This window comes from Bacillus sp. FSL R5-0585 (assembly GCF_038004545.1).
Classification (GTDB): Bacteria; Bacillota; Bacilli; order Bacillales; family Bacillaceae_G; genus Bacillus_A; species Bacillus_A cereus.
The window spans coordinates 2,822,856-2,880,526 of sequence record NZ_JBBORJ010000001.1 but is presented as its reverse complement, the minus strand read 5'-3'; the positions used below and the strand labels follow the sequence as shown (position 1 = coordinate 2,880,526).

Genomic DNA, 57,671 nt, shown 5'->3' with positions numbered 1-57,671 from the left:
TTTCAATGATTAGTATAGCGTATTTAATAGGATGTCACGTTTTTGTTTTATGTATGAAGATTATAAGGATTTCTTATCGTAAGAGGAGGATTAATTTGAAAGGGAAATATGTATTGGTGTTGTTGTTTGTTATGTTACTAGCAGCTTGTGGTCAAGTTGAGCCGAAAAAAGAAACAAAAAAAGTAGAAGAGACGGTGAAGGAAGTGAAAGAAACAATAGGGGTAACCGTTATACAAAAAAAACATAAAGAGAAAAAGTTGCAGGAATCAGAAGCGAAGTTAGTAATAGACATTTTGAATAAAGCTGAGAAACAAGAAATAACAGGAAGCTTCGGTGAACCTGAATATGAAATACAAATTAGTAGAGATGGGAAAAAAGAAACTTATTATGCATGGTTAAGGGGAGAAGATAGACGAGGATGGGTGCAATATAAGAAAGCTATGTATATGTTGAATGAAAAAGATACGGAAAAGCTTTTGGATATATTTCCAAATGTCTCAGAACAAAAAGAAGATGAGATGCAGGTAAGCCCTTTAACAGAAGTAACAAAAAAAGATTTGCAGATTACCGCATTTCATATTAAAACAGGCGATCAAAACGTGAATTATACGGTACGGTATACGATTTCACAATCACTATACAATAAGTTAGTGAAGGAGCAAGAATATTATTTGCAACTCAATTTTCCAGAAAAAGTTCAAAAATTAATTGGAGCAAAAGAGAGTGAAATGATTTTAGGTGAAAAAGTAAAGGAAGGGTATAAGCAATATGAATTGCATGCTACTGTTCCGATAAAAAGCGCTTCAGAATCACAATTAAAATCATTAGAAACATATTACGAAAGTTATGATTTGAAAATATTAAACAGTAAAAAAGAAAAAATAGGTGTGTTTCAAAATATAATTCAGATTGTTAAAGATTATGGTGAAAAAATGAATTTTCAAAGATAAAGTGAGACTTTAATTAGCCCTTACGGATTGGAATGAATATAAACTCGTCAAATCTATATGACCTTTCCTAGGAAATGATAATAGAGAGGGGAAAGCACCCCTCTCTATTACTTTGCTTTTGCAGATGGCTCATTCATTGATTTTCGTGTAATAAGAAAAGAAATCATAAGAGCGGAAAGGATGACAAGGGCAATAAATACGTGATTGGGCAACAAATCTAATAATAATACGTAACTAACGGTATAAAAAATAAGAGTTGAAGCTAAAAACGATAGAGCACCTATTATAAGAGATTGTAAATTCATTTTTGCACACCTCCTTTTATTTATATTTTTGGCTGAAAATGGATTATATAAACATTATTTCTAACAATAGAAAAAAATATGTCATAATAGAGAAAAGAACAAGCATTAATGAATGAATATGATTCATTAATGAGAGATAAAGGAGAGGAATATGAAAAATAATAAAAAAGGATTATGGGGAATTATTGTTGCGATAGGTCTATTTTTACTGTCTAAGTTAAAGTGGGTATTTGCAATTTTTAAATTAGCAAAGTTTTCAACGGTATTTAGTATGTTTCTATCGCTTGGCGCATACGCAGTTCTATATGGTTGGAAATTCGGAGTGGCGCTCATTTATTTGTTGTTTGTTCATGAAATGGGCCATTTATGGGCTGCGAAAAGAAAGGGGATCCCAACATCGCCAGCAATCTTTATTCCATTTATGGGGGCCCTTATTGGAATGAAAGAGATGCCGAAAAATGCGAAAGATGAAGCTTACATTGCCTATATGGGTCCGCTTTTCGGACTTCTGTCATTTTTACCAGCGATACCGCTTTATATAATGACGAAAGAGCCATTTTGGGCGCTTGTTATTTTGCTTGGAAGTATGATTAATTTCTTTAATTTAATTCCCGTTTCACCGCTAGATGGTGGGAGAATTATTTCAGTTGTCAGTACTAAAATTTGGGGAGCAGGCCTTATTATATTACTTGGCTATTCAATTTACTTTAAAAGTATTTTGGGAGGATTTATTGTTATTATCGGTTGTATGGAGTTATATAGAGTAATAAAGAGAGATGAGCCGATTAAGGAATTAGGGCATAAAATTGATGGGATGAAAGAATATGTTACTAGGCTTGAAGAGGAATTAAAAGAAACGGGTGCTGTACATCGGACTATATACGTGATGCACCATGAGATGAATGCATTAAGACAAAGAGAACGGGAAAAAGAGTTACAAATAGGTGAACTTCAAAAAATGGAAGTGTTAGAGTATCTTTTACCGAAGTTCGAACCGTTAGATTATGTTCCATATGAAGATGAAAAAGATGAGTATACAATTCACATAAGAGAAGCATTTGAAGCGTCAGCAAGAAAATTAAATGAATGGAAAACAGAAAAGGAACAACAAGAAAACTATTATAAAGTGGATGCGAAAACGAAATGGACAGTATTTGCTTGTTATATCGGATTAATGGTTATACTCGGTTACACAGCTTATGAAGGATATATTGTTTTACAAGAACATTTGCCAACGAGAAATGTATAGAAAAATATTGTCGAAATGATAGGAAGAATTAATACAGGAATTATATTTCTACGAGAGAATGTTACAAGTATAGTCATACGTTGTAATATTTTTAGTAGAGAAGGAGTTCTGTGTATGAAGAAATTGTTAAATGTATTAGGTATTATTATCGTGATGATCATTGCGAGTTATAGTCTTATGAAAGTGCTGTTACATTATGCGAATAAGCCTGCTGAGGTAAATACAATAGCTCAAATAGAAGATGTGCAAGAAGAGACAAAAGTGCTAGATTTTATTCGAATGACACATGAAAGCTATAATAATTTCTTAAATTATGGTAAAGCAGAGAATTATACAGACGGGGATTGGAATCAATTTAAGCAATGGTTTCAACAACAAGAACAATCTTTAAAAAATATACATACGGAAATAAAGAATGAAAAAATAAAACGCGATGTAAATAGAAGCTATGAAATTGTAAAAAAAGGTGTGGAACTTCAAAATATTGAGTATGTAGTGTATGCCCACCGTGTATATCATGACTTGGATATTATCGTAAATAAATATAGAGGTGAAACGAATATCTGGGGGTATACGGAGTTTGGCGATGGGAAAGATATAAAAGTAATCGAACAAGCTATACAAATAAAATAATAAGCTAGCTAGAATTCTAGTTAGCTTATTTTCTTTTGTAAATGCAATGTTCATATATTATTCACAAAAACACCGTGTTAATAGTGATTAAAATCACAATCTGCATTATAAGATTCAGTTAAACTAAAAACAGTTAAGGAAATAGAGGAGTGGGATACAATGTTAAGTGCAAAAACAATTGAAATCGTAAAGTCAACAGTACCATTATTACAAGAAAAAGGTGTTGAAATTACAACGAGATTCTATCAAATTTTATTTTCAGAACATCCGGAGTTGTTGAATATTTTCAACCATACGAATCAGAAAAAGGGAAGACAACAACAAGCGTTAGCGAATGCTGTTTATGCAGCTGCAACGTACATTGATAATTTAGAAGCAATTATTCCAGTTGTAAAACAAATTGGTCATAAGCATAGAAGTTTAGGGATTAAAGCTGAGCATTATCCGATTGTAGGTACATGTTTACTACGTGCCATTAAAGAGGTCGCAGGTGCACCTGATGAAGTTTTAAATGCATGGGGAGAAGCATATGGTGTCATTGCTGATGCATTCATTAGCATTGAAGCAGAGATGTATGAAGAAGCTGCACATAAAGAAGGTGGATGGAAAGACTTCCGCAACTTTGTGATTGTAAAAAAAGTGAAGGAAAGCGATGTTATTACGTCATTTTATTTGAAACCTGAAGATGGAGGGAAAGTTTCTTCATTCATCCCAGGTCAATATGTAACGATTCAAATCAATATTGAAGGTGAGACATATACACATAATCGTCAATACAGTTTATCCGATGCTCCTGGGAAAGAATATTATCGTATTAGTGTAAAAAAAGAAAAAGGTGTAGATACACCAGACGGTAAAGTGTCTAATTACTTACATGGACATGTAAAAGAAGGAGATGTTTTACCAGTAAGTGCACCAGCGGGAGATTTCGTGTTAAATATGGATTCAACATTACCAGTTGTACTAATTAGTGGTGGAGTAGGGATTACACCGATGATGAGTATGTTAAATACGTTAATTGAACAAGATTCAAAACGTAATGTATATTTTGTTCATGCAGCAATAAATAGTAATACACATGCAATGAAAGAACACGTTAAGGCAGTAGAAAATGAATATGAACAAGTTAAAGCATATACTTGTTATTCTGCACCGACTGAAAAAGATTTAGAAATGAAGAACTTTGATAAAGAAGGTTTCATTGAAAGTGAATGGTTAAAAACTATTATTCCGACAACTGAAGCAGAGTTCTATTTCTGTGGTCCAGTAGCATTTATGAAGCATATAAATGCTGCACTAACTGATTTAAGTGTGAAACAAGAGCATATTCATTATGAATTTTTCGGCCCAGCAACAAGCTTACAATAAGCAAAAAAACGAGGTATTTATTTTACCTCGTTTTTTATTTGTTCTCGTAATAAACGGTTTACTGTTTCACGGCGTATACCTATCAGTTGGCCAATTTCGGTTTGTGTTAATATTTCATATATAGGAATGTCACCTAAATATAGGGTGAACCATTCTTGTAAACGATGAAGACGTTCTTTCGGAGAGACGGTTGTCAATTGATCAATTCGTTGTTGCATCATTCTTAATTTAGATTGTAATTGCATAGCAATGTTAGCATACGATTCGGGATTTGCTTGAAGTCTCTCATACCATTCACTACTAGTGATCGGTTCCACTTCTGTTTTTATTAAAGCGATAGCTGTACCGTGATATTCTTTCGGTGAAATTAAAGAATGATGAGGTATCGTTTCACCTGGAACGATAATGTTGAATAAAAATGGTGTTCCGTTTTCTTCTAGCCGAACTACTTTTAATAAGCCTGTTTTTATAAAGTATAAAGGACCGTCCTCGCCTTGACGGAATAGTACATCTCCTTTGTGTAGAATCAATGTTAGCCCCCCATTAATATATTTCTATTTCTTCTATTTTAGTGTATATGTATATAGACAATATGCTATTTCAACAGCAATTTCATTGACGAAATGTATGCTATTACAGTAGTATACTATTTAGTGTGTAATAGTACTAGCAATGAATACGCTGTAGGGGGTTTAGTATATTGTTAGATGCGATGAGAATGACGGATATGAGAATTCCGGCGAATGCTATCATTCATGTAGAAGAGATGAAAGGTGGAGTCGTTTTATCCGTTGAAGTAGACGGCCAAATTATTTATACGATGGCTTATGATGAAGAAACAGATAGTTATGCTGAATTATATGATCGAAAGGATAAGAGGGCGTGCCAAGTACATGAAGACTTCATGGGATGGTCACTTCTTCACTAAAAAAGATGTCAATATGACATCTTTTTTTATTAAATCGATAAAATATACAAAGAAATGAAATATAAGGATAAAATTTGTAATAATTGATTTTGCATTGTTAGCACTCTGTAACTGCAAGTGAACTATTTTTTCGCTATCATAAAGATAACAGTCGCAGTTATAGGAGTGGTCAACTTGAAGAAAGTACATATTTCAAATTATATGTTATTATGTGTTTGTTTAATTTTATTTGTTCTCCTCGGAGGATTTTTATATTCATGTGTATAAGAAAAACGCATTCTAAAAAGAATACGTTATAAAAGGGAAATAATGATTAATCTAGTTCCAAGAATAATTAACGTAATACGCAATAAATTAATTACGGCGTTACCACTTAGTTTTGTATTAATGTAAGCCCCGATTTTTCCGCCAATCCATGCACCAGGAATCAGGATTAATGCATAAATCCAGCTGACATTTCCAAGTGAGATGTGAGTTGCAGAACTTACAATTGCTGATAGAAATACGATGAACATTGAAGTTGCTACTGCAATATGTGCTGGGAATGCAAAAAGAAGCATCATTGCTGGAACAAGTAAGGCACCGCCCCCAATTCCAAATAATCCAGATATAAACCCAACTATAAAAGCGATAAAGATAGCAAGAAACGGTGGGAATTGGTAGTGTACAGTATTTCCATCATTATCTGTAAAAGAACGCTTAATTACAGACGTATTTGAGAGGGAAAGAGGTTTTAATTTGTCTCGAAGCATAAGTAGAATTGAGACGAATATAAGGAAAATCCCAAAGTATAAAGAAAATGTGTCTTGGTTTAAAAATTTATTTGCCCATGATCCGATAATACCACCAGGGCCGCTTCCGATAAATAAAATAAGTCCACTTTTATAATCTACTCGCTTATGCTTCATGTAAGTAAGGGTGGAAGATAGTCCTGTGAAAACGACTGTTACCATAGAAGTCCCTACTGCAAGTTGTGGTGATAAACTGTGTAATCCAATTAATAACGGAACAATAATAATTCCGCCTCCAAGCCCAACTAGGCTGCCGACTGTTCCGGCGATTAGTCCGATGAAAAGTAACATGATGTATTCCAAAATTGCCAACTCCTCTAAATAACTTATCCATCAATTATTATACACGCTTTTTAATGAGAAATAGGCTTGTTCACAAAAAAGTCGTCTTCCTAGAAAAATAAGGAAGACGACTTTTGATTAGAAAACAAAATGTAATAGGTAGTAAAACAGAGCAGCTAAAGAAGCTGAAATAGGAAGTGTAATAACCCATGTAATTAACATACGTTTTGCAGTTCCCCATTTTACCCCTTTCACACGGTGAGAAGCACCAACCCCTAAAATAGAAGAAGAGATAACGTGCGTCGTACTAACCGGTAAGTGAATGAATGTTGCACCGAAAATAACAAGTGATGATGATAAATCGGCAGCTACACCATTTACAGGACGAATTTTCATAATTTGTCCACCGACAGTTTTAATAATTTTCCATCCACCGACAGAAGTACCAAGCCCCATTGCGATAGCACAAGATAATTGTACCCAGAACGGGATATCGCTAGAAGTATGATAGTTATTAGCCATAAGAGCCATCGTAATGATTCCCATTGCTTTTTGTGCATCATTCGTACCGTGTGTGTAGGCTTGTAATGCTGCAGTGAAAATCTGGAATATACGGAAGTTCTTATTCGTTTTTGTTAAGTTAAAGTTTTTAAATACTACTTTAAAAATACTGTATACGATATAACCAATAACGAAAGCGATAATCGGTGAAATGATTAAAGCTTCAATAATTTTAATAAATCCTTTAAGATTTAGCGAGCTAATCCCAGCGGCCGCAATTGCTGCACCTGCGATTGAGCCGATAATTGCATGCGAAGAACTACTTGGAATACCGTAGTACCAAGTAATTAAGTTCCAAGTTATCGCCGCAAGCAAAGCAGCTAAAATTACAAGAGAACCATTTTGTAAGGCGAATGGATCAACGATATCTTTTGTAATCGTTTTTGCTACACCTGTAAATGTCATTGCGCCTAAAAAGTTCATAATAGCCGCCATAATAATGGCATGTCTAGGCTTTAGAGCTTTCGTTGAAACAGCCGTTGCAATAGCGTTTGCTGTATCGTGAAATCCATTGATAAAGTCAAAAGCTAAAGCGCAAATGACTACTAAAACGGTCAGTATCAAGAGTGTATCCATGATCAAACTCCTTACGCGTTCTTCATAATAATTGTTTCTAATACGTTTGCAACGCTTTGACAGCTATCAGCTACTTCTTCAAGCTCTTCGTAAATCTCTTTAAATTGAATAATCTTAATCGGATCTTTTTCACGAGAGAATAAGTTCTTAATCGCATGACGGCGAATATCATCACACTGTGATTCATAATCCTTAATCTTAATCGCATTTGTACGAATGTCTACTAATTTTTTGTTAGACATTAATTCAACAGAGTTTGCAATCTCAATCGCACATTGATTAATTGCTTCTACGAATTTAATCATGTATTCATCAGCTTCTGTAATAGAATACATTTCGAACAGACCAGCACTGTGATCTAATCCGTCTAATACATCATCCATACTCATTGCAAGTTGTAGGATGTCCTCACGCTCAATTGGAGTGATAAACGCTTTGTTTAACTCCATAATGATTTCGTGAATAAATGAGTCACCTTTTGACTCATACTCTTTCATGCGCATAGAAAACTCTTTTAAATCGCTAGCATTTTTAATTTTATACTCCACGAAAAACTGCGCGCCTTCTTTTAAATTTTCGGAAACATTCATTAACATTTCAGAAAATTTATCTTTTTTTGATTTAAAGACCATTATTGTTACCCCCACAAAAGTAATATATGTAAAATATATTGGCTAATCAATTCTAACAAAAAACTGTCGTTTTTTAAAACATTTTATCGAAAAGTTTACAAAAACTTAACATAACTCTCGTTGTTCTATTAATAATATTAATATCCAATAGTGAATATCTTACTTGTAGAATGTCCTTTTCTTACAAAAAGTATGAATGCAAAAGAAAAGCTTTACACTATAGGAATGACTACGTTATTATAATAAATTTAAAAGGCGGTATATTCTTCCTTTTAAAAAGAAGAGTGTAAATAAATGAAGGAAGTGAACGAATGAAATTGAAGAACACTCATTTTAAAAAAATGCTTGAGTGGTTCAATAAGAGGAAGAAACTTCGTAATTCATTAATTGTATTGGGAAGTGTATTCGTTACTCTATTTATTGCTGTAAATATAATAATTTCCATTCAAGACATATCTGAATTAAAACAAGCTGTTCCACAACCGACTTTAATTTATGATGCAAATAATGAGGTTGCAACAAAATTAGCTTCTTCAAAAACAGAAGGCGTTAAAAGAAAAGATATTCCTGATATTATGGTTCAGGCAATTGTTGCAGTAGAAGATAAGGAATTTTTTAACCATCATGGTATTTATTATAGTGGAATTATAAGTGCGGTTTTTAAAAATATTACAGCAGGAGAAGTTGTAGCTGGGGGAAGTACAATTACACAGCAGCTTGCGAAGAATGTATTTCTGACACAAGACCGCACATTTTCGCGTAAAATAAAGGAATATTTTTTAACAAAAAAAATAGAGCGTACGTATACGAAAGATGAAATTATTGAAATGTATATGAACCAAATTTATTTTGGTGAAGGTGCTTGGGGTATAAAAAGGGCGGCTAAATCTTATTTTGATAAAGATGTAAAAGATTTAACAATTTCAGAAGCTGCAACGATTGCGGGCTTAATTAAAGCGCCGTCTGCGTATTCACCTTATAAAAACTTTAACAAGTCAATTGAAAGACGTAATGTTGTATTAAGTTTAATGAAAGAGCAAGGGTATATTTCTGACGAACAGTATAGTAAAGAAAAAGAGAGCGGACTTGTGTTAAAACGAGGCGTTGATGATAAATACAAGGGAAAATACTCTCAATATGTAGACTATATTGTTAGAGAAGCGATGGACAAGTACGAATTAACACAAAATGAAATTTTAGCGGGTGGTTATCGTATTTATACAGAGCTTGACCCGAAAAAACAACAGGCTGTAGAAGACGTTGTGAATAATGATAGTTATTTCAAAGATAGTGGCTCAGACCAACTTATGCAAACGGGTGTAGTTCTTATGAATCCAAAAACAGGTGGTGTACCAGCTCTAGTTGGAGGCAGAGGGCCGTATCAGTTTTTACAGTTTAACCATGCAACGCAATTAAAAAGACAACCTGGCTCAACGCTAAAGCCTTTGGCTGTATATGTACCAGCGTTAGAACAAGGATATGAAGTGTACGATATATTAAAAGATGAACCATTTAACATTAAAGAATATAAACCACAAAATAGCGATCATACTTTTCACGGTGATGTGACAATGTATGAAGCTGTGGCAAAATCGTACAATGTTTCGGCTGTGTGGCTATTAGAACAAATTGGATTAGATAAAGGATTGAAATCTTTAGAGCGATTTGGTATTCCATTAGTACCAGAAGATCGTACGTATCCGATTGCTTTAGGCGGTATGCATGTGGGGACATCTCCATTTGTAATGGCTCAAGCATACAGTACATTTGCAAATGACGGTGTCCAAGTGGAAGCTCATGCAATTAGAGAGATACAAAATGCTGAAGGTGAAACGATTGGAAAGTGGTATAAGAAAGAGACACGAGTGACGAGCGAGAAAATTTCTCAAAAGATGACATATTTATTAAAAGGTGTTGTCGAAAAGGGAACGGGCGAAAAGGCGAAAGTTACTAATGTTGATACAGCAGGTAAGACAGGAACTACTCAAATTGTAAATGGCCCGAGCACCGGTGCAAAGGATTCATGGTTTGTTGGATACACACCAGATTTGGTAGGTGCGATTTGGGTAGGATATGATAAAACAGATAGCGATCATTATGTTCCAGGTGGTAGTCAAATTACGACGACAATGTTCCGGGATATTATGAAAAAAGCGAACGCAAATCCAGCTCAAAAAGCGTTCCAGTTATCACTCATATCTGAGGCTGATTATAAAAAACAATTGACTACAATAGAAGAGGAAAAACGAAGAAAAGAAGAAGAGAAGAGAAGAAAAGAAGAACAACAACAACGAAAACAAGAGCAACAAGAGTGGCTTGATAAAGTGAAAGAATGGATTCCTTCATTTTGGTAAAAGAAAGAGGCGAATAAAGAAATTCGCCTCTTTTTTTGTATGAAAACAATATGAAATTTTAATCGTTAGAGATTTTTGTCTATCTTAATTAGCTATTAATCCATATCCGTTGAGATTCATAATATTACTCGTTAAGTATAATATTCGTACTGCCAAAAGATTCGGAATCGTATGTGACGATTATTTTCCCTTTACTAATAGGTTCGTAAGGTAAGTCCTCTTCGTAATTACCGTTATTTTCATTGTGGATAGAAAGTGTAATTTCATCGATTTTTTTATTTGTATACTGATCTTTAATCGTTTCAGCAATCTGGAGTAACGCCTCGGAACTAGAAGCTTTTGTAATAAGCATTCCTTTTATAACTTTTTTTTCATTCTTTGTGGCATTGGAATAAGGGATGTTGCTTTGTTTCGTATATAGAAGTTTGTATGGAGTAGTTTTTCTCTCTGCTTTTGATATAGTGGAATATTTTAGAGTTAAAAAAAATCCTACACATAAAATAATGCATACCATAAGTGCAAACCAAATGCGTATTAGTGACATAACTCTCATTTTCATCCCTCTTTCATATCTTTGACTTCACTATTTATCATACAAAATGAGGATTAAGATAGAGTAAATTTGAGGTAAAGAAACGTAAAGAAGGAGCACTTATCCTCCCAAATAAGTGCTCCTTTCTATATAAAGAGAGATTTAATGCACGGTTAAACGATACATATTATTATAAATATACTTTTCAAGCGAAAATTAGTAAATTCGGAATACAGATAGTGTTGCAGTTGTATCGCCCGTGTTAGGAATAGAAATAGTGTTTGCTGTAGGTTGTACAGAAATTGTTGTACCAGCTTGTAAAGTAACGATTGTAGAGAACGATACAGCACTACCGATAACGTTAGTTGAGAAATTACGAGTAGGTGGTTGGCCGTTGAATGAAATACCGAATCCAAACGGTGAAGAGCCTGGGAAAGTTGTAGACGCTGAGAAACTAATATCATATACACCTGTTTCTAAAATCGTTAAAGTATCTGAAGTATCATTGAAAGAGATATTAGTTAATTCAAATACTTGATTGAATTGAAGGTTTGTTCCAGGTGATATAGTTTGTGGATTTGAGTTTCCGATTGCTGCGATCGTTACAGGAATTGGCGTACCTGCTGGTCCTGTTGCGCCAGTAGCACCTTGAGCCCCCGTAGCGCCTGTTGCACCTGCCGGTCCTTGAGCCCCCGTAGCGCCTTGCGCACCTGCCGGTCCTTGAGCCCCCGTAGCGCCAGTTGCACCTGCTGGTCCTTGAGCCCCCGTAGCGCCAGTTGCGCCCGCTGGTCCTTGAGGCCCAGTAGCACCTTGAGCGCCTGCCGGTCCTTGAATACCTTGAGGTCCTTGAGGCCCAGTAGCACCTTGAGCGCCCGCTGGTCCTTGAATACCTTGAGGCCCTTGAGGTCCAGTAGCACCTTGAACACCTGCTGGTCCTTGAGCACCTTGAGGTCCTTGAGGTCCAGTAGCACCTTGAGCACCCGCTGGTCCTTGAGGCCCAGTAGCACCTTGAGCACCCGTAGCACCCGTAGCACCCGTAGCGCCTGTTGCTCCTCCACCTCCAAGACAACCTGATCCGTATTGAACTAGGATAGTTTGGATCTCTGTTATGAGTCTAACTAGTTTGTCGATCGTACAACAATCTACTTTGAATAACTTAGCGATATACAATAAATAATTAAGCAAGCTTTGTAGCTCAACGTACAATGCTCCGCACGAGAAAGGTGTTGTTCTTAAAATAGTTAATAGATTAGCAATAATAGAATTTCCAATTTGTTTTTGTGCTGGAGATAAATCTAAGCAATTGAGGAATTTTTGTAAGTTATTTAGGGCAGCGATCAAGTTATTGATATTATTTTGAGAAGGGTTTTGAAAGACAGCTTGAATAGCTTGGCCAAGAGCTTGAAGAAGTCTAACGAATTCTGTAAGTTCGGACTTAGAGATGTTAATGTGACTGCAAGTTCTGACTTCACAACAATCATTACCATAAAATACTTTTCCTTTATTTTTATTGTTCATCTTTTCATTCCTTTCTTTCATAGAATCAATAGTCATTACTATTTATTAAAATGAAATTTCTACTAAATCCGTGCTGGACAAACTACCATTTCTAAAAAAATAAGAAATCGGCCCAGCTAGCAAAAAATAAGTAAAATATAGAGAAGGTTTTATATAATGTAAAGAAGAAAAGTTCAACATAAAAACTGCATGTCAATTGTTGAAGGATGTAACAATTGACATGCAGTTCGTGGATTGGATTGGATTTTATTTGTATTGATTTAATCTTTCAAGGGCTGTTTTAGGTAAGATTGGAATTGAAATAGTAAAAGTAGTACCATCTTCATTACTAGTCATTTTTAATGTACCGTTATGATTTTGAATAATTTTTTTCGTTACTGACAAGCCCAAACCTGTGCCGGAATCTTTTGTTGAGAAGAATGGATCAAAGATATAGTCTTGAATCGCTGGTGGAATACCAGTCCCATTATCAGTGAAAGTAATACGAACAAAATTATCTAGGCGGTAACTAGTGATTTGGATAGAAAGTTTTTTTTCTCCTTGAGCATCGACAGCGTTCTGGAATAAGTTTAAAAAAACTTGCACAAGTTCATGACGATCAATATGAACTAATATATCATCTAATTCGGTAGAAAAATTATAATCAATTGAAATGTTATGTAAAAAGACTTCGCTAGCTAGTAACTGTTGAATATACTGACGTAAAAATGTATTAATGGGAAAGGGTTCTCTTTTAAATTCACGTGTTTTTGAAAGAGATAAAAATTTTGTAATGATACTATTTGCTCGATCTAATTCAGGAATAAGTAAATTTTTAAATAGTTCTTTATTAGATGGAGAAACACTTTCTTGTAAAAATTGTAAGTATCCTCGTACTGTTGTAAGAGGATTTCGTACTTCGTGTGCAATTCCAGCTGCGATTCGCCCTGCTAACGAAAACTTCTCTGCATCACGTTCTGTATTTAAATAATGAAAGACACTAATAACTCTAAAAATCTCCCCGTTATAATCACGAATAATTCGGTTATTTATAATGCCATAGTTTTTGTCTAAAACTTCTTCATTATATATTTCTGTTCCCGTTTTTAATGTTTCAATCGCTTTAATTTTTTCTTCCGGCAAGTTTAGTAATTGTTGAATCGGTTTTCCGATAATATCATTTCGTATTACACCGAAATCATCTGCAGCAACTTGATTACATAAAGTAATATTCCCTTTATTATCGACAAAGGTTACATGATGTGAAAAGGCATCAAAAATATGTACAAAGTGTTTTTCGAGTTGTTCAAATAAGAATAATGAATCACAAGTAAGTTGAAAATGAGCCTCTTTATTCTCTTTTGGTATTTCTTGAATGGAATGGGTTGTTCTAGTTTTCTTTATTCGTAAACCAATATGTGGATTTTTGTATGTGAAATGATGTGGTAATTGATTCACAAGTTCTTCATAAAAACGTACTTTATTTTCTAGTTCTTCAATTCGTTTTTCATGAGATACAGTAGCATCGTTTGGAAGCATAAATAAATAACCCCTCATTTTAAAAATTCTTCCATATAGTATATCATATTTTTATAAGGATACTCTTAAAGAAAAGGCTACATGATGCAAAGTGTTTGGAAAGTGAATAGAAGATGAAGTTAAAAAGGGAGGGGTATATGTGCTGTTTATTGGAGTGACAGGATGGGGAGATCATGATTCTTTATACATAAATCCCTATGAAAATAGAAATAAATTACGAACATACAGCGAGTATTTTCCTATAGTAGAAGTGGATAGCTCATTTTATGCGATGCAACCTGCACGAAACTATACAAAATGGGCAATGGAAACACCGAAAGATTTTTCTTTTATCGTAAAAGCATATCAAGGAATGACAGGACATATGAAAGGTGAAATTCCTTTTTCTACGTTCGATGAGATGTTTGATGTATATAAACAATCTATTCTTCCTTTAATTGAAGCTGGTAAATTAAAAACGATTTTATTTCAATATCCACCATGGTTTGATTGTAAAAAGAAAAATGTAGATTTTCTTCGATATACGAAAGAAAAAATGGAAGGTTTACCATGTGCAATAGAATTTCGAAATCAAACATGGTTTTATCCAGAAATGAGAGATAGGACGTTACAGTTTCTAGAACAAGAGAAATGGATTCATACAATTTGTGATGAACCACAGGCTGGGATAGGTTCTGTGCCACTCGTATTAGAGGTTACGAATTCAGACATGGCATTAATACGTTTTCACGGTCGAAATGTTCATGGTTGGCTTGATAAAGGGGAAAACTGGAGAGCGGTTCGCTGTTTATATCGCTACAACAATAAAGAACTGGAAGAATGGGTTGAACGATTAGAGCAATTAAAAAAGAAAACAAAGGATATATACGTACTGTTTAACAACAATTCAGGTGGGGATGCAGCAGATAATGCGAAACAGCTTATGAAAATGATGAACATTACATATGGTGAGCCGAAGCCGGAGCAATTAAATTTTTTTGAATGATAATAAACAAGAAAGGCACTGTACAAACAGGGGGAATGTACAGTGCCTTTCTATATGAAAAAGAGGGGTAACAATGTTACTGAGCGTTTGGTTGATTCATCAATTGTTGGCTTCATAATAAATGATAATGGTTATCATTATCATTGTCAATGGTTTTTCTAAAAATATATAAAAAACTTTTTATATTTTAAATAGCAATAAAAAAAGAACAGCAATTAATGCTGTTCTTTTCCAGTGATGAATTGTTGTAAATCAAAAGGAGTTATCGCCTGGATAAATTCTTTTGAGATAAGTGTTTGAACGAGAGTGCTCTCAGAGATAGAAGCACCTGTTTTCTTTTCATAAGCTTGTTTTAATAAATCAAGTTTTTCAGCCGTTTCTTTTGGTAATTCAATTGTAAGTGTGTTCATAATTTCTCCCCCTTATTATTAGAGTACCACTACAGTATAGGAGAGACAAGAAAAGAGAATATGAAATATAAAAAAGGTTACCAAATTTTCAAATAGTAACCTTTTTTATGTATAAGAGTTATTAAGCAATACCGATATACTTTAAAGTTTTTGATGGAGTACTATGATCAAAGAAGTGTTGTAAAAATGCAATATCAACACCTGATTTGTATGCACAATAACCCCAAGTTTTTCGAAGTGTATGTGAGCTAATCCCTTCTAATCCAACTTCTTTTGCAGCTTTGTTTAAAATGTACCATGCATGTTGTCTCGTAATAGATTTTGTTCCTTTTTGAGATTTTAACAATGGTTCATTACGTTTCCAAGTTTTACGTTCTTTCATGTAGTCTTCGATTGCGTGCTGTAAGTCTTCATTTACAGCAAACCATTTATGTTTCTTCACTTTTTCATTGTAAAATAAAATGGAATGGCGAACATTTTCATTTTCATCGATTACATCACTAACTTTTAATTGTAAGATTTCACTTACTTTTAAGCCAGAATTTACAGCTAATACGAATAATAAGCCATCACGTTTCGAAGATTGTAAAAGTATATTTTTGATAGTTTCTAATTGTTTTTCATTTTGAATAGGTTGTCCTGCTTGTTTCATTTCACGCACTCTCCTCTTTTATATGTGTAAAGGAAAGGATTAACTTGTTTCTTACTATAAAGGGAGAGTGTGAATTTCATGTGAACTCCTAGTGAAATTAAGACAAATTATTTGACTTCTTTTACTTTTTGTAAATTGAAATAGAATATAACACTGTTAGTCGTATTATACACACCATACTCGGCATGATGGAGGTCTAAAATGTTTTTTACAATAGATAATCCGAGACCGGTACCTCCAGTGTGACGGCTACGTGATGCATCTAGACGATAGAAGCGATCCCAAATTTTTTCAAGACTTTCTTCAGGGATAGGGTTTCCTGTATTCTCGATTTCGACTTTTACGGTATCTTCTGCTTCTATAATGGAGACTTGTATTTTTTCTCCCTCTGGCGTATAACGGATTGCATTACTTAGTAAGTTCACAACTACTTGCTCAATGCGACTGCGATTTGCTTTAACAAGTATAGAAGGGTCTGCATCGATGTTCACTTGTAAATGTTTTTCTTCCATGCTAAATAATAATTTTGTGTAGACTTGTTGCGTTAATTCACCGATTGAGAACGTCGTCATATCTAGTTTGTAAGTACCAGATTCCAACTTTGCTAATTCTAACATTTCAACAATCAGCCTGTTCATATTTTCTGTTTCTTCTAAAATAACATCAGTATAATACGAAGTATCCTTACTAACACCATCTTTAATTCCTTCTGCAAAACTTCTAATTACACTTAGCGGTGTTTTTAATTCGTGTGATACGCCAGAAATGAATTCTTTTCTTGTTTTTTCTAATTGACGTTCACGTTCAATATCTTGTTGTAACTTTGTATTAGCAACATTTAATCGATCGATTCGATCTTTTAAATTTACAGATAATGTATTGATACTGCCAGAAAGCCCGCCAATTTCATCGTCAGCTGTAACAGGTAATTTCTCGCTGAAATCAAAATTAGCCATTTTTTTTGTAACACGATTTATTTTAATTAATGGCTTAACAATGATTTTTGAGTAGTAGAAGGATAACAAAATAATTACGAGAAACACGATGATTAAGGCATAGACATAATAATCTTTTAAAACGAGCATCGCTTCATTAACAGGCTGCAAAGATGCTATCGCAAAAGCGTATTCTGTAATCCTTCCATTTTCTATAATCGGTTTTACAAAGATACTATTTTTTATATTTTCTCCGCCATCTAATATGAAAGTACTTAATTGGTTCGAGTTAGAAGTTCCCTCTCTAATCATATCTGCAAAATATTGAACGGCTTGTAATGTTTCAATATCATTTGCAAGACGAACCTCCGCTTTGGATGGGAGCTGTAACTTAGTTATAACACCTGTAAAGACGATTCGAGTTGTAGATTTGTATCGGCTTGCAAGTCTGTTCTTAGAAGGGTTACCATTAATTGACTGAAAATCCGAATAGAAATGTTCGTTCTGCCATTGATTATAATTCGTTCCTAATTTTTGTGGTGTGATTATATTATTCTCTTGTACGACTCCATCAACATTGATTATTACATCTTTTTTTAAACCTAAATTTTCGAATTTATTATATTCTTCTGGTGTTAAAAGATTGTTGAGTGGAATGGAATACTGTTTATTATTGTTGGGATTAAATACATCGATATAGTAATTGTTATCACTTTTAATAATACCGTTAGAATCCAAAAACTGCATATCGGCATTTGTTTTATCATGAAATTCTTGTTTTAGTTTTCTAACCTGCTCATAACTTTTATCACTTTTATCATAATTATCTACGAATTTTTCAAAAGCAGTTTGGACTGTTTTTACTTTCTTATTAATATAAAATTTCTCTAAAAATAGAGATTGTCCTAGGAAAAAAAGTAGGAATATGATTGTAAATAAAGTGGATGTTAATAAAAATAGTTTAAAGACAATACTTCTGTTTTTCACTGCGTCACCTCTTATGAGAAATACTGTAAATGATTTCTTTATCCCGTTAAATCCGATTGGTTCAACTAATAATCAGTGGGGGATGGAAAAAACCTCCACTGATTAAAGTTTCACTTCATTATAACAAACGTTACAAGAAAGTAGAGGGGAGAAATCTGTCTCTTTATAAAGTAGTTATTTATAAAAAGTCACATAAAAAGAACTCGCCAGACGTATGACAAGTTCTTTAGTGTATTATTGTTGAATTGCTGCATCTAAAGCGATTTCAATCATTTCGTTAAATGTAGTTTGACGCTCTTCAGATGTTGTTTCTTCGCCAGTGAAGATGTGATCGCTAACTGTTAATACAGATAATGCATTTACACCGTATTTCGCTGCTAATGTGTAAAGAGCAGTTGTTTCCATTTCTACTGCTAATACACCGTAATCTCCAAGTTTTTTAACCATGTCCATGCTTTCACGATAAAACACATCTGCTGTTAAAACGTTACCGACACGAACGTGTAATCCTTTTTCAGTTCCAGCATCATAAGCTTTCTTTAAAAGGTCAAAGTTTGCAGCTGGTGCAAAATCAAATCCTGGGAATGTTAAACGGTTCATATTAGAATCAGTACAAGCCGTCATTGCGATAATAACATCACGAACTTTTACATCTTTTTGAATTGCACCGCAAGTTCCAACGCGAATTAAATTTTTAACTCCGTAGCTTTGGATTAATTCGTTTACATAAATAGAAATAGAAGGAACGCCCATACCTGTACCTTGAACAGATACACGTTTTCCTTTATAAGTTCCAGTGAAACCTAACATACCACGTACATTATTATAGCAAGTAACGTCCTCTAGAAATGTTTCAGCGATATATTTTGCACGTAATGGATCACCAGGTAATAGAATAGATTCAGCGATTTCGCCTTGTTTTGCTTCGATATGTACACTCATAAAAAAGTCCTCCTTATAATGTATTGATAGAAATCAATATCATTTGCATTATACACTACGAATCCTTTCAATTAAAATCTTTTTATTATTTGTAATATGTGCAAAATAGGAGGATTTCATAAATCATAATCTAGAATATATATCTTAAGAAGTTTTGTATGAATAGAGACAATAAAAATGGTAGGTGATGTTTTGAAAAATCTTGTCATTGGGCTTATTGCGTTAGTACTTATTGTGGCAGGAGGATTTTACATAAAAAAATATCAAGAAAACGAAGAGACTGTAGGAGATGTTCAGGAAGTAAAGTGGGATGTTTCAAATGGAAAGGGAAATGAGAAAGTAGATATTGTATTTCAGTTGTTAAACAACAAGAATAATGAAATTCGTGGTGTAAATGATCAAATGCGGGCAGTGATTGTAGATGGACAGTTAAAAAACATACAACAAATTAAACCCACATTTGCAGGGAACGGGTCATATAAGTTATCTTCCAAAATAGCGAAAGACGAAGAATATACAATATTTTTATACGAAGACAAAAATAAGTCCGTAGAGTCATTCGCTAGGAAGAATTTTGGTAGAACGAAAGAGGAGAACAATAAGAAAAAAGTGAAATTTCCAATCGACAGTGTACTTACAAAAAAAATAGGAGAGTATGAAGTTTCTCTTTTATTTGGCGCATTACATCCGAATGAACCAGTTACGTTAACATTTCAGTTTCAAGCGAAAAAGGGTGAAAAATTGAAATTGCATTCAGAGAGAGGAGAAGTAGAGTCACTCTATATAGTGGATGAAACGAAGGAGAATTTTTTATACGCTATGCCTGTAGATACGGATGAGCAATTACAATACCGAATTACATTTCCTGCCGAGGGCACGTATAAAATGTGGGGGAATTTCTATATAAATGGTAAGAAGTATGAAAAAGAATTTATTGTACAAGTTCAAAAAAGAAAAAACAGCTAAGAATTTAGCTGTTTTTTCTTTTTCCTATTAATTTTGTTACAGAGAGCATTGTAATTGGTAAAGAATGATTCTTCCTAAATGCTAAATATTTACCGCTCCATGCTGGTTTATATTTTTCTTTAAAATGTCGTAATCCGCTGAAACTATACGTATAACGAACGTTATTAAAGATTGCAGCAGCCACTCGTTCAGACCAGAAAGACTGTGTGGATAAACCAACATTTGAAAGTGGTGCCATACCGATATTAAAGGAGTGGTATTCATTTTCTTTTGCCCACTGGAATAAGTGGATGAAAATTGCGTCCATAATGCCGCTAGGCGCATCTGGATAATATCGCATTAAATCGACAGATAATGATCCGTTTTGATATACAGGCATGAATGTTGTGAATGCAATAATTTTTCCATCCGCATCAGATAATGTTGCGATAGGAGCGCGACTAATATATTCACGATCGAAGTATCCGAGTGAAAAACCTTTCTCTTTTTTTCCACCAAGCCATGCATCTGAAACTTTTCTTAACTCTTCATATAATTCGTCGGAGAAAGGTGGCTCATGAATAGAGAATGTATAGCCTTCTCTTTCAAAACGGTTGAAAGTAGCTCGCATGCCAGCGCGTTTCTTTCCTGTTATTGTAAAGGTATTTAAATCAACAACAGCTTCTTCACCCAGCTTAAAGAAGTTATAACCAAAATCGTGGTATAAACTCATCCATTTACTTTCAATTTGATAGAATACACAAATGTATCCAAATCGATCAGCCTCAGCTAAAAACTCTTGCAATACAGTACGATAGGAGGAAGGGTCCCCAATTGGATCACCCAGTACAATAAGTCGTTTTCCAGTTATTGAGAAGAGAATGAGTGCTTTTCCATCACTACTGAAAAAGAACTGTTTATCTCCTAAAAAACCTAAATGACTAAGTACATTTCCACCATGTTCATCTAAGAAGTTTTGTAATCGTTTATCATTAGCTGGTTGCCCGGGAAATTCATTTCGATAACGATTTGCAATGAGTGAACCAATTAGTAAAAAAGTAGGAACAAAAAAGGCAGCTGCTAATGCACTTCGTTTTACTTGTGTAATATTACGAACGACAAAATCAGGTTTGAAAGCTTCTTTTGCACCTGCAAATAAAATACCTAAGTTTTTATATAAATATAACGTTACAAGTAGGAATATAAAAACTTTTACGATATCGGAAAGTGAGACTTCCATTTTCTCACGTACAAACCTTTTACGAAGCATATACAATACAGCGAGTACGATTAATAAAATAAAAGTTTCTTCAACATCAATTCCTTTTAGTGTGTTAAAAATAGCCGCTCCAATTAAAGATACAATCGTCATATAATAAGAACGTTTTGTTCCGTAATATATCCCCCGCGAAAGAATGAGGAGGAGAATACCGAATGTTAGCGATAAGCTAAAAGAAAATTGAATAAGATGTTTTGGAGCTAGAATATGTAAGGCGTGTGCCCGATTTATACTTGTCGGTAGAATGGTTGATAAAATAACCATTAAGCCAGCAAATACTGTTAAAGCAGCAGATGCCCAAGAACCTAACTTTCCTAGAAAGTCACGCTGCAAAGTCCATATAACACCAGTTGTCTCTAATGCAGGCGCAATAAAAGGTTTATCTTCAAACTTTTTAATGGCTACTCCTGTCATTTCAAAAGCTGCAAAAATGAGACCAAGGCAGAAGGGCAAGATGTAATAGACGAGACGATATAATAACATAGCAGGGAGTAAAACACCTGTATCGATGCCGTATTGCCCAAGCCCAGTTAAGAAGACAAGATCAAATGATCCAAGGCCACCAGGAACAAGACTAACGACACCAGCTAAAGCAGCAATAACATATACGCCTAAAAACTTTTGGAATTCGATTTCAATGCCAAATAATAGTAATATGACGTACATAACAATACCAGCAGATACCCATTCGACTAATGAAACTAATGAGTATAAAACAGTTGGGTTTTTCTCCTCTTCTTCTTGTTCCTCTGTTTGCGTCGCTTTTCTATTTTTTAATTTAGAAAATCCGATATATATAGGGACGAAAAGAGCGAAGAAGATAAGAACAGGCCATAGCCATGGTTTTTCATGCAAAATAAATCTCGTGTCTAATATTCCGATAAGACCAAGAAATGAAAGAATGGCTAATCCATTAATAAAGGCAGTTGTCATCCAAGCGATACTTTTAATAAGTTTTCCATTTTCTTTTATATATGGACGATAAAGCATTGTGCGTACGCCGGCTCCAACAAGACCACCAAACCCGATAAATCCATTTAAAGTATTAGCAATCCACGAGATACGGAAAATCTTTTGGACAGGAATATCAGCTTTTAAGTAACGAAGCATAACATAGTCATAAAAGAACATTGTTGATACAGCGAATGCACCAAGTGTAATTGCTAAAAAGACTCCTCCGGTTGGAATGTTTTTAATTGTATCAATCGCCTCTAAAAAAGAAATGCCCGCTAATTCTTTTTTTGCTTGAAAGAATACAATTGTTAATACAACAAATGGGAAGATAATTTTCCCAATTTGTAAGAAACGTTTCCATGAAAACGACATAAATACAACTCTCCTTGTATAAGAAAACTGAGACAATAATATTATTATGACAAACTTCAAGAAAAATAAAAAGGTAAAATCCTGTATAGGCGAGCTATTTTTTATATAGGTATATTTAAAAGAATATTTTGTTTATCAGAAAATTAAGTTAGAATAAAATGACAGAAAGGGGAGGGGAGTATATGATTATAAAAGGTTACGTAGGATATGAGTTAGAAAAAGCGAAACCTAATACATCAGAGGATTTTTTTAACAGATCTGAAGTGACATATATATTAAATGGTAAAGAGAAAACTTTTTCGGTTTTATACGTTCGATATTTTGAAGAAGTTTTACAAGAAATTACTCCTTTTGAAGGAAATCCAGTGTATAAAGTAGAAGAACAAAACATATATTTGCGCGATATTGTAGCGATATGTTGTTTAATGAAAGATAAGGAGCTTCGTGCGCAAAAACGTTTGTATTTAAATAATATGGAAGAATTTCAACAATATTTTGATGAGGGAACGGTGTCGAAAGTACAAGAAATATTGGCTGAATTACATAAAAATAAAAGAGTAGAAATAGCGTGAAATGGCAAAGGAGAGAGAAAAAATGTCTAATTTGATAGTTGAAAATCAAACAGAACAAGTTTCTATATTTTTAGAAGATGCTATTAATTTGATAACCAATTATGTAAATTATCATACGTTACCTTCTTTATTAGAGGAAACACCAGCAGGGAATGAGCGATATTATAAAGGGTTATTAGCATCAATGAGACGACTTCTCGTTTTTTGCGAAGAAGGACAGGATGCATGTTTTGTTTTGTTGAATAGCCAGCCATTTCGAAAAACAGCAGCTGAAAAAATTTTATATAAGATTTACCATCAAGTAATTGCAGAGTTTTTTTCACCGAAGAGTGATCATTGGTATGAAAATAGTCGGTCTGCATATACAGGGAAAAATTCTATCGTTTTTCAACAAACACCACCTGCATCTTTAGAGCAAGTGATGAAGAGTTTAGAAGGTAAATTTCAATTGATGCGTGAAGAACTAGAATATTATGAGACGGATTATCAGACAAAGATGTTACACAAATATTGATTGAGGAAAAGAAGCTAAGGTGACTTAGCTTCTTTTCCTTTTGTACAGTTATATAAGGGATTTTCATTGAATATAGTTAAGTGGATAGCATTAGGGAGGTGCAACATGAATCAGCAAGGTGTATTTACAGATTACTTTCATGAAGTAGAAAATTGGTGTGAAAGTGTTCTTCACGTATTAGATAGTCGCGCAATGGAAGTGTATGATGTCCATATGCTTGCTTATAAAATTCAGACGTTATTAGAGCGTATGAAAGAGCATGAGTATGAAACAGATGCAGAGTTTATGTATGAAATAAGCGATGATGTAGAACATATTCAGCATCACTTGCAGGAAGTATTTATGCAAGAAGAAGAGGAATATGAATTATATGAAAGAGGGGATAGTGAACGAGCTGTCCCAATTGGAGGACATACACTCCCACCATTACCTTATCCATATAATGCGTTAGAACCGTATATTTCTAAAGAAATTATGATGTTACATCATGATAAACATCATCGGAGTTACGTGGAAGGATTAAATAAAGCAGAGAAGATGATGGAAGAAGCGAGAAAAACAAATAAATTTGATTTAATTAAGCATTGGGAAAGGGAAGCGGCTTTTCATGGGTCAGGTCATTACTTACACACGATATTTTGGAATAACATGAAAAAAGACGGTGGTGGAAGTCCAAGAGGAACTTTTTCACAACAAATTGAACAAGATTTTGGGAGCTTTTTACGTTTCCAAAAACATTTTACAGAAGCAGCCTCTAAAGTAGAAGGTTCAGGCTGGGCAATTCTCGTTTGGGTACCCCGGTCTGGAAGGTTAGAAATTTTGCAAAGTACACTTCATCAATTATTTACACAATGGGATACGATACCGCTCCTTGTACTAGATGTCTGGGAACATGCGTATTATTTACAATACCAAAATCGAAAAGATGAATATATTAAAAACTGGTGGAATGTTGTAAATTGGCCTGATGTAGAAAAAAGGTTTGAAACTGCGAAACAAATTGAATGGACACCATATTAGACGCAAATTCTCTGCGTCTTTTTTAATGGAAGTAGAAGGAAGATTTCGTTCATATTTTAAAAGGCCAAGCATACACTTGTACAAAAAGTGCCAAAAGGACGTGGGGGGAAATATGAGACGAATTTGTGTAATCATTACGCTTCTTATGATGTATGCAAGCGTTATGCCGATTCCTACATATGCAAAGATGAACAGCAATGTTAGTGCTCGAAATGCTGTATTAATGGAGCAACAGTCTGGTCGTGTATTATACGGAAAGGCAGAACATGAGCCTCAAAAAATTGCTAGTATAACAAAAATTATGACCGCCTTATTAGCTGCTGAATCAGGGAAGATGAAAGAAATGGTATCAGTTAGTAATGAAGCGGTGAGGGTGGAAGGATCGGCAATCTATTTAAAGCCTGGACAAAAAGTGAAGTTAGAAGATTTAGTATACGGACTCATGCTTAGATCTGGTAATGACGCAGCGCAAGTAATTGCTGAAAGTGTGGGTGGGAGTATAGATGGATTCGTATATTTAATGAATCAAAAAGCGAAAGAAATTGGAATGAAAGATACGCACTTCTCAAACCCTCATGGCTTAGATGGAGATGGATCACATTATTCGTCGGCTTACGATATGGCATTATTAACGAAATATGCAATGGGAAACGAGACATTTAAGAAAATCTTTGGAACCAAAACATATAAATCAGATTCTTGGGATTACCCGTGGAAAAATAAACATAAGCTGGTAACGTCTTATTATGAATTTGCAACAGGGGGAAAAACAGGCTTTACGAAGAAAGCTGGGCGAACGCTTGTTACAACGGCATCAAAAGGTGGACTAGATTTAATTGTCGTAACTTTGAGTGCCTCTAGTGATTGGGATGATCATATGAATTTGTTTGATAAAGGTTTTGACCGTTTCAAACAAACGAAAGTTTTAGGACAAGGAGCAATTGCTGAAATAAATGAAAAGAAGTATGCCAACCATGTTTATACGAAAAATAGTTTTTCGGTACCGTTAACTGAAGAAGAAAAAAAGAACGTAGTATTAAAAGTTGAACTTGATAAAAGTACAAAACTTACGGATGGAGTAAAGGTTGGGAAGACAGACATTTATGTTGGTAATGAAAAAGTTGGAGAACGGAATTTATTTTATAGTAAACGAAAGTTAGTAGCTACAACGGGACTTTACTGGAATAATGTGAAAGAAATTTTTTCTTACATGATAGGTGTTGGGAACGATGGTTAATCTCGTATGGGTAGCGATGGCTGTCATTGGGATTGTATACGCCATGATAAATGGAACGATGGAAGAAGTGAATAAAGCTGTATTTGACGGAGCAAAAGATGCGGTAACGATTTGTATAGGACTTATTAGTGTTTTAGTATTTTGGCTCGGTTTAATGAAAATTGCAGAGGAAGCCGGATTGTTAAAAAAATTAGTTACACTTTTTATGCCGATAGTAAAAAGGTTGTTTCCAGAAATACCAAAGGATCATCCGTCTATGGGATTTATTCTATCAAATATGATGGCAAACTTTTTTGGTCTAGGTAATGCAGCGACCCCTCTTGGTATTAAAGCGATGGAACAACTGAAAGAGTTAAATGGAGGAAAGGATTCGGCGAGCCGTTCTATGGTGACGTTTCTAGCATTAAATACATCAGCTATTACATTAATTCCTACGACAGTCATTTCCATTCGAATGACGTATGAATCAGCGAATCCTACTGAAATTGTTGGGGTAACATTTATTGCACAAGTACTTTCTATGATTGGGGCAATTTGGATTGACCGCTATTTTTACCGAAGAAGGAGTAGAAAGGGGCGGAAAAAATGAGCATTGTAAATACAATTTCCTTATGGGTAATCCCTTGTGTAATTGGTTTTATCCTTTTATATGGCACAATAAAGAAAGTGCCGACGTATGAATCGTTCGTTGAGGGAGGAAAAGAAGGGATTCAAATTGCAATTTCCATCTTACCGTTTATGGTTGGAATGCTTGTGTCTATTTCTATATTCCGGTCTTCAGGTGCGTTAGATGCAATGATATCGGTAATGAAGCCAATGTTAGATTTGATCCATGTTCCAGCAGAAATTGTACCCTTAGCACTTATACGCCCTATTTCAGGCTCTGCTGGTTTAAGTATTACGACCGATTTAATTGCAACATATGGGCCAGATTCGTTTATTGGGAGATTGGCTTCTACGATGCAAGGGAGCACAGATACGACTTTCTATATTTTAACTGTATATTTTGGAGCGGTTGGGATTAGAAAAATGGGGGATGCACTAAAAGTAGGACTTTTTGCAGATTTAATCGGGATTATATGCTCAATTGTGTTCGTTTCTTTATTGTTTCAGTAATACTATTCATTTTTTACGCTATTTCGCTTATAATACGTATACGACCACTATTAAGGTGTAGCTTAATAGTGGTTTTTTTATGTGGTATTTTTGACAAAATGATGAACTTTTATTGTGAGAAATATGAAAAATATGGACAATAATAAAGGGTAAAAACATGATTTGACCTTTATATGTTTATTATCATCGCTATGTTGTTTAAGTAAGATGAAGCGAATAGCCGTAAAGCGTATGCGGTTGCCAAGTCTTTCTAATGTAAGGTAAGATAAATTCGAGGTGAAAAAAAGAAATGGAACGATTACAAAAAGTGATTGCGCAAGCAGGTATTGCATCGAGAAGAAAGGCTGAGGAATTAATTCAGCAAGGAAAAGTGAAAGTTAATGGAAAAATAGTGAAAGAGTTAGGGACAAAAGTAACTCCTCAAGATAAAGTAGAAGTAAATAATATCCCTCTTGAAAAAGAAGAACCTGTTTATTTTTTACTATATAAACCAACTGGCGTAATTTCAAGTGTATCAGACGATAAAGGAAGAAGTGTTGTAACGGACTTTTTCCCGGAAATTACACAACGTTTATTCCCAATCGGACGCTTAGATTATGATACGTCTGGCGTATTATTAATGACAAACGATGGGGACTTCGCAAACGTATTAATGCATCCTAGATATAAAGTTGAAAAAACATATGTTGCAAAAATAAAAGGTCCATTAACAGGTGAGAAAATTCGCATGTTAGAACGCGGTGTTACGTTAGAAGATGGTAAAACAGCACCAGCACGTGTGAAAATTATTTCTTGGGACAAGCGTAAAGAGATGGCTATTGTACAATTAACAATTCATGAAGGACGTAATCGTCAAGTACGTCGTATGTTTGAAGCGTTAGACTGTAAAGTAGTGAAATTAAAACGTGAACGTTATGCTTTCTTAGAAGTAGGAAGCCTGCGACCTGGTGATGCGAGAGAATTGACACCACATGAGGTGAAACAATTACGCGCGCTTGCTTCTACAAAGCCAAGATAAGCTATAGAGTTAAAAATTCACCAGTGGAGTGCTCTGCTGGTGATTTATTCAATACAACATTTACAGAAGATAATACATAACATTTACCGAGGAGAGGAGAGGTAATATGAAGAAAAATCGCTTATTATTTCGCGTTATTATTCTACTCATTTTATGTGGTGCTGTAGGATTTACCCTTTATCAAGGATTCTTTGCTAATAAAGAGAAAATGCAAATCGGAAAAGAAGCACCTAACTTTATTGTGACGGATTTAGAAGGAAAGAAAATTGAACTAAAAGATTTAAAGGGAAAAGGTGTATTTTTAAACTTTTGGGGCACGTGGTGTAAACCTTGTGAAAAAGAAATGCCTTATATGAATGAATTATATCCAAAGTATAAAGAAAAAGGCGTTGAAATCATAGCGTTAGATGCAGATGAAACGGATATTGCAGTAAAGAACTTTGTGAACCAATATGGTTTGAAATTCCCAGTTGCCATTGATAAAGGACAAAAGATTATAGGAACATATGGAGTAGGTCCTTTACCGACAAGCTTTTTGATTGATAAAGATGGAAAAGTAGTGGAGCAAATTATAGGGGAACAAACGAAAGAACAGTTAGAAGGGTATTTAAAGAAAATTACTCCGTAATAAAGAAAGCCTTTACATAAGGGGTGCGTGTTTATAGTGCCTCTGGTTTAAAAATTCTGAGTATTGCGGTAACTTGAGGTTAGAATATACAATAGTACATATAGATACAGGGGCGGTGAGAGTGTTGAAAGAAATTAAATGTGAATGTGGACATGTTAATCCGATAGGAACCGTTTTTTGTGAAGCTTGCGGGAAACCATTTGAAAGCAATGAAAATGCAAAACTATTGGATATGCGCTATGAGGGGAGTGCACGGAGATCTCTCACGCAGACAAAAACGATAGTCGATAAAATTTGGAGCTTTTTCTCTTCTGTAAAAGTAGGTGTATGGCTAATCGTAATAACTTTAGCTGCATCAGCGATAGGAACTATATTTCCGCAAGAAATGTACATAACTCCAGGTATTGCACCAGCTGAATATTATAAACAAGAATACGGATTTTTAGGACAATTATACTATCAATTAGGGTTTAATAATTTATACGGTTCATGGTGGTATATGATTTTGATTGCTTCTATCGGTATTTCACTTGTGATATGTAGTTTAGACCGCGTTATTCCACTTTATAAAGCTTTAAAAAAGCAAGGCGTAAAAAGACATCCTAGTTTTTTAAAGAGACAGAGATTATATGGGACTGGTACACCGCAAGAAGGTGACCTGGAAAGAGTGCAAGAGAATTTAAAGAAAAGAAACTATAACGTGAAAGTGGAAGACGGAAACGTTTTAGCAGAAAAGGGACGCTTCTCGCGTTGGGGTCCATATGTAAATCATATCGGTCTTATTATCTTTTTATTCGGTGCGATGCTTCGTTTTTTACCGAGTATGTACGTAGACGAAGCACTTTGGTTACGTGACGGTGAAACGAAAGAAATACCAGGGACGGATGGACAATACTACTTAAAAAACGAGAAATTTATAAAAGAAGTTTATGATAAAAGTAAGGACAAGGAAGTTTTTGATGAAGCGATTGATCGTGTAGGCGATAAAATGATTGCGAAAAACTTCCAAACGAATGCCGTATTATATAAAGCAGTAGGAGAAAATATAGCAGGACAAAAACCGAAATTAGAAAAAGTAAAAGAAGCGGAAATTCGAGTGAATGAACCACTGAAATTTGATCAATTTGCAGTGTATCAAGTGGATTATAAAGAAAGTGAATTTAAAAGTATGTCCTTTAACTTGCAAAATAAAGAAAATAATCAAAAGTGGGGACCAATTAAAGTAGATTTAACGAATCCTAAGGAAAAATATGATTTAGGAAATGGTTATTCTCTAGAACTATTAAGCTATTTTCCTGATTTTTATTTTGATGAGAATGGAAAACCAAATACAAAAACGAAATTACCAAACAATCCTGCATTTGTATTTAAAATGTTTACACCTGAAACACCAGATGGTGAAGTGAGTTTTGTTGGTATTCAGCAAAATATAGAACCAGATGGAAACAACAAATATAAAATGTCGTTTGCAGGTGTTGAAATGCAAAATGCAACAGCACTTACTGTAAGAAAAGATTTAACGCTTTGGATTCTCGGCATTGGAGGATTTATATTTATGGTTGGTGTCATTCAAGGTATGTATTGGAATCATCGCCGTATTTGGATACAACGTGTTAATGATGAATGGTGGATTGCAGGGCATACAAATAAAAATTGGTTCGGTTTAAAGAAAGATATTGAAAGAGTACTAGAAGGTACAGCAATTCCACAGCCAAATGATAAAGTAATTGATAAAAAAATTAGTTAAGGTGGGGAAACGATATGGTGCAAATAAGTAGTAACTTTCTCTTTACCGCATTTATTTTATATTTAATTGCCACTCTATTTTTCGGGGGAGCAATTAAAGAAAAGGGTCATAAATGGGCAAATGTAGGAATAACGATTACAATTTTAGGGTTTATTGCACAAACAGTATATTTTGTTACAAGGTGGATTGCATCAGGACATGCGCCAGTTAGTAACTTTTTTGAATTCGGTACATTTTTCGGCATGATGCTTGTAGGAGCATTTATTGTCATGTATTTTATGTACCGTGTAAGCATAATCGGACTATTTGCATTACCAGTTGCGCTTTTATTAATTGCCTATGCAAGTATGTTTCCGAGGGAAATATCTCCGCTTATTCCATCTTTAAAAAGTAATTGGTTACATATTCACGTGACGACGGCAGCAGCAGGACAAGCCATTTTAGCGATTAGTTTTATTACAGGTGTTATGTATTTATTGAAAAATGTAGATCAATCGACGAGAAGTAAACGTACATTTTGGCTAGAGACGGTAGTATTTACACTTGTTTGTACAGTTGGATTTATTGGAGTAACAACGGTATTTTCTAGTATGAAATATGAAGCGAAGTTTCAATGGATTGATAAAAATGAACAACAAGTGGAAATGAAATACAATCTTCCGGCTTTAGTTGGACCGCACGAAGGGAAGTTACTGACAGAAAATAAATTAGAACCGGCAGTTGAAGTTCCAGCGATTGTAAATGCGAAAAAATTAAATACTGTTATTTGGTCAGTGTTAGTTGGAACATTACTGTATATTGTATTAAGACTTGTTTTACGGAAGCGAGTATCGGCGGCACTTCAGCCGTTAGTAAAGAATACGAATAGTGATTTACTAGATGAAATCGGATATCGATCTATTGCAATTGGATTCCCAGTGTTCACATTAGGTGCATTAATTTTTGCGATGATTTGGGCACAAATAGCGTGGACACGTTTTTGGGGCTGGGATCCAAAAGAGGTTTGGGCACTTATCACTTGGCTCTTTTATGCGGCAGTATTACATTTACGCCTATCAAAAGGATGGCATGGAGAGAAGTCAGCTTGGCTTGCAGTAATTGGTTTTGCAATCATTATGTTTAACTTTATTGTAGTAAACTTAATTATTGCCGGTTTACATTCATATGCATAGAGAAATAAAATAGGGGAGTGCATGTCACTTTCCTATTTTATTTTTGTCAACTTTTCTTCTTTTTTGAGAAAAACATGACAAAGTAGCGGTTGATTTTGTAAAATGATGTCGAGGACATTATATGCTGTTCAAAAAAAATACATAGTTTTGGAAAAAAATTGAACAAAATTTATTATTCTTGTGAAGCATAATATGGGAAGTGAAACATTTAGAAGATTGCTTAAATAAACGAGAATAGCGCAACATAATAGTTAAAGAAGGGTAGGTGTGAACCGCTGAGGTGAGAGTGCGCAGCGGGTAGAGATGGAAAATGAATCAAGAATTTTAATTGTAGATGATGAGGATCGTATTCGTCGTTTATTGAAAATGTACTTAGAAAGAGAACAATATACGATTGAAGAAGCAGATAATGGTGATACAGCTTTAGAAATGGCGTTGCAAAATGATTACGATTTAATCTTATTAGATCTTATGATGCCTGGTAAAGATGGCATTGAAGTATGTAAAGGGGTTCGTGAGAAGAAAGCGACACCAATTATTATGCTGACAGCAAAAGGTGAAGAAGTAAATAGAGTACAAGGATTTGAAGTTGGAACAGATGATTATATTGTAAAGCCATTTAGTCCACGTGAGGTCGTACTACGTGTGAAAGCGGTATTACGTCGTGCTGTACCAACAACATTCTTTACACAAGATACAACGACAAAAGATGTTACTGTATTCCCGCACTTAACAATTGATAACGATGCACACCGTGTTACTGCAGATGGTAATGAAGTAAACTTAACGCCGAAAGAATATGAGTTACTATTATTTTTAGCGAAAGCTCCTGATAAAGTATTCGATCGTGAGCAACTGTTAAAAGAAGTATGGCAATATGAATTCTTCGGAGATTTACGTACAGTTGATACACATGTAAAGCGTTTACGTGAGAAGTTAAGCAAAAAATCACCAGATGCAGCGAAAATGATCGTTACTGTTTGGGGTGTAGGTTACAAATTTGAGGTTGTGAACGACTGATGCTTTGGAGAAGTGTAGTAGGGAAGTTATGGATGACCATATTACTTCTCGTTTCGTTTGTTCTTGGATTTGTTGCGATTTTACTTTCACAGTTTTTTAGAACGTATTATGTTGATATGAGTGAAGCTAGGCTTCAAAAAGTTGCAACAAGTGTTTCAGAGTTAATTGAAGAAGGTGCCGATGTAAAAACGATTGAGAATATCGCTTACAAATTCTCTGACCCACTTTCAAGGATTATTATTGTAGAAGATGGTAAAGAAATCTCTTCTTCACCGAAACAAGAAGGGTTAGTCACTCTTACAATGGATGACTTAAAAGAAGATAAAGAATTAGCGGCTGTGTTTACAGACAAAAAAGAAATTAAGAATAATATTAGAAAAGCGTCTAATAGTAGGAAGAATAAAAACACCGAAAATGATATTATGATCGTCGGAAAACCAGTGCAATCAAAAAATCAAAGTGCAGTGTTCGTATATGAATCTTTACAAGTACCGATACAAGGTATGGAAAGAACAACTGATTTTATTTTCTTATCGGCTGGAATTGCGATTATATTAACAACTTTCTTTGCGTTCTTCTTATCTACTCGGATTACAGCACCGCTTCGTAAAATGCGTGAGGTTGCTTTTGAAGTGTCACGTGGGAAGTTTGATGCAAAGGCTCCTATGGTATCTCAGGATGAGATTGGTGAGCTTGCAACGGCCTTAAATCAAATGGGAAAACAGTTGAAGTTTAATATGAACGCCTTGCAACAAGAAAAAGAGCAGTTAGCAAGTATTTTGAGTAGTATGGCAGATGGGGTTATTACGTTAAATCAAGAAGGTGAAGTCGTTGTAATCAATCCGCCGGCCGAACATTTCTTACAAGTTTGGCAAGAAGAAAAAGAGATAGAGCTCAGTAAAAAACTACCTTCTGAACTTGTGGAATTATTCCATCTCGTTGTAGAAAGCGAACAACAACAAGTTGTTGAAATTAATTTACAAAAAGGAAACTATGTAGTTCTTATGACGCCGCTTTACAATCAAACGAAAATTCGTGGAGCTGTAGCAGTGCTGCGAGATATGACGGAAGAACGTCGTCTTGAAAAGATGCGTCAAGATTTTATTGCGAATGTATCACATGAACTTCGTACACCAATGGTCATGCTGCAAGGGTATAGTGAAGCGATTTTAGATGATATTGTGCAAACGAAAGAGGAAATAGATGAGTTTGTTCAAATTATTTATGATGAATCTGTTCGTTTAGGTAAACTTGTAAATGAATTGTTAGATTTAGCTCGTATGGAAAGCGGTCATGTAGAGTTACATATTGGTGAGGTGGATATACATCCGTTTGTTGAAAAAATTGGTCGTAAATTCCAAGGAATTGCAAAGGATAAAGAGGTCGCGTTAACGGTTGATTTCAAAGATCCAATTGAACAATACCCGTTTGATGCAGATCGTATGGAACAAGTATTGACGAATTTAATTGATAACGCAATACGTCATACGAATGCAGGCGGACATGTAACGCTTGTAATTGATACGAAAAATAACGGTCTTATTTTTGAAGTACAAGATTCGGGTGCAGGCATTCCAGAAGAAGATATTCCATTTTTATTTGATCGTTTCTATAAAGCTGATAAAGCAAGAACACGTGGGAAAAAGGGTGGAACAGGACTCGGGCTTGCGATTGCGAAAAATATTGTTCAAGGCCATGATGGTAAAATTTCTGTATCAAGTGTTGTTGGAGAAGGAACTACATTCTCTGTATATTTACCGAATCGTATAATTTAGATATGTGTTTTTAAAGTTGATAATGAATAAAGTTCTGCTGTTTTTTATTTTTTTGTAAACTCAATTAAATAAAGAATGGTAGAACTTTTTTCTATGTTGCTCGAATAAAGAATAACAAGAGAGGTGCTGTGAAGAAATGAAATTATATACAAAAACAGGAGATAAAGGAACGACAAGTGTAATAGGTGGCAGGGTTGATAAAGATGATATCCGTGTGGAAGCGTATGGAACAATAGACGAGGCAAATTCTCATATTGGATATGCAATGACTAAGCTACAAGGCGGGCCTTTCGGAGATATTTACAATGAACTTGAAACGATTCAACATGAACTATTTGATTGCGGGGGAGACTTGGCGATAGTAGGTGAGAAGATACCTTATAAAGTAAAAATTGAAATGGTCGAAAACTTAGAAAGTAGGATTGATTCGTATATAGAAGAAGCACCGCCGCTAGAGCGCTTTATTTTACCAGGTGGAAGCGAGTCGGCAGCTGCTATTCATATTGCACGTACAGTTGTAAGGCGAGCAGAACGATGTATCGTGTCCTTACAAAAAGAAGGAAAAATAAATGAAGTTGTTCTAAAGTATGTAAATAGATTATCTGACTATTTATTTGCAGTAGCTAGAGTAATAAACGCTCGATTACAAGTAAAAGATGTAGAGTATAATCGCAGTGCAATCGTTTTTCGTGATAAGAAAGAGAAGGAAGTGGAGTAATTCACTTTCTTTTTTGTATACTTTTTTCTGTAATATACCAAAATAGAGAAGGTATGGTGGTAATTAGAAAACGGAGGATGTATATGAAAGTTTTAAAATACGGCATTATGTTATTGACAGTACTGTTTTTATCTCAATTACATGTGTACGCAGAGGGAAATCAATGGGCATGGCCTGTTGAAGGACAGATAAGTGATTATTTTGGGACAAGACACGGAAAACACTATGGTATTGATGTAGCTGCGCCGATTGGAACGCCTGTGGCAGCTATCCAAGATGGTAAGGTAACGAGGTCTTATTATTCAAGTAGTTATGGAAATGTTGTATTTATTAAACACGGAGAATATGAGGCTGTATATGCACATTTAAATAAGAGATATGTGGATCAAGGAGATTATATTTCCAAAGGAGAAAAAATTGGAGAAGTAGGGAACACGGGAGAATCGCGAGGTGCGCACTTACATCTAGAACTTCATCAAGGAAGATGGACGATGGCGAAAAAGAATGCGATGAACCCATTGCTTGTTTTAAGTGAACAAAGAAATGAAGTTGTTTCTTCGTCATTATATGTCGTACAAAAAGGGGATACTTTAGTTAGTATTGCACGGAAATTTAGTATGACACTTAAGGAAATTAAAGAAAAAAATGGATTGCAGCAAGAGCTAATTTATCCTAATCAACAATTATATGTTAAGTAAAGGAAACGCTTCAAAAATTAAACTTTGAACAAATTTATGTTCTTCTTAAATAAGATTCAATATAAATGAAATTATATGGGCGCTTTTGCTAGAACTATTGAGTGAATCAGAGCATCTATATCTAAAAGAAAACCGTCCCAAAATTTATTTTGGGACGGCTTCTTTTACCAAAAAATAAAGACACATATAAATCCAGAAATAGCTAAATAGCTATATAAGTAAAAAACTTTTGTTCTTGTTTTCTCTTTTGTTCGAAACAGTACGATAGTCGGTTCAATTAAACCGATTGTCAAACAAAGTAGGCCAAGAAGCATACAACCAATCGAGATAGAATACAAGGCGATTTGTGGTGCTTGAAATGGAATCATCCATTTTAATAAAAATGCAATAAGTGCAGTGTAACAAATACTACCGATGTATTTATTCAGTGGTGTATTAGAACGAAAACCAGGAAGTTTTTTTAAGAAAGAGCGGGAAACAACTTCTGTTTGTAAAGATGTATGCTCTTCAATAATTTTTTGAGCTTCTTTTCCTTTTTGAAAAAGAGATAAGATCCAATTTCGCTCACCCTGAAAAATAAATTGAGAAGTTGTCAAATAGTGATCAATCTTCACTTTATTCCAACTCTTCCACGGATGACGCTCACACAATTTTAATTTACTTTCTGTTTTTTTATCATACTGATAAATACTGATGCCATCTTCATCGAAAGTAGCATAGTATGTCTCGTTTGAGAATGTGCCTAAATCAATTGGGCAGTAGAAAAGTAATTCTTTTTTTAAGTAAAAGTATTCTTTTCTTAAGTTTTTTTTCATTGCTTCTCGAATAGAATGTCTCTTGTCTTTTTTCATGACATTTCCTCCATAACTCAGAAAATGTTCTTATCTTAACAATTCAATATCTTATCACTTTTAATTATATATGACTAGGTAATTCAAAAGAGAAATGCCGAATAATAAAAAATATGGATTGTATTGTAAAATATCTCGCAATTTATTTGTTATTACGAAAAATAAATAACTAATTTTAAATAAGTTACAATTTTTTAGTTCACAATGTTATGAGGTTGTTGTATAATGAAGGGGAAAATAGAATATCGGTCTATCTTCGGGGCAGGGTGAAAATCCCGACCGGCGGTGATGAACTATTTATGATTTTGTTCTAAGCCCGCGAGCCGTTAAGGCAGGATTTGGTGTGATTCCAAAGCCGACAGTATAGTCTGGATGGGAGAAGATGGAGGTTCAAGCGTTCAAAAAAGATATGGATTTGAACGTCTGTTTGATGTGCCTTAAATTCTCCCTTTGTGTAAAACACAAAGGGTTTTTTCGTTCTATGAAAAAATAGGCATAGCAGAACCTTTCCACTTTCCATGAGATGATCGATGGAAAAGGAGAGAGAAAGATGAAACAAAAAAACAGTGTAGTGCAGATGGTGAGTGTAGCGATGCTAAGTAGTATTGCATATTTACTAATGATGTTGGATTTCCCGTTCCCAGGGCTTCCGCCATTTTTGAAAATTGATTTTAGTGATGTACCAGCTCTAATTGCGGCAATTATCTTTGGACCAGTAGCAGGAGTGATTGTAGAGGCGATAAAGAACATTTTACATTACGGGATTCAAGGAAGTTTAACGGGAGTACCAGTTGGAGAAATTGCAAACTTTATTGCAGGATGTTTATTTATTGGGCCAGCAGCTTTCTTATTTAGAAAGTATCGTACTGTGAAGAGTTTAACTACAGGATTAATGCTAGGGACAATTACAATGGCACTTATTATGAGTGTATTAAACTACATCATCATATTCCCGGCGTACACTTGGTTTTTAAATTCACCAGCTATGTCTAGCGAAGCTATAAAAACAACGGTTGTAACGGCAATCTTACCATTTAATTTAATTAAAGGGATTGTTGTAACAATTGTATTTGTAGCATTATTCTCACGCCTGAAAGTATGGGTGTTTGCAAAAATGAAAAATGCATAATATATACTAAAACCATTAGTAGTGTGAAACTACTAATGGTTTTTTATTAAGGAAAATAAAATTTAGATACAAAAAACGCCCCTCATCAATAGGAGGGGCGTTTTTTGAAGTTAATAAAAGACTATTCGAATTTTAAAGCGTCTCCGTCGAATGATTCGTCAGCAACTTTAATTGAGTCAGTTGGACAGCCTTCGAATGCATCCATCATATCTTCAATTAATACATCTGGAATTTCAACGATACCTTGGTTATCATCTAATGTTACAAATGCAATACCTTCATCATCATAGTCATAAATGTCTGGTGCAGCAGCGCCACAAGCACCACATGCAATACAAGTATCTTTATCAACGATTGTATATTTTGCCATCTTTTTTCCCTCCTGATAATATGTATGTGAAAAGCTCGCCATAAAAATTATAACCTTATTGTAAAACGGTTTGTAAAACTTTTCAACATAAAATTATAATGATAATGCTTATCAATTAGAGTGTCAACTTATTTTTGAATTATGTCATAAGATTTTCAAAATACGTAAATATGATTTCGTTTGATACAATAGAATATATACAAGTATATAGTTCTTATATGATAAGTTTAATGAGCGACAGTAGATAGTGTAATTGTACTGAAAAGAATGAAGTTAAGATTGGAAGGTGGAAGCGGTCATGCAAATACAATATACTTTGTTGCATTGTTTAAAACAATTGAATGGTGAAAGAACCGTTTCTTCTATTTATTATTTACTAAAGGGCAAACGTTCTTCGCAAACTTTACAAGATGGAAATATGTTCCGAATTTCTTTTTTGTTCGGAATATATAAATCATTAAATAGAAATGACTATGATGGTGAAGTTGCAAAGTTGTTGCAAGCGGATTTTATTCAAGAAATACATGAAAATACATATGTGTTAACACCTACGGGTAAAATGCAGTTACATAAATGGGAGGAAGTTTATGCTTTTCCGGCGCATTTGCATGGTTTACATTATGGGGAATTAGGTGAAACATTTTGGAAAAGATTATCATTAATTATTCAAACCATATCAAATTTACAACAGAATAATACGAGATTTATTCCAATTCAGCAAGATACAGAAATAATGATGTGGGTGAAACGTTTTCTAACAGGAAGGCCATATAAGAGAAGTGAGTTGGCGAGAAAACTATGGACGGAAGTACATAATCTTTTAGAAAAGAGTAATGCGATAGAAGCGACGATTGTAACATATCGATTAACGGGTTATGAACGCATTGGTTGTACATTGCAACAATTAGCAGAAATTACGAAACAAGATATATTCAGGGTGTATTTTTTATTTTGGGGTACAATACATTTCTTTATACAAGAAGTTCGTGATAAAGAAAATGAATTTCCACTATTAGCTGAAATTATATCTTATCCAAATGAGAGAGCTGAATTATTTAGTTTATCCACGAAAAAAACATATAATTTTTGGAGACAAGGACGTTCTTTAGAAGAAATAGCGACGATTCGGAATTTAAAGGTTGCAACGATAGAAGATCATTTTGTTGAAATTGCTTTGCGAGAAAAAGATTTTTCTATTGAAATGTTTATGGAAAAAGAAAAGATAGACAAAGTAATAAAAGTAATTGAAGCATTGCAAACGCGGAAGTTACGTGTTTTGAAACAAGCGGTTGGAGAAGATATCTCTTATTTTGAAGTTCGTCTTGTATTAGCGCGGATGGAGGGTGTAAATGAAACTTGAAGAATATTTATATAAGTGGTTTGGATATTCTGAATTTCGTCCAGGTCAAAAAGGAGTAATTACAGATTTATTAGAAGGAAAAGATGTGATAGCAATGCTTCCGACTGGAAGAGGGAAATCTATGTGCTATCAGTTTCCGGGGCTTATGCGAGAAGGAACAGTGCTTGTTGTATCACCGTTATTATCTTTAATGGAAGATCAAGTGACACAATTAAAGTATGTTGTGAAAAACCGAGTGATAGCATTTAATAGTTTTCGGACATTAAATGAAAAAAGAGAAGCGATGAAAAAATTATCTTCATATAAATTTATTTTTGTTTCACCAGAGATGTTGCAGTCGGAGTTATTAATTAGGGAATTGAAGAAAATTCATATTTCATTATTTGTTGTTGATGAGGCTCATTGTATTTCTCAATGGGGTTATGATTTTAGACCGGACTATAAAAAACTAAATGTAGTTATTGAAAATATTGGTTCTCCTACAGTATTAGCATTGACAGCCACAGCGACAAAAGGGGTACTGCAGGATATCGCAGATAGTTTAAATTTAAAGGGTGCCGCGGAACATGTATACTCTATTGATCGTCCTAATATTGCAATGGATGTGCAATTTGTAGAGACGATAGAAGAAAAGAAAGAGGCGCTTTTAGAGCAGGTGATGTATTTACAAGGGCCGGGGATTGTATATTGCTCAAGTAGAGCGTGGACAGAAAGGTTAACGGAATACTTGAGAGGGAAAGGTGTTACTGGTGTAGCTTTTTATCATGGTGGTATGGAACATGAAGAGCGTATGTTAATTCAACAGCAGTTTATGAACGATCAATTGCAACTTGTAATATGCACAAGTGCATTTGGTATGGGGGTAAATAAGGCGAATACGCGATATATTATTCATTTTCATTATCCAACTAATATAGCCTCTTACTTACAAGAAATCGGAAGAGCTGGAAGAGATGGCGAACCGAGTATAGCTATTTTATTATGTAGTCCGTTGGATCATGATTTACCAATTTCAATCATTGAGGATGAATTGCCAAGTAAGTCACAAATAAAATTTTTATTTTCTTTACTACAAGAAAGAATATTTCAAACGAAGGAATTACCAATAGAAGATGTAGAAGAAATTTGTTATAATGCAGCAAGATTTAATGAGCAATATTGGCGTTTCGTTCGTTATCATCTCGAACAGGTTGGAATTATACAACAACGAAGATTATTATTAGAAGGTTTGTCAGATGAAATCATGAACCGATTAATAGCTGAAGTAGAAATAAGGTTGCGTAATAAATATAGTGAGCTAGAAAATATGAAGTCATGGATACAAGTTAAAGGGTGTAGACGTGAATATGTGCTGCAACAGTTCGGTTATAGGAAAGAGCAAGAGTTAATTAATTGCTGCGATTATTGCGGTATTACCAAAGAAGATTATAAAAAAAGACGAGCGCAACAATCGGATTTCGACTATAATTGGGAAACAGAGTTACAAAAGCTTTTCGGCCTAGAAAAGATGGAGGAATGATGAACATTCAAAGGCATAATGTTGAAGATATGAGTCCGCAGGAAATAAGGCTGAATCTATATATAACACAGTTAATTATTATCGGTATTGGCTGTTTACTGGCATATATATTATTTCAAGATGTAAAAGAAGTCTTTAATTTATGGAAATGGGAACCAGTATCTATACTTATTATAGGTGGTTTGTTAGCGATTGGTATTGTGTTATTAGATTATGTTGCAATGCGAGTGTTTCCGGAGTCATGGTTTGATGATGGTGGTATTAACGATAAGATGTTTCGAGGAATGTCCGTTCTACACTTACTCGTTATTACGTTCTTGATTGGTTTTGCAGAAGAATTTTTATTTAGAGGTGTAGTACAGACTCATTTTGGAATTGTAATTGCGAGCTTCGTATTTGCAGTGTTACATATTCGTTATATAACAAAGCCATTTTTATTTTGTTTCGTCTGTTTCATTAGTTTTGTCTTTGGTTATGTATTTGAATGGACAGGAAATTTGTTTATAACAATCTTTGCACACTTTCTTGTTGATTTTATAATGGGACTCCAATTAAGAAAATAAATGGAAGGTGGTGGTGAACAACATGAGGAAACGAATTCCTGATTTTGAAGAGGAATTAGAAGTTGAGCGAGTGGAAGAAAAAGAAAGTTTACCGCCGCGTAGTGAAATTCATAGAAATAAAGAGAAAAAACAAAAGTTTAAAATAAATCACATTTTCGTCCGGGTTTTAACATTTCTATTCATTCTTCTGCCGATTAGTATTTTGTGGTACACGGATAAATATATTCAGGTGAAGGGTGATAGTAATAATGCTGGAAAAAGTGCGTTTGAAGTAATCTTCTTTGATTCAGCTAAATCTGAGTCGCAGAAACATTCTGAAAAAGTAATAACGCATACTGTGAAAGAGGGAGAAACTTTAGAAAGTATAGCGAAGCAATATTTTTCAGATGGAAATGGAATTGAAGTAATTAAAAAGTATAATAACTTGCAGGAAGATGAAGTGAGTGCAGGTCAAGAATTAAAAATTCCGATAAAAGATAAGTCCACAAAGCAAGAAGGCTAGCGAGTTAAGCGATCACAGTTTGTTATAAAAGCCTAGGATTATCTTTATGAGGAGGGAGTCAAAAATATGATATGGATTATATTATTCAGTACTCTCATAGGCATGGGGATTTTATTACTTTTTGTGATGTATAAAGAAGCGATGCGTAATACGGTGTTGGAACATACTTTAGTATTTAAAGAATTTCCGAAAAGTTTTCAAAAAGTAAATGTGTTTTTTATTTCTGATATTCATAGAAGGGTCATTTCGAATTTGTTAATTGAACAAGTAAAAGGAAAAGTAGATCTCGTAATTATCGGAGGAGATTTAGCAGAGAAAGGTGTTTCTTTATCAAAAATCTCTGCGAATATTCAAAAGTTAAGAGAGATAGGTCCTGTATATTTTGTGTGGGGAAACAATGATTATGAGATAGAATATCATGAATTAGATGCGTTATTATTAGAAAATAACGTAAAAGTTTTAGATAATACAAGAGTGGTATTTGAGTCTGAATTAGGAGAGAAAATTTGTTTGCTCGGTATAGATGATGTTGGATTGCACCGTGATCGTCTAGATTTGGCATTGGCGGATTGTAAAGAAGAGGGTTTTCGTATCCTAGTTAGTCACAACCCTGATATAATAAAAAAAATGTCTGGAAATGAACAGATTTCACTTGTGTTAAGTGGACATACGCATGGAGGACAAATCCGATTATTCCCATCTAAAAAATATTTAAAAGGTGGCGTATATAACCATTTGAATACGATTCTCTTTGTTAGTAATGGGTATGGAACAACATTGATACCACTTCGTTTCCGAGCACCTGCTCAAACACATATCATTACATTGTGCGGAGGGAAATGATGCCAACTCTTAGTGGGAAATATAATATAAAAGCCGTTTCGAATATAATTGGAGTTCAGCCGAGTACGCTTCGTGCATGGGAAAGACGATATCAAATTATTGCCCCAAAGCGGAATCAAGCTGGGCATCGCTTATATACAGAAGAGCATATTCAAATTTTAAAATGGTTAATGGAAAAAGTTTCTTCCGGTATGATGATTGGACAAGCAGTTCAGTTATTAGAAGAGAATCGTTTGCAGAGTACAGTTCAAAAAGAGATACATTTCGATAAAGAAGTTGTTTTAGTGGACGATTTGCTACAAGCTTTGTTAAAATTTGATGAAATTACAATTGCTGCATTATTAAACGAAGCTTTTAGTATATATTCAACAGAAAAGGTTGTTGCCAGTATCGTTCTTCGAGTGACAGACAAATTATTAACGTCAAAAAATAATAATGAGATTTCAATGGTGCAATTTCAATATGCACTATCATTTTTACAAACGCGTCTAGGGATGGTGTATCACAATGCCTCAATGTTTTCCTCTTTACACAAAGTTATTGTGTTAGAAAAGGATGCATTGAAAGGATTTATTTTTTCAACTTATTTACGCTTAAAAGGATATGAGGCGATATATATTAGGACAAGCTTAGCTGAAGATGGTATGTTATCAGCGGTAGAGGAAATACAGCCGAAATATGTATTTATATCTTTTGCTGACGAACAAGAAATGAAAAAGACGATGAACTTTATAAATTTATTACAAGAAAAAAGGGAATCTCTTTCTGTTGGATTTATCGGAAAGCTAGGCGTTCTAAACCAGTTGGACATTGAAACAATCTTAATTGGTGATACGAAAGAAGAATGGGATGGATGGTTAAAAATGTCGGAATAGTTGTTCGAAAAGAACCATCTATTTTCTATTTCATATAATAAAAATTAGATGCATTGGTTACGTAGGGAGGGTATGAGATGAGGCTGGAACGATTAAATTACAATAAGATAAAAATTTTTCTAACATTTGATGATTTATCTGAACGAGGATTAACGAAAGAAGATTTATGGAGAAATGCACCGAAAGTACAGCAATTATTTCGTGATATGATGCAAGAAGCAAATAAGGAATTAGGGTTTGAAGCAGATGGTCCGATTGCAGTTGAAGTGTTTTCTCTACAAGCACAAGGGATGGTTGTAATTGTAACGAAAGAAAATCAAGAAATGGATACAGATGATGAGTTCCGTGACGAGTTTATTGAAATGCAAGTGACTCTAGATGAAAGTGAGCATATATTATATGAGTTTGCTACGCTAGATGACGTAATTAACCTGTCGAATCGCTTATATAACCTTGGTGTAACTGGCGGAAAGCTATATACGTGGGATGAGCGCTTCTATCTTTGGGTGGAAGAAGAGGAACAAATTCAATTGTTAAAGGCGGATTTTATAGCTATTTTAGCGGAATACGGTAATCCGTCTACAGCAACCATTTATCGCATCATGGAGTACGGTAAAGAATTAATGGATGTTAACGCGATAGAACAAATACACAATTACTTTGTGAAAAAACAAAACCTCAGCTAATACAACATAGCTGAGGTTTTGTTTTTTATTTGGAGAAGGGAAGGGATGATTGTAAATACTCGAACATACTTTTTGAAAATAAAATATGCAGTTTTATGGGAGTGTGGTTGATGAAAATAAAAAATATTTAAATATTTAAGTATTTTACTTTTCTAAAAGTAATAAAAGGACTATAATAATAGTGAAAACGCTTGCAACAGAAAATAGTTTGTATATATTTGTTAGCGTTTTCTATTGCATTCCAAATTTAAGGGTGTATACTAGGCAATGAAGGTTTACTAAACAAGTGAAATTACAGGGGGTTTACTTACTATGGTAGCCGAAAAGGGAACTCAAACAAAAACACAACAACAAAGGGAACAACATTTTGAACTATTGAATTCAACACAAATTGTTATTAGTGAAGCGTTAGAAAAATTGGGTTATCCAAACGAAGTATATGAATTATTAAAAGAACCAATTCGTATGATGACAGTGAAAATACCAGTTCGTATGGATGACGGGACTGTTAAAATATTTACAGGATATCGTGCGCAACATAATGATGCTGTTGGTCCAACGAAAGGTGGAATTCGCTTCCATCCGAATGTAACAGAAAATGAAGTGAAAGCACTTTCAATCTGGATGAGTTTAAAATGTGGTATTGTTGATTTACCATATGGTGGAGGTAAGGGTGGAATTATCTGTGATCCACGTGAAATGTCATTCCGTGAGTTAGAAAGATTAAGCCGCGGTTATGTACGAGCAATTAGCCAAATCGTAGGTCCGACGAAAGATATTCCAGCTCCAGATGTATTCACAAACTCTCAAATTATGGCGTGGATGATGGATGAGTATAGCCGTATTGATGAATTTAATTCACCAGGATTTATTACAGGTAAACCGCTTGTATTAGGTGGATCACATGGACGTGAAACAGCAACAGCGAAAGGTGTAACAATTTGTATTCGCGAAGCTGCTAAAAAACGTGGCATTGATATTAAGGGTGCACGCGTTGTTGTTCAAGGATTCGGTAATGCTGGTAGCTTCTTAGCTAAATTTATGCATGATGCAGGTGCGAAAGTTATTGCAATCTCAGATGCTTACGGCGCGTTACATGATCCAAACGGATTAGATATTGATTATTTATTAGACCGTCGTGATAGCTTCGGTACAGTAACAAAGCTATTTAACAATACAATTTCAAACAAAGAATTGTTAGAACTTGATTGCGATATTTTAGTACCAGCTGCAATTGAGAACCAAATTACAGAAGAAAATGCTAATGATATTAAAGCAAAAATCGTTGTTGAAGCTGCAAATGGTCCAACAACATTAGAAGCGACTAAAATTTTAACAGATCGCGGAATTTTGCTTGTTCCAGACGTGTTAGCAAGTGCTGGTGGTGTAACAGTATCTTACTTTGAGTGGGTACAAAACAACCAAGGTTACTACTGGACTGAAGAAGAAGTAGAACAACGTTTAGAAAAAGTAATGGTAAGATCATTTGATTCTATTTATGAAACAGCACAAGTTCGTAAAGTGAACATGCGCTTAGCGGCGTACATGGTTGGTGTTCGTAAAATGGCTGAAGCAAGCCGCTTCAGAGGTTGGGTATAAAATATTATATCTTGAGAAAACGTGATTTCCTTTCGAGGGAATCACGTTTTTTTGTTGAAGTATTAAATGAGGTGTTGTATATGGAGAATGAAATGCTGGAACGAGTAGAACAATTAGAAGAAAAGGTTAAGAGGTTAGAGGGAGAACTTGCAAGAACGATGAAAGCTCGAAAAATAAGTACCGTTCGGATGTTCGGGGAAGGGCTACTGTTTTTGGTATTTGGTGTGGTTGTAGTAGGGCCGATTATTGCCGTTGTAATCTCGATTTTTACTTGGCTTGCTGAAAAATAAAATAAAAATAAAAATAAAAAGAACGCTTGTTCTATACGAACAAACGTGCTATACTCTCCTTAGATAAACAAAACGGAAATGATTTTAAGGAGAGATAAATGATGAAAATGACAGTAGACCAAAGATTTATGATGCCAGCAGATGTTGTAGAGCGAGTGGAAGTATTACGAAACAAACAAAGCAAGCGTGGCACATTATTACAATCGGTAAATAAATTTTTCGGTTTAGATACGAAAGAAGATTGTGTTTGGTTTTACGGTTTTTATGGAGTGGCTGTAAGTATCTTGTTGTTTATGGTGTTCACTTCAAATATTTTCGATTTTCTCTTCGCGTAAGAAATATGCGATAAGGACATTGCTACCGAATACATATATAAGGAAGTAAGGTAATCTTCTAGAGCGGGAGTTGGTAGCAATGGCGATGTTTCCTATAGAGCGCAACTATATTGGATATGGAAGTTCACGACCGGGGATTCCTCTGACTAAAGTGAGATTTATTGTAAGCCATGATACGGGGAATCCTGGAAGCAATGCGATAGGGAATCGAGATTACTTTAATGAATTACAACCGAAAGCTTCGGCGCATACATTTATAGATGATAAAACAATATTGGAGATTATTCCTATAAATGAAGTTGCGTATCATGTTCGATATGGTGTGCCGACGGATAATGACTTATATGGCTATGACGCGAATAAGGCGGCCATTGGAGTGGAACTTTGTTATGGTGGTGATGTTAACTTTTGGGAAGCATATAATCGTTTTACATGGTATCATGCGTATTTATGCCAAAACTTTGGCTTAAATCCGAAAAAAGATATCGTGTCACATAAAACGCTTGATCCAGCTAGAAAGATTGATCCTGAGAATGTATTAGGGAAACAAGGTATTAAATTTCAGCAGTTTTTAGCAGATGTCTATCGGATGTACGTTTCGTTTAGATGACAAATATATGAAAAATGAATACAATAAAGATAGGTGCCTACTGCTGTAAGTAGGTTTTTTCTTGTTTTTATAAATAGTGTATTGGTAGAAGACTAGGAGTGGACGAGTATGCAGAAAGAAACAGTTATTATAATCGGAGGCGGTCCGTGCGGATTAGCGGCTGCAATTTCGTTGCAAAAGGTAGGGATAAATCCGTTAGTAATTGAAAAAGGAAACATTGTAAATGCCATTTATAATTATCCAACTCATCAAACATTTTTCTCTTCTAGTGAAAAATTAGAAATTGGTGATGTAGCTTTTATTACAGAAAATCGTAAGCCAGTTCGAAATCAAGCGCTTGCGTATTATCGTGAAGTAGTAAGACGTAAATCTGTACGTGTAAATGCTTTTGAGCGAGTGGAGAAAGTTCAAAAAGATGGAGAAGCTTTTCAGGTTGAGACGACAAAGCGTGACGGAAGTAAGGAAATATATATAGCGAAATATATTGTTGTAGCAACTGGATATTATGATAATCCAAATTATATGAATGTTCCAGGTGAGGAATTGAAGAAAGTAGCTCACTATTTTAAAGAGGGGCATCCTTATTTTGATCGAGATGTAGTAGTTATAGGTGGGAAAAACTCGAGTGTAGATGCCGCGTTAGAACTTGTTAAATCTGGTGCACGTGTAACGGTACTGTATCGTGGAAGTGAGTATTCACCAAGCATAAAGCCTTGGATTTTGCCGGAATTTGAGGCGTTAGTACGAAATGGTACAATTCAAATGCATTTTGGGGCTCATGTGAAAGAAATTACTGAGCATACATTAACGTTTACAGTTGATGGTGAAGCTCTTACAATCAAAAACGATTTTGTATTTGCGATGACTGGTTATCATCCTGATCATAGCTTCTTAACGAAGATGGGTGTTCAGATTGATGAAGAAACAGGACGTCCAATTTATACAGAGGATAGAATGGAAACGAATGCTGAAAATATTTTCATTGCAGGTGTCATTGCTGCTGGAAATAATGCAAATGAAATATTTATCGAGAACGGAAGATTTCATGGAGATGCGATTGCGCAAACCATTGCATCAAGAGAAAAATAAAAAGGAGCAGTCGGGAAAACCTCGACAGCTCCTTTTTATTCGTGCATAAACATATTTTGAATGGATTCATGAGAATTTGTATTCTCTAATGCAACAAGTAATTTAATGCGTGCTTTTTGTGCATTTAAGCCGTATGTGAATACAATGCCCATATCTTTTAAGTGTTTACCGCCACCTTCATACGAATATACGTCTTGAACGATACCGTTGAAACAGCGAGAAACTAATACGACAGGAATACCTCTATTTAATAATCTTTCTAGACTAGGTAGTGTTCTTGGAGGGAGATTACCTTGTCCAAGAGCTTCGATAACAATGCCGTCTACAGGAAGATTTTCGATTGCTGCTAATAATGTATCATCCATGCCAGCATATGCTTTTAGAACAACTACATTTTTAGACACTTTGTTTATCGTATATGTTTCGTGATGTACTAAAGCGTGATGGAAGACAACGCCGCGTTTTGTTACCATTCCAATTGGTCCGTATTGTGGGCTTTGGAATGTTGCAACATTACTTGTATGTGTTTTCGTTACATTTGTAGCGCAATGAATTTCGTCGTTTAATACGACTAAAACACCTTTTTCTGCAGCTTCATCACAACTAGCAACTTTTACAGCTGATAAGAAGTTATATAGACCATCAGCACCTAACTCATTGCTAGAGCGCATTGCACCTGTCACTACGATCGGAATAGTTGCTTGTACTGTTAAATCTAAGAAATAAGCTGTTTCTTCTAATGTATCCGTGCCATGCGTAATGACCACGCCATGAATGTTGTCTTGTTTTACTCTTTCATCAATGATGACTTGTAATTGTAACATTTCGCTCGGTGTCATATGAGGAGATGGTAGGTGGAACACATCTTCAACGATTAAATCAACATCGCCTTCTAAATCAGGAATGAATTTTAAAAGAGGATTTTTTTCACCTGGTTGTACGACCCCAGTTTCTTTATCTTCCTCCATTGCAATTGTTCCACCTGTGTGTAAAACTAGGATTCTTTTCAATGCTTATACCCCTTTCAAGTAAAAAAATACATTTAGAACATAACATGTTTTGAGTAAATTCGACAATGGAAATGTATAAAAGTATGCCTCGAAAATGACAATAAAATTAACTGCTATATGTACGATGTATAAAATGATGAAACGAAATGTGCAAATATAGTATAGGAGGGAAGAATTCCGGTGAAAAAGATGGAGAGAATTTTTATTCGTATATTAATAATACAATTCATTTGTCTTTCTGTTGTGCAATTGTTATTTATACATAAGTCATCAGTGAAATATTTATCTAAAATTGTTTATTATGAGGGTGTCATGGTAAAAAACAAAGTGGAAATCTTGCAGGTGAATAGGTAGTTTTCATTTTCTTCTATGAAGGATTATGCTACAATAATTGAGGATTTAATGACGTGAAGCAAATGAGAAGAAGCAGGGTGAACACCTGCTTTTCGTTTTGTTTTATAAGTGAAAAAATGAGGTGTTACAATGGATAAACGAATTTCAATTGCTATAGATGGTCCAGCAGCTGCTGGGAAAAGTACAGTGGCAAAAGTTGTTGCGAAGGAACTTTCTTACGTTTATATTGATACAGGCGCAATGTACCGTACGCTTACATATGCAGCCCTTGAACAAAAAGTAGACATTGAAAATGAAGAGCAGTTAATGGAAGTTGTAAAGAATGTAAATATTGAGTTTCAGCAAGGAGAAAATACACAGCTTGTATTTTTAAATGGACAAGATGTTTCTGAAGTAATTCGTACACCTGATGTGACGAATCGAGTATCTATTGTAGCGAAACATCGCCTTGTTCGTGAAGAAATGGTACGTCGTCAGCAAGAGTTAGCGAAAAAAGGCGGCGTTGTAATGGACGGCCGTGATATTGGTACACATGTATTACCGGATGCTGAAGTGAAAATCTTTATGCTTGCTTCTGTTGAAGAAAGAGCGGAAAGAAGACATTTAGAAAATTTAAATAAAGGTTTCGATTCTAATTTAGAGCAGCTAAAAGAAGAAATTGCTCAGCGTGATAAATTAGATTCAGAACGCGAAGTTTCTCCACTAAAAAAGGCTGATGATGCATTGGAATTAGATACGACTTCTTTATCAATTGAAGAAGTTGTCCAAAAAATTATGAGCATTGTTTCTGGAGTGTTTGCGAAATAAAGAAAGGGGATAATCCTCTTTCTTTTTTGTTTAAATAGAAATGTAAAGGATACGTGAATTGTGAGTCTCTTTCCTTGACAAATGAGCTGATTTGTAAGAAGTTAGTTAAAGAGGAATAAAACTGTCAGAATATATTCGCTATTATATTTCAAAACATACTTTTTTCAAGCTGGTTTTGCTGTATACTATTTATATAGGTTTAATATATTTTCTTGTGAATGTTATTGAAAAAGAGTATGTGATGAGAAATTCTTAAACATGCAAATGAAAACTTTGTTTTCATTTCGTATATACATAAAAAATGCTTTGTCAATTCTGTAGGGAGGTATTTCCATGGTAGAGAAAATGAATGAAGAAGTTATGGATTCAAAAGAATTACAAGTTGGTGACGTTGTTACAGGTTCTGTAACGAAGGTTGAAGAGAAACAAGTGCTTGTAAATGTTGGATACAAAACAGATGGCGTAATTCCAATTAGTGAATTAGCTAACGTTCATATTGAAAAAGCAAGCGATGTTGTAGAATTAGATCAAACACTAGAGTTGAAAATTATTAAATTAGAAGAAGATGATCTTGTCTTATCTAAACGTGCTGTTGATGCAGAAAAAGCATGGGTAGAACTACAAGAGAAATTTACTTCTGGTCATGTATTTGATGTTACTGTAAAAGATATTGTGAATGGCGGATTAGTTGTGGACCTTGGTGTTCGCGGTTTTATTCCAGCTTCACTTGTAGAAGTACATTATGTAGAAGACTTTACTGACTATAAAGGTAAAACATTAGCGGTGAAAATTGTTGAATTAGACCGTGAAAAAAATCGTGTAATCCTTTCGCATAAAGCGGTAGTAGAATTAGAACTAGATTCTAAGAAAAAAGAAGCAATTTCTTCATTAAAAGAAGGGGACGTTGTTGAAGGAACAGTACAACGATTAACTGACTTTGGCGCATTCGTTAACGTTGGTGGAGTGGACGGTTTAGTTCACATTTCACAAATTTCACACGAACGTGTAGAGCAACCTTCTGAAGTGTTAGAGCAAGGTCAAAAGGTTAAGGTAAAGGTGTTATCTGTTGATGCTGATACACAACGTATTTCTTTATCAATTAAAGCAGCTCAACCAGGACCTTGGGAAAACGTTGCTGGCGAAATAAAAGCTGGAGATATTCGTGAGGGAGTAGTGAAACGCCTTGTTACATTTGGTGCATTCGTTGAGATTTTACCGGGCGTTGAAGGGCTTGTACACGTATCTCAAATTGCAAATCGTCACGTGAAAAATCCGAATGAAGTATTGGAAATGGGACAAGAAGTAAAAGTGAAAGTACTTGAAGTTCACGTAGCAGAGAAACGTATTTCTTTAAGTATAAAAGAAGCGCTTGAGGAAAATAATGTAACTGAAGATTATAGTCAGTATGAGCCAAATGCTGATTCTGCTACTTTCCAATTAAGTGATATTATTGGTGAACAACTGAAAAAATTAAAGAAATAATGAGGGGTACAAGTGGTAAGGGCAAAACGTAAATTAGATCATATTGAATACGCTCTTTCTACTGGTCAGTCTCGTACGCATGGCTTTCATGATATTGATTTTGTGCATCAAAGCTTGCCAAATTCAAATTATGACACAATAACATGTGAAACAAAAATCGGCGAACTTTCACTAAGTTCGCCGATTTTTATCAATGCGATGACTGGTGGTGGAGGAGAGAAAACGTTACATATTAATGAGCAATTAGCATATGTAGCGAAACATCATAACCTTGCTATGGCTGTAGGTTCGCAAATGGCGGCGTTAAAAGATGAAAGTGAAGCTGCTTCTTATAAGGTGATTAGAAAGGTAAACCCAAATGGTATTTTCTTTGCTAATTTAGGTAGTGAGGCAACTATCGAGCAGGCAGAGCGCGCCGTTGATATGATTGAAGCGAATGCATTACAAATTCATTTAAATGTCATACAAGAGTTAACGATGCCAGAAGGAGACCGTGATTTTACTGGAGTACTTCAGCGCATTGAGAAAATTGTTTTAAATAGTAAAGTTCCTATCATTGTAAAAGAAGTTGGATTTGGGATGAGTAAGGAAACAATGCAACAGTTAGTGAACGTAGGTGTAACAGCAATTGATATTGGTGGGCAAGGTGGTACGAATTTTGCTGCTGTTGAAAACGAAAGAAGGCAGCGAATGCTTTCTTATTTTAATAACTGGGGCATACAAACAGCAACCTCGATTATTGAAGCAACCTCTACAAATAATAACCTCTCTTTTATTGCATCTGGGGGTATACAAACAGCGCTTGACGTAGCGAAAGCGATCGCATTAGGGGCGAATACAACTGCGTTTGCTGGTTACTTTTTACGTATTTTAATGCAAGATGGTATTGAGAAGTTATTGGATGAAATTGAGCTTCTACATACAGATTTGAAATTTATAATGACAGCTCTTGGTGCGAAGACGATAGAAGAGTTGCAATCTGTACCTCTTGTTGTAAAGGGTGAAACATATCATTGGTTAATGCAGCGTGGTATTGATACTGCGCATTATAGTAGGAGATAAAAAATCAACCATTCGGTTGATTTTTTTTTGTTCTATTCTTTTTCGTAATATAAAGTGGAGAATGGAATTAGCATTATATAAAAATATCATTTCGTAAAAATTGTAATTGAAAACGGGTTGAAAAATGTAGATGGTGTGTTGTCGAATTACTGGAGAGAACTTAATTTTTAATGGGAATAGGTGAAGGTAAAAAGAAGTAATGGGAGGATATAGTGTGCGAAATATTATTTCAATATAAATAGAAATCATTAAACTGATTATGTAAAAGACGGTTTCGTACAATATAGAAACCGTCTTTTTCTATTAATTAGTGCTGGTTTTGTTTTCGAGCCTGTTCTGGTGTATCAAGTCCAGTTGCACCTGGATATTGTAGTGATTGATCACGATCGGATTCAACGCGGCGTGATTCTCGTAGTTTTCGTTCTTGGCGATCTTTACCCATAATGAATAACACCTCCTTGTTAAAAGTGTTGCTGTTATAAGAAAAAACTATGCGTAAATAAAGTGGATTAACTTTCATAAAAAGTTCCCATAATGGAAAACATAGGAGGTGAAGTTGATGGATGGAAGTACTTTTTATTTTGTAGCTTGGATAGGGTGGATCATTGTAACCTTTTTTATGAAAAAGGACCCTGTCCGGTGGAAGTTAGGCGCTTGTATACTGATTTTTATAATTTGCTCTCCGTTACATGTAACGATTGCCTCATTCGTGGTATCAGTAAATGCTCTTTTACTTTGTATTATTTCTTTTATAGGGATCACGCTATATTCTGTCTGGGAAAAATTGTATATCTTACTTTCGGCACTTATTATTGCAATGTTATATACAAGTTTTCATCTGTTAGAAATATATGATCCGATTTGGATTGTGGTGGATAGAGTGTTTCTGCTAAGTAGTGCTCTTGTGTATGCATCGGTGTTATTGCATGGGGATCGCATATTACGATTATGTTCTCTATGTGTAGGGATGTTACAAGGAGAGCTGCTAGTGACATTTATTTTTAGGAAATTGAATTTTCCATATGATTACGGTAGTTTAGCATTTTTTGATATCGTCGCCATTTCTACATTATTCATGGCAATATTGTTTTGGATTGCAAAAGCATCAGTATACATGGAACGGTTTAAGAGAAAAACACGTAAAAGAAAGGCGAGGGTAATACATGACTGAATATACACCAGCCATTTTATGCGGCGTAATAGCGGGGACAGTTACAAGGGTGCTAATGCTTCGGACGGATACGCGGCAATATCCGACGAGGCTACATGGGAAAATTATACATATTGCAATGGGGTTAATTGCAGCTGCTTTAGGAGCGATTGCAATCCCGTCTATTTTGAAAAAAGATTTTTCTGCCATTACATTTCTTACATTAGCAGCGACACAATTTCGTGATGTACGTAATATGGAAAGAAATACGCTTCAACAATTAGATGGGTATGAGCTCGTACCGCGTGGAAATACATACATTGAAGGAATTGCATTGGTTTTTGAAAGTCGCAACTATTTGGCAATGTTAACGTCGTTTGCAACGACGTTTGCGTATATAGGATTCCGTTCATGGATTGCAGGAGTAATTATGGCTATAATCGCATTTTTTATCGCGAAAAAATTAATGTCTGGTAAAAGGCTACATGATCTTGTTGAAATTGAGCACGTTCCGCTTCGTTTTGAAGGAGCAGGGCTTTATATTGACAATATTTACATTATGAATATTGGATTGCCAGCAAGACAAGAAGAAATTATGAAATATGGTATGGGTTTTATTTTAAAGCCGAAATCAATTGATGCGATGGTTACAATCTCAAATTTAGGGCAACGACAAGCTATTTTACACGATGTTTCAGTAGCGTTAGGGATTTATAGAGATTCTGGTACACCAGCGCTTGTACCGTTAGCAAAGCGTGATTTAGAGGATGGCAGGGTTGGGATTTTTGTCCTGCCGCAAGATCAAGATGCAGAGAAAGCGATAGGTGTCATAGGAAATGTACCAACGTTAGAAAGTGCTGTCCATATGTCATCGGAAGCCCCAAAAGGAAGGGGAGATAAGAGATGATGTTAGAAAGTGTTATTCTGGCAGTTATAACAACGACTCCAGAAAAATTTGCAGGTGGTGCTCCTTTATTCGTTTGCGAATCGACGGAGGAACTAGAATTTGTTGCAAATAATTTAGAAGCAATTTTAGATGGTATTGCACATCGCTTACAAGAGAATGTATATATTATTGTGAAACATTAGCAACGTGTGTTATAATGTGAGGTGTTTTGATACGTTGAGAAATATTCTGGAATGCAAATCCCTTCTTGCACAAAGAAGGGTTTTTTACATAATAAACAGAAGCAAGTTGAAAGGATGAAAGTATATGCCGAAACCAGTAATAGCGATAGTAGGTCGCCCGAACGTAGGGAAATCTACTATTTTCAATAGAATTGTTGGAGAAAGAGTTTCAATCGTAGAAGATATTCCAGGTGTAACGCGCGATCGTATTTATAGCGCTGGAGAATGGTTAAATCATGAATTTAACATTATTGATACGGGCGGAATTGATATTGGAGACGAGCCGTTTTTGACACAAATTCGTCAACAAGCTGAAGTAGCAATTGATGAAGCGGATGTTATCATTTTTATGACAAACGGTCGTGACGGTGTAACAGCAGCTGATGAAGAAGTTGCAAAAATTTTATATCGTTCAAATAAACCGGTTGTACTTGCAGTAAATAAAGTGGACAATCCGGAAATGCGCAGTGACATTTATGACTTTTATGCATTAGGATTTGGCGAACCATTCCCAATTTCAGGTACACACGGATTAGGGTTAGGTGACTTACTAGACGAAGTTGCACAACATTTTCCAAAGATTGAAGAAGATGGATATGATGAAGACACAATTCGTTTCTCTTTAATTGGACGTCCAAACGTAGGGAAATCATCACTTGTAAATGCTCTTCTTGGTCAAGAGCGTGTAATTGTTAGTAATGTAGCAGGAACAACTCGTGATGCTGTCGATACACCATATAGTAAAGATGGAAAAGATTATGTAATTATTGATACAGCTGGTATGCGTAAAAAAGGAAAAGTGTATGAAAGTACAGAAAAATATAGTGTACTTCGTGCGCTAAGAGCGATTGAACGTTCTGACGTTGTTTTAGTCGTTTTAGATGGTGAAGAAGGAATTATTGAGCAAGATAAAAAAATCGCTGGATATGCTCATGATTCAGGGCGAGCTGTTGTTATCGTTGTAAATAAATGGGATGCAGTGAAAAAAGACGAAAAAACAATGAAAGCATTTGAAGAAAATATCCGTGCTCATTTCCAATTCTTAGAATACGCACCAATTGTTTTCTTATCTGCAAAAACGAGAAAACGTACACAAACATTAATACCGGTTATCGATGAGGTAAATGAAAGTCATAGTATTCGTATTCAAACGAACGTATTAAACGATGTAATTATGGATGCGGTAGCGATGAATCCGACGCCAACTCATAATGGTAGCCGTCTGAAAATTTTCTATGCAACACAAGTTGCGGTAAAACCACCGACATTTGTTGTGTTTGTAAACGATCCAGAATTATTGCACTTCTCATATGAGCGTTTCTTAAAGAATCGCTTACGTGAATCATTTGGCTTCGTAGGAACGCCGATTCACATTATCGCTAGAGCAAGAGACTAATGGAGAGGATGTGATTTTATGACAAAAATCACAGTAGTAGGAGCAGGTAGCTGGGGAACAGCGTTAGCGATGGTATTAGCTGACAATGGACATGATGTACGTATTTGGGGAAATCGCCCAGAACTTATGGATGAAATTAATACGAAACATGAGAATAGTCGATATCTCCCAGGCATTACATTGCCAAGCACAATCGTAGCCTACTCTTCTTTAGAAGAAGCATTAGTAGATGTAAATACAGTACTGCTAGTAGTACCAACGAAAGCGTACAGAGATGTATTACAAGAGATGAAAGAAATTGTTACTGAACCAATTACTTGGATTCATGCGAGCAAAGGAATTGAACCTGGTACGTCAAAACGTATTTCGGAAGTGATTGAGGAAGAAATTCCAGAGCACTTAATTAAAGATGTTGTTGTACTGTCTGGACCGAGTCATGCTGAAGAAGTCGGTTTACGACAAGCGACAACAGTTACGTCTGCAGCAAAGCGTATGGAAGCGGCTGAGGAAGTACAAGATTTATTTATGAATAGTTATTTTCGTGTATACACAAATCCAGATATCGTTGGAGTTGAACTTGGTGGTGCGTTAAAAAATATTATCGCATTAGCTGCTGGTATAACTGATGGTCTTGGATTAGGTGATAATGCAAAGGCGGCATTGATGACACGTGGTTTAACAGAGATTGCTCGTTTAGGAAGAAAAATGGGCGGGAATCCGTTAACGTTTGCTGGTCTAACTGGTATGGGAGACTTAATTGTAACTTGT

At 34.9% G+C, this 57,671-nt stretch carries 61 protein-coding genes and 1 riboswitch (1 of these 62 only partly in view); of the genes, 44 read left to right on the top strand and 17 right to left on the bottom strand.

Annotation, left to right across the window (positions count from 1 at the left end):
• Positions 1 to 95: 95 nt before the first annotated feature.
• A complete protein-coding gene (locus MKY38_RS14745) occupies positions 96 to 950 on the top strand; it encodes a hypothetical protein (RefSeq protein ID WP_065223956.1) in 855 nt (284 codons plus the stop codon).
• Positions 951 to 1,057: 107 nt separating this feature from the next.
• On the opposite strand, the gene MKY38_RS14740 is transcribed toward MKY38_RS14745, so the two are convergent.
• Positions 1,058 to 1,255 carry a hypothetical protein gene (locus MKY38_RS14740; protein WP_001053356.1) on the bottom strand — a complete coding sequence of 66 codons (198 nt, stop codon included), beginning with the start codon at positions 1,253 to 1,255 and terminating at the stop codon, positions 1,058 to 1,060.
• 151 nt (positions 1,256 to 1,406) lie between these two features.
• On the opposite strand from MKY38_RS14740, the gene MKY38_RS14735 reads away from it, so the two are divergent.
• From MKY38_RS14735 to hmpA, 3 genes are all read left to right on the top strand, one after another.
• Entirely contained in the window at positions 1,407 to 2,504 is a 1,098-nt protein-coding gene (locus MKY38_RS14735) for a site-2 protease family protein (protein ID WP_065223957.1), read from the top strand.
• A 114-nt stretch (positions 2,505 to 2,618) separates the two neighbouring features.
• A complete protein-coding gene (locus MKY38_RS14730) occupies positions 2,619 to 3,137 on the top strand; it encodes a hypothetical protein (protein ID WP_065223958.1) in 519 nt (172 codons plus the stop codon).
• 159 nt (positions 3,138 to 3,296) lie between these two features.
• Positions 3,297 to 4,505 (top strand): NO-inducible flavohemoprotein, encoded by a 1,209-nt coding sequence (hmpA, locus tag MKY38_RS14725; RefSeq protein WP_000947336.1) that lies wholly within the window; start codon positions 3,297 to 3,299, stop codon positions 4,503 to 4,505.
• A 17-nt stretch (positions 4,506 to 4,522) separates the two neighbouring features.
• Here hmpA and MKY38_RS14720 read toward each other — a convergent pair whose 3' ends face one another.
• Positions 4,523 to 5,035 carry a Crp/Fnr family transcriptional regulator gene (locus tag MKY38_RS14720; protein WP_000600589.1) on the bottom strand — a complete coding sequence of 171 codons (513 nt, stop codon included), beginning with the start codon at positions 5,033 to 5,035 and terminating at the stop codon, positions 4,523 to 4,525.
• 170 nt (positions 5,036 to 5,205) lie between these two features.
• On the opposite strand from MKY38_RS14720, the gene MKY38_RS14715 reads away from it, so the two are divergent.
• Positions 5,206 to 5,433 (top strand): hypothetical protein, encoded by a 228-nt coding sequence (locus MKY38_RS14715; protein WP_000883008.1) that lies wholly within the window; start codon positions 5,206 to 5,208, stop codon positions 5,431 to 5,433.
• A 293-nt stretch (positions 5,434 to 5,726) separates the two neighbouring features.
• Here MKY38_RS14715 and MKY38_RS14710 read toward each other — a convergent pair whose 3' ends face one another.
• From MKY38_RS14710 to MKY38_RS14700, 3 genes are all read right to left on the bottom strand, one after another.
• On the bottom strand, positions 5,727 to 6,527 hold the full coding sequence (locus MKY38_RS14710) for a sulfite exporter TauE/SafE family protein (protein WP_000455762.1): 801 nt from the start codon (positions 6,525 to 6,527) through the stop codon (positions 5,727 to 5,729).
• A gap of 117 nt (positions 6,528 to 6,644) precedes the next feature.
• Positions 6,645 to 7,643, bottom strand: coding sequence for an inorganic phosphate transporter (locus MKY38_RS14705; RefSeq protein WP_065223960.1), 999 nt, complete (start codon positions 7,641 to 7,643; stop codon positions 6,645 to 6,647).
• A gap of 11 nt (positions 7,644 to 7,654) precedes the next feature.
• Positions 7,655 to 8,275, bottom strand: a complete 621-nt coding sequence (locus tag MKY38_RS14700) for a DUF47 domain-containing protein (protein WP_000231449.1) — start codon at positions 8,273 to 8,275, stop codon at positions 7,655 to 7,657.
• A 311-nt stretch (positions 8,276 to 8,586) separates the two neighbouring features.
• Here MKY38_RS14700 and MKY38_RS14695 point away from each other — a divergent pair, with 311 nt between their 5' ends.
• The gene (locus MKY38_RS14695) at positions 8,587 to 10,629 is read left to right on the top strand and encodes a transglycosylase domain-containing protein (RefSeq protein WP_065223961.1); all 2,043 of its coding nucleotides are present in this window, start codon (positions 8,587 to 8,589) and stop codon (positions 10,627 to 10,629) included.
• A 124-nt stretch (positions 10,630 to 10,753) separates the two neighbouring features.
• Here MKY38_RS14695 and MKY38_RS14690 read toward each other — a convergent pair whose 3' ends face one another.
• From MKY38_RS14690 to MKY38_RS14680, 3 genes are all read right to left on the bottom strand, one after another.
• The gene (locus MKY38_RS14690; RefSeq protein ID WP_001265567.1) at positions 10,754 to 11,182 is read right to left on the bottom strand and encodes a hypothetical protein; all 429 of its coding nucleotides are present in this window, start codon (positions 11,180 to 11,182) and stop codon (positions 10,754 to 10,756) included.
• A gap of 195 nt (positions 11,183 to 11,377) precedes the next feature.
• Positions 11,378 to 12,679 carry a Gly-Xaa-Xaa repeat protein gene (locus tag MKY38_RS14685; protein ID WP_070179982.1) on the bottom strand — a complete coding sequence of 434 codons (1,302 nt, stop codon included), beginning with the start codon at positions 12,677 to 12,679 and terminating at the stop codon, positions 11,378 to 11,380.
• A gap of 246 nt (positions 12,680 to 12,925) precedes the next feature.
• Positions 12,926 to 14,197, bottom strand: coding sequence for an ATP-binding protein (locus MKY38_RS14680; RefSeq protein ID WP_070179983.1), 1,272 nt, complete (start codon positions 14,195 to 14,197; stop codon positions 12,926 to 12,928).
• Positions 14,198 to 14,336: 139 nt separating this feature from the next.
• Between MKY38_RS14680 and MKY38_RS14675 the strand changes: the two genes are divergently transcribed.
• Positions 14,337 to 15,182: a DUF72 domain-containing protein gene (locus MKY38_RS14675; RefSeq protein ID WP_000897361.1), complete on the top strand. Its 846-nt coding sequence runs from the start codon at positions 14,337 to 14,339 to the stop codon at positions 15,180 to 15,182.
• A 215-nt stretch (positions 15,183 to 15,397) separates the two neighbouring features.
• On the opposite strand, the gene MKY38_RS14670 is transcribed toward MKY38_RS14675, so the two are convergent.
• The 4 genes from MKY38_RS14670 to deoD form a co-directional block, all read right to left on the bottom strand.
• On the bottom strand, positions 15,398 to 15,592 hold the full coding sequence (locus MKY38_RS14670) for a DUF3924 domain-containing protein (protein ID WP_001094858.1): 195 nt from the start codon (positions 15,590 to 15,592) through the stop codon (positions 15,398 to 15,400).
• 121 nt (positions 15,593 to 15,713) lie between these two features.
• Positions 15,714 to 16,244, bottom strand: a complete 531-nt coding sequence (locus MKY38_RS14665) for a tyrosine-type recombinase/integrase (protein ID WP_000806236.1) — start codon at positions 16,242 to 16,244, stop codon at positions 15,714 to 15,716.
• 107 nt (positions 16,245 to 16,351) lie between these two features.
• Positions 16,352 to 18,166, bottom strand: coding sequence for a sensor histidine kinase (locus MKY38_RS14660; protein WP_065223965.1), 1,815 nt, complete (start codon positions 18,164 to 18,166; stop codon positions 16,352 to 16,354).
• Between the two features lie 234 nt (positions 18,167 to 18,400).
• Positions 18,401 to 19,108, bottom strand: a complete 708-nt coding sequence (gene deoD / locus MKY38_RS14655; RefSeq protein WP_000110707.1) for a purine-nucleoside phosphorylase — start codon at positions 19,106 to 19,108, stop codon at positions 18,401 to 18,403.
• A gap of 177 nt (positions 19,109 to 19,285) precedes the next feature.
• On the opposite strand from deoD, the gene MKY38_RS14650 reads away from it, so the two are divergent.
• A complete protein-coding gene (locus tag MKY38_RS14650) occupies positions 19,286 to 20,074 on the top strand; it encodes a hypothetical protein (RefSeq protein WP_000232610.1) in 789 nt (262 codons plus the stop codon).
• A 4-nt stretch (positions 20,075 to 20,078) separates the two neighbouring features.
• Here MKY38_RS14650 and mprF read toward each other — a convergent pair whose 3' ends face one another.
• Positions 20,079 to 22,658, bottom strand: a complete 2,580-nt coding sequence (gene mprF, locus MKY38_RS14645; protein ID WP_000010848.1) for a bifunctional lysylphosphatidylglycerol flippase/synthetase MprF — start codon at positions 22,656 to 22,658, stop codon at positions 20,079 to 20,081.
• 182 nt (positions 22,659 to 22,840) lie between these two features.
• Here mprF and MKY38_RS14640 point away from each other — a divergent pair, with 182 nt between their 5' ends.
• The 14 genes from MKY38_RS14640 to MKY38_RS14575 all read left to right on the top strand — a co-directional run bounded on the left by MKY38_RS14640 (position 22,841) and on the right by MKY38_RS14575 (position 35,893).
• Complete coding sequence (locus tag MKY38_RS14640) at positions 22,841 to 23,230, top strand: hypothetical protein (RefSeq protein ID WP_000584362.1); 390 nt, start codon at positions 22,841 to 22,843, stop codon at positions 23,228 to 23,230.
• Positions 23,231 to 23,252: 22 nt separating this feature from the next.
• Positions 23,253 to 23,744, top strand: a complete 492-nt coding sequence (locus MKY38_RS14635; protein WP_070179984.1) for a YpuI family protein — start codon at positions 23,253 to 23,255, stop codon at positions 23,742 to 23,744.
• A gap of 105 nt (positions 23,745 to 23,849) precedes the next feature.
• Positions 23,850 to 24,764 carry a superoxide dismutase gene (locus MKY38_RS14630; RefSeq protein ID WP_001075741.1) on the top strand — a complete coding sequence of 305 codons (915 nt, stop codon included), beginning with the start codon at positions 23,850 to 23,852 and terminating at the stop codon, positions 24,762 to 24,764.
• A 112-nt stretch (positions 24,765 to 24,876) separates the two neighbouring features.
• Complete coding sequence (gene dacB, locus MKY38_RS14625) at positions 24,877 to 26,001, top strand: D-alanyl-D-alanine carboxypeptidase DacB (RefSeq protein WP_001252638.1); 1,125 nt, start codon at positions 24,877 to 24,879, stop codon at positions 25,999 to 26,001.
• Complete coding sequence (spmA, locus tag MKY38_RS14620; RefSeq protein ID WP_000247811.1) at positions 25,994 to 26,590, top strand: spore maturation protein SpmA; 597 nt, start codon at positions 25,994 to 25,996, stop codon at positions 26,588 to 26,590. The genes dacB and spmA overlap by 8 nt, the downstream gene beginning before the upstream one ends.
• Entirely contained in the window at positions 26,587 to 27,117 is a 531-nt protein-coding gene (gene spmB, locus MKY38_RS14615; RefSeq protein ID WP_000029514.1) for a spore maturation protein SpmB, read from the top strand. The genes spmA and spmB overlap by 4 nt, the downstream gene beginning before the upstream one ends.
• Before the next feature lie 289 nt (positions 27,118 to 27,406).
• Complete coding sequence (rluB, locus tag MKY38_RS14610; protein ID WP_000440556.1) at positions 27,407 to 28,135, top strand: 23S rRNA pseudouridine(2605) synthase RluB; 729 nt, start codon at positions 27,407 to 27,409, stop codon at positions 28,133 to 28,135.
• A 106-nt stretch (positions 28,136 to 28,241) separates the two neighbouring features.
• The gene (gene resA, locus MKY38_RS14605) at positions 28,242 to 28,763 is read left to right on the top strand and encodes a thiol-disulfide oxidoreductase ResA (protein ID WP_000742192.1); all 522 of its coding nucleotides are present in this window, start codon (positions 28,242 to 28,244) and stop codon (positions 28,761 to 28,763) included.
• A gap of 121 nt (positions 28,764 to 28,884) precedes the next feature.
• Complete coding sequence (resB, locus tag MKY38_RS14600; RefSeq protein WP_000910522.1) at positions 28,885 to 30,510, top strand: cytochrome c biogenesis protein ResB; 1,626 nt, start codon at positions 28,885 to 28,887, stop codon at positions 30,508 to 30,510.
• Between the two features lie 14 nt (positions 30,511 to 30,524).
• On the top strand, positions 30,525 to 31,682 hold the full coding sequence (gene resC, locus MKY38_RS14595) for a cytochrome c biogenesis protein ResC (protein ID WP_000250083.1): 1,158 nt from the start codon (positions 30,525 to 30,527) through the stop codon (positions 31,680 to 31,682).
• A gap of 303 nt (positions 31,683 to 31,985) precedes the next feature.
• Positions 31,986 to 32,702 carry a DNA-binding response regulator ResD gene (gene resD, locus MKY38_RS14590; protein ID WP_000426861.1) on the top strand — a complete coding sequence of 239 codons (717 nt, stop codon included), beginning with the start codon at positions 31,986 to 31,988 and terminating at the stop codon, positions 32,700 to 32,702.
• The gene (resE, locus tag MKY38_RS14585) at positions 32,702 to 34,477 is read left to right on the top strand and encodes a sensor histidine kinase ResE (RefSeq protein WP_000964673.1); all 1,776 of its coding nucleotides are present in this window, start codon (positions 32,702 to 32,704) and stop codon (positions 34,475 to 34,477) included. Before resD ends, resE begins: the two co-directional genes overlap by 1 nt.
• A gap of 136 nt (positions 34,478 to 34,613) precedes the next feature.
• Positions 34,614 to 35,195 carry a cob(I)yrinic acid a,c-diamide adenosyltransferase gene (locus MKY38_RS14580; protein WP_000781271.1) on the top strand — a complete coding sequence of 194 codons (582 nt, stop codon included), beginning with the start codon at positions 34,614 to 34,616 and terminating at the stop codon, positions 35,193 to 35,195.
• A gap of 83 nt (positions 35,196 to 35,278) precedes the next feature.
• The gene (locus MKY38_RS14575; protein WP_065223968.1) at positions 35,279 to 35,893 is read left to right on the top strand and encodes a peptidoglycan DD-metalloendopeptidase family protein; all 615 of its coding nucleotides are present in this window, start codon (positions 35,279 to 35,281) and stop codon (positions 35,891 to 35,893) included.
• 164 nt (positions 35,894 to 36,057) lie between these two features.
• Here MKY38_RS14575 and MKY38_RS14570 read toward each other — a convergent pair whose 3' ends face one another.
• Positions 36,058 to 36,744 (bottom strand): hypothetical protein, encoded by a 687-nt coding sequence (locus MKY38_RS14570; RefSeq protein WP_000710837.1) that lies wholly within the window; start codon positions 36,742 to 36,744, stop codon positions 36,058 to 36,060.
• A 248-nt stretch (positions 36,745 to 36,992) separates the two neighbouring features.
• Positions 36,993 to 37,132, top strand: a riboswitch (FMN riboswitch).
• Positions 37,133 to 37,294: 162 nt separating this feature from the next.
• Between MKY38_RS14570 and MKY38_RS14565 the strand changes: the two genes are divergently transcribed.
• A complete protein-coding gene (locus MKY38_RS14565; RefSeq protein ID WP_000810855.1) occupies positions 37,295 to 37,873 on the top strand; it encodes an ECF transporter S component in 579 nt (192 codons plus the stop codon).
• Positions 37,874 to 37,994: 121 nt separating this feature from the next.
• Here MKY38_RS14565 and MKY38_RS14560 read toward each other — a convergent pair whose 3' ends face one another.
• Positions 37,995 to 38,243: a ferredoxin gene (locus MKY38_RS14560; RefSeq protein ID WP_001151993.1), complete on the bottom strand. Its 249-nt coding sequence runs from the start codon at positions 38,241 to 38,243 to the stop codon at positions 37,995 to 37,997.
• A 298-nt stretch (positions 38,244 to 38,541) separates the two neighbouring features.
• Between MKY38_RS14560 and MKY38_RS14555 the strand changes: the two genes are divergently transcribed.
• The 12 genes from MKY38_RS14555 (at position 38,542) to MKY38_RS14500 (ending at position 48,514) form a co-directional block, all read left to right on the top strand.
• The gene (locus MKY38_RS14555; protein ID WP_001167004.1) at positions 38,542 to 39,603 is read left to right on the top strand and encodes a helix-turn-helix domain-containing protein; all 1,062 of its coding nucleotides are present in this window, start codon (positions 38,542 to 38,544) and stop codon (positions 39,601 to 39,603) included.
• Entirely contained in the window at positions 39,593 to 41,122 is a 1,530-nt protein-coding gene (gene recQ, locus MKY38_RS14550) for an ATP-dependent DNA helicase RecQ (RefSeq protein ID WP_000762973.1), read from the top strand. The genes MKY38_RS14555 and recQ overlap by 11 nt, the downstream gene beginning before the upstream one ends.
• Positions 41,122 to 41,685 carry a CPBP family intramembrane glutamic endopeptidase gene (locus MKY38_RS14545; RefSeq protein ID WP_001025780.1) on the top strand — a complete coding sequence of 188 codons (564 nt, stop codon included), beginning with the start codon at positions 41,122 to 41,124 and terminating at the stop codon, positions 41,683 to 41,685. Before recQ ends, MKY38_RS14545 begins: the two co-directional genes overlap by 1 nt.
• 22 nt (positions 41,686 to 41,707) lie before the next feature.
• Positions 41,708 to 42,187, top strand: coding sequence for a LysM peptidoglycan-binding domain-containing protein (locus tag MKY38_RS14540; RefSeq protein ID WP_065223970.1), 480 nt, complete (start codon positions 41,708 to 41,710; stop codon positions 42,185 to 42,187).
• Between the two features lie 66 nt (positions 42,188 to 42,253).
• Entirely contained in the window at positions 42,254 to 43,030 is a 777-nt protein-coding gene (locus MKY38_RS14535) for a metallophosphoesterase (RefSeq protein WP_000637793.1), read from the top strand.
• The gene (locus MKY38_RS14530; protein ID WP_001142718.1) at positions 43,030 to 43,905 is read left to right on the top strand and encodes a MerR family transcriptional regulator; all 876 of its coding nucleotides are present in this window, start codon (positions 43,030 to 43,032) and stop codon (positions 43,903 to 43,905) included. The genes MKY38_RS14535 and MKY38_RS14530 overlap by 1 nt, the downstream gene beginning before the upstream one ends.
• A 77-nt stretch (positions 43,906 to 43,982) precedes the next feature.
• Positions 43,983 to 44,591 (top strand): genetic competence negative regulator, encoded by a 609-nt coding sequence (locus tag MKY38_RS14525; RefSeq protein WP_001235402.1) that lies wholly within the window; start codon positions 43,983 to 43,985, stop codon positions 44,589 to 44,591.
• Positions 44,592 to 44,903: 312 nt separating this feature from the next.
• Entirely contained in the window at positions 44,904 to 46,190 is a 1,287-nt protein-coding gene (gene gudB, locus MKY38_RS14520) for an NAD-specific glutamate dehydrogenase (RefSeq protein WP_000225173.1), read from the top strand.
• 80 nt (positions 46,191 to 46,270) lie between these two features.
• Entirely contained in the window at positions 46,271 to 46,480 is a 210-nt protein-coding gene (locus MKY38_RS14515; protein WP_000426763.1) for a hypothetical protein, read from the top strand.
• Between the two features lie 98 nt (positions 46,481 to 46,578).
• Complete coding sequence (locus MKY38_RS14510) at positions 46,579 to 46,815, top strand: DUF3961 domain-containing protein (protein ID WP_001983018.1); 237 nt, start codon at positions 46,579 to 46,581, stop codon at positions 46,813 to 46,815.
• 79 nt (positions 46,816 to 46,894) lie between these two features.
• On the top strand, positions 46,895 to 47,425 hold the full coding sequence (locus tag MKY38_RS14505; protein ID WP_001240655.1) for a peptidoglycan recognition protein family protein: 531 nt from the start codon (positions 46,895 to 46,897) through the stop codon (positions 47,423 to 47,425).
• Between the two features lie 108 nt (positions 47,426 to 47,533).
• Entirely contained in the window at positions 47,534 to 48,514 is a 981-nt protein-coding gene (locus MKY38_RS14500) for a YpdA family putative bacillithiol disulfide reductase (protein WP_001168522.1), read from the top strand.
• 35 nt (positions 48,515 to 48,549) lie between these two features.
• Here the strand turns inward: MKY38_RS14500 and ansA are convergent, their stop codons facing one another.
• Positions 48,550 to 49,524: an asparaginase gene (gene ansA / locus MKY38_RS14495; protein WP_000822010.1), complete on the bottom strand. Its 975-nt coding sequence runs from the start codon at positions 49,522 to 49,524 to the stop codon at positions 48,550 to 48,552.
• A 180-nt stretch (positions 49,525 to 49,704) separates the two neighbouring features.
• Between ansA and MKY38_RS14490 the strand changes: the two genes are divergently transcribed.
• From MKY38_RS14490 to MKY38_RS14475, 4 genes are all read left to right on the top strand, one after another.
• Positions 49,705 to 49,878: a YpfB family protein gene (locus MKY38_RS14490; protein WP_000738057.1), complete on the top strand. Its 174-nt coding sequence runs from the start codon at positions 49,705 to 49,707 to the stop codon at positions 49,876 to 49,878.
• Between the two features lie 129 nt (positions 49,879 to 50,007).
• A complete protein-coding gene (cmk, locus tag MKY38_RS14485; RefSeq protein ID WP_000361252.1) occupies positions 50,008 to 50,685 on the top strand; it encodes a (d)CMP kinase in 678 nt (225 codons plus the stop codon).
• Between the two features lie 333 nt (positions 50,686 to 51,018).
• Positions 51,019 to 52,167, top strand: a complete 1,149-nt coding sequence (gene rpsA / locus MKY38_RS14480; RefSeq protein ID WP_000229559.1) for a 30S ribosomal protein S1 — start codon at positions 51,019 to 51,021, stop codon at positions 52,165 to 52,167.
• Positions 52,168 to 52,179: 12 nt separating this feature from the next.
• The gene (locus tag MKY38_RS14475; protein ID WP_000251035.1) at positions 52,180 to 53,229 is read left to right on the top strand and encodes a type 2 isopentenyl-diphosphate Delta-isomerase; all 1,050 of its coding nucleotides are present in this window, start codon (positions 52,180 to 52,182) and stop codon (positions 53,227 to 53,229) included.
• Between the two features lie 307 nt (positions 53,230 to 53,536).
• Here the strand turns inward: MKY38_RS14475 and MKY38_RS14470 are convergent, their stop codons facing one another.
• Positions 53,537 to 53,671, bottom strand: a complete 135-nt coding sequence (locus MKY38_RS14470; protein ID WP_000513900.1) for a YpzI family protein — start codon at positions 53,669 to 53,671, stop codon at positions 53,537 to 53,539.
• 117 nt (positions 53,672 to 53,788) lie between these two features.
• Between MKY38_RS14470 and MKY38_RS14465 the strand changes: the two genes are divergently transcribed.
• The 5 genes from MKY38_RS14465 to MKY38_RS14445 form a co-directional block, all read left to right on the top strand.
• Positions 53,789 to 54,400, top strand: coding sequence for a YphA family membrane protein (locus MKY38_RS14465; RefSeq protein WP_114555624.1), 612 nt, complete (start codon positions 53,789 to 53,791; stop codon positions 54,398 to 54,400).
• Positions 54,393 to 55,286 carry a YIEGIA family protein gene (locus tag MKY38_RS14460; RefSeq protein WP_000141596.1) on the top strand — a complete coding sequence of 298 codons (894 nt, stop codon included), beginning with the start codon at positions 54,393 to 54,395 and terminating at the stop codon, positions 55,284 to 55,286. Before MKY38_RS14465 ends, MKY38_RS14460 begins: the two co-directional genes overlap by 8 nt.
• Positions 55,283 to 55,468, top strand: a complete 186-nt coding sequence (locus MKY38_RS14455) for a capping complex subunit for YIEGIA (protein WP_000979059.1) — start codon at positions 55,283 to 55,285, stop codon at positions 55,466 to 55,468. The genes MKY38_RS14460 and MKY38_RS14455 overlap by 4 nt, the downstream gene beginning before the upstream one ends.
• A 124-nt stretch (positions 55,469 to 55,592) precedes the next feature.
• Positions 55,593 to 56,903, top strand: coding sequence for a ribosome biogenesis GTPase Der (gene der / locus MKY38_RS14450; protein ID WP_114555623.1), 1,311 nt, complete (start codon positions 55,593 to 55,595; stop codon positions 56,901 to 56,903).
• Between the two features lie 18 nt (positions 56,904 to 56,921).
• A protein-coding gene (locus tag MKY38_RS14445; protein ID WP_000161763.1) for an NAD(P)H-dependent glycerol-3-phosphate dehydrogenase crosses the window boundary here: on the top strand, positions 56,922 to 57,671 show its 5' portion. The gene runs 273 nt beyond the window's last position; only the first 750 of its 1,023 coding nucleotides appear in the window; its start codon is at positions 56,922 to 56,924; its stop codon lies off the right edge, out of view.

Excerpts from the sequence above, each read along its gene's own strand:
- MKY38_RS14740 (WP_001053356.1), bottom strand. The coding sequence starts at position 1,255 with ATGAATTTACAATCTCTTATAATAGGTGCTCTATCGTTTTTAGCTTCA.
- MKY38_RS14735 (WP_065223957.1), top strand. The coding sequence starts at position 1,407 with ATGAAAAATAATAAAAAAGGATTATGGGGAATTATTGTTGCGATAGGT.
- MKY38_RS14730 (WP_065223958.1), top strand. The coding sequence starts at position 2,619 with ATGAAGAAATTGTTAAATGTATTAGGTATTATTATCGTGATGATCATT.
- hmpA (WP_000947336.1), top strand. The coding sequence starts at position 3,297 with ATGTTAAGTGCAAAAACAATTGAAATCGTAAAGTCAACAGTACCATTA.
- MKY38_RS14705 (WP_065223960.1), bottom strand. The coding sequence starts at position 7,643 with ATGGATACACTCTTGATACTGACCGTTTTAGTAGTCATTTGCGCTTTA.
- MKY38_RS14700 (WP_000231449.1), bottom strand. The coding sequence starts at position 8,275 with ATGGTCTTTAAATCAAAAAAAGATAAATTTTCTGAAATGTTAATGAAT.
- MKY38_RS14695 (WP_065223961.1), top strand. The coding sequence starts at position 8,587 with ATGAAATTGAAGAACACTCATTTTAAAAAAATGCTTGAGTGGTTCAAT.
- MKY38_RS14690 (WP_001265567.1), bottom strand. The coding sequence starts at position 11,182 with ATGAGAGTTATGTCACTAATACGCATTTGGTTTGCACTTATGGTATGC.
- MKY38_RS14685 (WP_070179982.1), bottom strand. The coding sequence starts at position 12,679 with ATGAACAATAAAAATAAAGGAAAAGTATTTTATGGTAATGATTGTTGT.
- MKY38_RS14680 (WP_070179983.1), bottom strand. The coding sequence starts at position 14,197 with ATGCTTCCAAACGATGCTACTGTATCTCATGAAAAACGAATTGAAGAA.
- MKY38_RS14670 (WP_001094858.1), bottom strand. The coding sequence starts at position 15,592 with ATGAACACACTTACAATTGAATTACCAAAAGAAACGGCTGAAAAACTT.
- MKY38_RS14665 (WP_000806236.1), bottom strand. The coding sequence starts at position 16,244 with ATGAAACAAGCAGGACAACCTATTCAAAATGAAAAACAATTAGAAACT.
- deoD (WP_000110707.1), bottom strand. The coding sequence starts at position 19,108 with ATGAGTGTACATATCGAAGCAAAACAAGGCGAAATCGCTGAATCTATT.
- MKY38_RS14650 (WP_000232610.1), top strand. The coding sequence starts at position 19,286 with ATGGTAGGTGATGTTTTGAAAAATCTTGTCATTGGGCTTATTGCGTTA.
- mprF (WP_000010848.1), bottom strand. The coding sequence starts at position 22,658 with ATGTCGTTTTCATGGAAACGTTTCTTACAAATTGGGAAAATTATCTTC.
- MKY38_RS14640 (WP_000584362.1), top strand. The coding sequence starts at position 22,841 with ATGATTATAAAAGGTTACGTAGGATATGAGTTAGAAAAAGCGAAACCT.
- MKY38_RS14635 (WP_070179984.1), top strand. The coding sequence starts at position 23,253 with ATGTCTAATTTGATAGTTGAAAATCAAACAGAACAAGTTTCTATATTT.
- MKY38_RS14630 (WP_001075741.1), top strand. The coding sequence starts at position 23,850 with ATGAATCAGCAAGGTGTATTTACAGATTACTTTCATGAAGTAGAAAAT.
- dacB (WP_001252638.1), top strand. The coding sequence starts at position 24,877 with ATGAGACGAATTTGTGTAATCATTACGCTTCTTATGATGTATGCAAGC.
- spmA (WP_000247811.1), top strand. The coding sequence starts at position 25,994 with ATGGTTAATCTCGTATGGGTAGCGATGGCTGTCATTGGGATTGTATAC.
- spmB (WP_000029514.1), top strand. The coding sequence starts at position 26,587 with ATGAGCATTGTAAATACAATTTCCTTATGGGTAATCCCTTGTGTAATT.
- rluB (WP_000440556.1), top strand. The coding sequence starts at position 27,407 with ATGGAACGATTACAAAAAGTGATTGCGCAAGCAGGTATTGCATCGAGA.
- resA (WP_000742192.1), top strand. The coding sequence starts at position 28,242 with ATGAAGAAAAATCGCTTATTATTTCGCGTTATTATTCTACTCATTTTA.
- resC (WP_000250083.1), top strand. The coding sequence starts at position 30,525 with ATGGTGCAAATAAGTAGTAACTTTCTCTTTACCGCATTTATTTTATAT.
- resD (WP_000426861.1), top strand. The coding sequence starts at position 31,986 with ATGGAAAATGAATCAAGAATTTTAATTGTAGATGATGAGGATCGTATT.
- resE (WP_000964673.1), top strand. The coding sequence starts at position 32,702 with ATGCTTTGGAGAAGTGTAGTAGGGAAGTTATGGATGACCATATTACTT.
- MKY38_RS14580 (WP_000781271.1), top strand. The coding sequence starts at position 34,614 with ATGAAATTATATACAAAAACAGGAGATAAAGGAACGACAAGTGTAATA.
- MKY38_RS14575 (WP_065223968.1), top strand. The coding sequence starts at position 35,279 with ATGAAAGTTTTAAAATACGGCATTATGTTATTGACAGTACTGTTTTTA.
- MKY38_RS14570 (WP_000710837.1), bottom strand. The coding sequence starts at position 36,744 with ATGAAAAAAGACAAGAGACATTCTATTCGAGAAGCAATGAAAAAAAAC.
- MKY38_RS14565 (WP_000810855.1), top strand. The coding sequence starts at position 37,295 with ATGAAACAAAAAAACAGTGTAGTGCAGATGGTGAGTGTAGCGATGCTA.
- MKY38_RS14560 (WP_001151993.1), bottom strand. The coding sequence starts at position 38,243 with ATGGCAAAATATACAATCGTTGATAAAGATACTTGTATTGCATGTGGT.
- MKY38_RS14555 (WP_001167004.1), top strand. The coding sequence starts at position 38,542 with ATGCAAATACAATATACTTTGTTGCATTGTTTAAAACAATTGAATGGT.
- recQ (WP_000762973.1), top strand. The coding sequence starts at position 39,593 with ATGAAACTTGAAGAATATTTATATAAGTGGTTTGGATATTCTGAATTT.
- MKY38_RS14545 (WP_001025780.1), top strand. The coding sequence starts at position 41,122 with ATGAACATTCAAAGGCATAATGTTGAAGATATGAGTCCGCAGGAAATA.
- MKY38_RS14540 (WP_065223970.1), top strand. The coding sequence starts at position 41,708 with ATGAGGAAACGAATTCCTGATTTTGAAGAGGAATTAGAAGTTGAGCGA.
- MKY38_RS14535 (WP_000637793.1), top strand. The coding sequence starts at position 42,254 with ATGATATGGATTATATTATTCAGTACTCTCATAGGCATGGGGATTTTA.
- MKY38_RS14530 (WP_001142718.1), top strand. The coding sequence starts at position 43,030 with ATGCCAACTCTTAGTGGGAAATATAATATAAAAGCCGTTTCGAATATA.
- MKY38_RS14525 (WP_001235402.1), top strand. The coding sequence starts at position 43,983 with ATGAGGCTGGAACGATTAAATTACAATAAGATAAAAATTTTTCTAACA.
- gudB (WP_000225173.1), top strand. The coding sequence starts at position 44,904 with ATGGTAGCCGAAAAGGGAACTCAAACAAAAACACAACAACAAAGGGAA.
- MKY38_RS14515 (WP_000426763.1), top strand. The coding sequence starts at position 46,271 with ATGGAGAATGAAATGCTGGAACGAGTAGAACAATTAGAAGAAAAGGTT.
- MKY38_RS14510 (WP_001983018.1), top strand. The coding sequence starts at position 46,579 with ATGATGAAAATGACAGTAGACCAAAGATTTATGATGCCAGCAGATGTT.
- MKY38_RS14505 (WP_001240655.1), top strand. The coding sequence starts at position 46,895 with ATGGCGATGTTTCCTATAGAGCGCAACTATATTGGATATGGAAGTTCA.
- MKY38_RS14500 (WP_001168522.1), top strand. The coding sequence starts at position 47,534 with ATGCAGAAAGAAACAGTTATTATAATCGGAGGCGGTCCGTGCGGATTA.
- cmk (WP_000361252.1), top strand. The coding sequence starts at position 50,008 with ATGGATAAACGAATTTCAATTGCTATAGATGGTCCAGCAGCTGCTGGG.
- rpsA (WP_000229559.1), top strand. The coding sequence starts at position 51,019 with ATGGTAGAGAAAATGAATGAAGAAGTTATGGATTCAAAAGAATTACAA.
- MKY38_RS14470 (WP_000513900.1), bottom strand. The coding sequence starts at position 53,671 with ATGGGTAAAGATCGCCAAGAACGAAAACTACGAGAATCACGCCGCGTT.
- MKY38_RS14465 (WP_114555624.1), top strand. The coding sequence starts at position 53,789 with ATGGATGGAAGTACTTTTTATTTTGTAGCTTGGATAGGGTGGATCATT.
- MKY38_RS14460 (WP_000141596.1), top strand. The coding sequence starts at position 54,393 with ATGACTGAATATACACCAGCCATTTTATGCGGCGTAATAGCGGGGACA.
- MKY38_RS14455 (WP_000979059.1), top strand. The coding sequence starts at position 55,283 with ATGATGTTAGAAAGTGTTATTCTGGCAGTTATAACAACGACTCCAGAA.
- der (WP_114555623.1), top strand. The coding sequence starts at position 55,593 with ATGCCGAAACCAGTAATAGCGATAGTAGGTCGCCCGAACGTAGGGAAA.